The 56,308-nt window shown below is 52.7% G+C and carries 61 protein-coding genes and 2 pseudogenes (1 of these 63 cut by a window edge); 28 read left to right on the plus strand and 35 right to left on the minus strand.

What is annotated here, in order from left to right:
• The first annotated feature begins 251 nt into the window (after positions 1–251).
• The 12 genes from QQM41_RS15265 (at position 252) to QQM41_RS15320 (ending at position 12,619) form a co-directional block, all read left to right on the plus strand.
• On the plus strand, positions 252–710 hold the full coding sequence (locus QQM41_RS15265) for a DotD/TraH family lipoprotein (protein ID WP_339078170.1): 459 nt from the start codon (positions 252–254) through the stop codon (positions 708–710).
• Complete coding sequence (locus tag QQM41_RS15270; RefSeq protein ID WP_124306692.1) at positions 703–1,737, plus strand: type IV secretory system conjugative DNA transfer family protein; 1,035 nt, start codon at positions 703–705, stop codon at positions 1,735–1,737. Before QQM41_RS15265 ends, QQM41_RS15270 begins: the two co-directional genes overlap by 8 nt.
• A complete protein-coding gene (locus QQM41_RS15275) occupies positions 1,734–2,900 on the plus strand; it encodes a type IV pilus twitching motility protein PilT (RefSeq protein ID WP_012813304.1) in 1,167 nt (388 codons plus the stop codon). The genes QQM41_RS15270 and QQM41_RS15275 overlap by 4 nt, the downstream gene beginning before the upstream one ends.
• A complete protein-coding gene (icmT, locus tag QQM41_RS15280) occupies positions 2,900–3,148 on the plus strand; it encodes an IcmT/TraK family protein (protein ID WP_081273971.1) in 249 nt (82 codons plus the stop codon). The genes QQM41_RS15275 and icmT overlap by 1 nt, the downstream gene beginning before the upstream one ends.
• Positions 3,145–3,579, plus strand: coding sequence for a hypothetical protein (locus QQM41_RS15285; protein WP_064776532.1), 435 nt, complete (start codon positions 3,145–3,147; stop codon positions 3,577–3,579). Before icmT ends, QQM41_RS15285 begins: the two co-directional genes overlap by 4 nt.
• Positions 3,579–4,094 (plus strand): lytic transglycosylase domain-containing protein, encoded by a 516-nt coding sequence (locus QQM41_RS15290; RefSeq protein WP_012813302.1) that lies wholly within the window; start codon positions 3,579–3,581, stop codon positions 4,092–4,094. The genes QQM41_RS15285 and QQM41_RS15290 overlap by 1 nt, the downstream gene beginning before the upstream one ends.
• Positions 4,091–5,239, plus strand: a complete 1,149-nt coding sequence (locus tag QQM41_RS15295) for a hypothetical protein (RefSeq protein WP_339078171.1) — start codon at positions 4,091–4,093, stop codon at positions 5,237–5,239. The genes QQM41_RS15290 and QQM41_RS15295 overlap by 4 nt, the downstream gene beginning before the upstream one ends.
• A 12-nt stretch (positions 5,240–5,251) precedes the next feature.
• Positions 5,252–5,884 (plus strand): hypothetical protein, encoded by a 633-nt coding sequence (locus QQM41_RS15300; protein WP_042788865.1) that lies wholly within the window; start codon positions 5,252–5,254, stop codon positions 5,882–5,884.
• 3 nt (positions 5,885–5,887) lie between these two features.
• Positions 5,888–8,239, plus strand: coding sequence for a type IV secretory system conjugative DNA transfer family protein (locus tag QQM41_RS15305; protein ID WP_231111233.1), 2,352 nt, complete (start codon positions 5,888–5,890; stop codon positions 8,237–8,239).
• On the plus strand, positions 8,236–9,528 hold the full coding sequence (locus QQM41_RS15310) for a DUF1173 family protein (RefSeq protein WP_339078172.1): 1,293 nt from the start codon (positions 8,236–8,238) through the stop codon (positions 9,526–9,528). The genes QQM41_RS15305 and QQM41_RS15310 overlap by 4 nt, the downstream gene beginning before the upstream one ends.
• Before the next feature lie 466 nt (positions 9,529–9,994).
• Positions 9,995–11,110: a WD40 repeat domain-containing protein gene (locus QQM41_RS15315; RefSeq protein ID WP_124306962.1), complete on the plus strand. Its 1,116-nt coding sequence runs from the start codon at positions 9,995–9,997 to the stop codon at positions 11,108–11,110.
• Between the two features lie 45 nt (positions 11,111–11,155).
• Positions 11,156–12,619 carry a cobyric acid synthase gene (locus QQM41_RS15320; protein WP_339078173.1) on the plus strand — a complete coding sequence of 488 codons (1,464 nt, stop codon included), beginning with the start codon at positions 11,156–11,158 and terminating at the stop codon, positions 12,617–12,619.
• 229 nt (positions 12,620–12,848) lie between these two features.
• On the opposite strand, the gene mobF is transcribed toward QQM41_RS15320, so the two are convergent.
• The 5 genes from mobF to QQM41_RS15345 form a co-directional block, all read right to left on the minus strand.
• Positions 12,849–16,055 (minus strand): MobF family relaxase, encoded by a 3,207-nt coding sequence (gene mobF / locus QQM41_RS15325; RefSeq protein ID WP_339078312.1) that lies wholly within the window; start codon positions 16,053–16,055, stop codon positions 12,849–12,851.
• Positions 16,052–16,360: a hypothetical protein gene (locus QQM41_RS15330; RefSeq protein WP_012813124.1), complete on the minus strand. Its 309-nt coding sequence runs from the start codon at positions 16,358–16,360 to the stop codon at positions 16,052–16,054. The genes mobF and QQM41_RS15330 overlap by 4 nt, the downstream gene beginning before the upstream one ends.
• An 85-nt stretch (positions 16,361–16,445) precedes the next feature.
• Complete coding sequence (locus tag QQM41_RS15335) at positions 16,446–16,637, minus strand: WGR domain-containing protein (protein WP_231111234.1); 192 nt, start codon at positions 16,635–16,637, stop codon at positions 16,446–16,448.
• 119 nt (positions 16,638–16,756) lie between these two features.
• Positions 16,757–17,035: an HU family DNA-binding protein gene (locus QQM41_RS15340; RefSeq protein WP_339078313.1), complete on the minus strand. Its 279-nt coding sequence runs from the start codon at positions 17,033–17,035 to the stop codon at positions 16,757–16,759.
• A gap of 94 nt (positions 17,036–17,129) precedes the next feature.
• Entirely contained in the window at positions 17,130–17,876 is a 747-nt protein-coding gene (locus QQM41_RS15345; protein ID WP_003630480.1) for a BRO family protein, read from the minus strand.
• 500 nt (positions 17,877–18,376) lie between these two features.
• Between QQM41_RS15345 and QQM41_RS15350 the strand changes: the two genes are divergently transcribed.
• The 5 genes from QQM41_RS15350 to QQM41_RS15370 all read left to right on the plus strand — a co-directional run bounded on the left by QQM41_RS15350 (position 18,377) and on the right by QQM41_RS15370 (position 21,845).
• A complete protein-coding gene (locus tag QQM41_RS15350) occupies positions 18,377–19,093 on the plus strand; it encodes a hypothetical protein (protein ID WP_185327961.1) in 717 nt (238 codons plus the stop codon).
• Between the two features lie 117 nt (positions 19,094–19,210).
• Complete coding sequence (locus QQM41_RS15355) at positions 19,211–20,059, plus strand: hypothetical protein (protein WP_061500709.1); 849 nt, start codon at positions 19,211–19,213, stop codon at positions 20,057–20,059.
• Between the two features lie 2 nt (positions 20,060–20,061).
• Positions 20,062–20,526, plus strand: coding sequence for a hypothetical protein (locus QQM41_RS15360; RefSeq protein WP_339078314.1), 465 nt, complete (start codon positions 20,062–20,064; stop codon positions 20,524–20,526).
• 95 nt (positions 20,527–20,621) lie between these two features.
• Positions 20,622–21,434: a hypothetical protein gene (locus tag QQM41_RS15365; protein ID WP_339078315.1), complete on the plus strand. Its 813-nt coding sequence runs from the start codon at positions 20,622–20,624 to the stop codon at positions 21,432–21,434.
• 18 nt (positions 21,435–21,452) lie between these two features.
• Positions 21,453–21,845: a hypothetical protein gene (locus QQM41_RS15370; protein ID WP_339078316.1), complete on the plus strand. Its 393-nt coding sequence runs from the start codon at positions 21,453–21,455 to the stop codon at positions 21,843–21,845.
• Positions 21,846–21,919: 74 nt separating this feature from the next.
• On the opposite strand, the gene QQM41_RS15375 is transcribed toward QQM41_RS15370, so the two are convergent.
• The 6 genes from QQM41_RS15375 to ssb all read right to left on the minus strand — a co-directional run bounded on the left by QQM41_RS15375 (position 21,920) and on the right by ssb (position 24,629).
• Complete coding sequence (locus tag QQM41_RS15375; protein WP_003630486.1) at positions 21,920–22,207, minus strand: hypothetical protein; 288 nt, start codon at positions 22,205–22,207, stop codon at positions 21,920–21,922.
• Positions 22,208–22,476: 269 nt separating this feature from the next.
• Complete coding sequence (locus tag QQM41_RS15380) at positions 22,477–22,887, minus strand: type II toxin-antitoxin system VapC family toxin (protein WP_339078317.1); 411 nt, start codon at positions 22,885–22,887, stop codon at positions 22,477–22,479.
• Complete coding sequence (locus QQM41_RS15385; protein WP_035367588.1) at positions 22,884–23,156, minus strand: antitoxin; 273 nt, start codon at positions 23,154–23,156, stop codon at positions 22,884–22,886. Before QQM41_RS15385 ends, QQM41_RS15380 begins: the two co-directional genes overlap by 4 nt.
• A gap of 70 nt (positions 23,157–23,226) precedes the next feature.
• A complete protein-coding gene (locus tag QQM41_RS15390; protein ID WP_124306704.1) occupies positions 23,227–23,643 on the minus strand; it encodes a hypothetical protein in 417 nt (138 codons plus the stop codon).
• Positions 23,640–24,077: a plasmid protein gene (locus tag QQM41_RS15395; protein ID WP_339078318.1), complete on the minus strand. Its 438-nt coding sequence runs from the start codon at positions 24,075–24,077 to the stop codon at positions 23,640–23,642. Before QQM41_RS15395 ends, QQM41_RS15390 begins: the two co-directional genes overlap by 4 nt.
• A gap of 63 nt (positions 24,078–24,140) precedes the next feature.
• On the minus strand, positions 24,141–24,629 hold the full coding sequence (gene ssb / locus QQM41_RS15400) for a single-stranded DNA-binding protein (protein WP_339078319.1): 489 nt from the start codon (positions 24,627–24,629) through the stop codon (positions 24,141–24,143).
• Between the two features lie 745 nt (positions 24,630–25,374).
• Between ssb and QQM41_RS15405 the strand changes: the two genes are divergently transcribed.
• Entirely contained in the window at positions 25,375–25,563 is a 189-nt protein-coding gene (locus tag QQM41_RS15405; RefSeq protein WP_003630495.1) for a hypothetical protein, read from the plus strand.
• Between the two features lie 303 nt (positions 25,564–25,866).
• On the opposite strand, the gene QQM41_RS15410 is transcribed toward QQM41_RS15405, so the two are convergent.
• The gene (locus tag QQM41_RS15410; protein ID WP_339078320.1) at positions 25,867–26,547 is read right to left on the minus strand and encodes a hypothetical protein; all 681 of its coding nucleotides are present in this window, start codon (positions 26,545–26,547) and stop codon (positions 25,867–25,869) included.
• Between the two features lie 402 nt (positions 26,548–26,949).
• Between QQM41_RS15410 and QQM41_RS15415 the strand changes: the two are divergent.
• A pseudogene (locus QQM41_RS15415) lies at positions 26,950–27,552 on the plus strand (IS1380-like element IS1380A family transposase); the annotation flags it as partial.
• 74 nt (positions 27,553–27,626) lie between these two features.
• Positions 27,627–28,667, plus strand: coding sequence for an IS110 family transposase (locus QQM41_RS15420; protein ID WP_012813095.1), 1,041 nt, complete (start codon positions 27,627–27,629; stop codon positions 28,665–28,667).
• Between the two features lie 543 nt (positions 28,668–29,210).
• Here the strand turns inward: QQM41_RS15420 and QQM41_RS15425 are convergent.
• A complete protein-coding gene (locus tag QQM41_RS15425; RefSeq protein WP_253643421.1) occupies positions 29,211–30,233 on the minus strand; it encodes an IS110 family transposase in 1,023 nt (340 codons plus the stop codon).
• Between the two features lie 87 nt (positions 30,234–30,320).
• Between QQM41_RS15425 and QQM41_RS15430 the strand changes: the two are divergent.
• The 5 genes and pseudogenes from QQM41_RS15430 to QQM41_RS15450 form a co-directional block, all read left to right on the plus strand.
• Positions 30,321–31,112 (plus strand): annotated as a pseudogene (locus tag QQM41_RS15430) (IS1380-like element IS1380A family transposase); the annotation flags it as partial.
• Between the two features lie 457 nt (positions 31,113–31,569).
• Entirely contained in the window at positions 31,570–31,926 is a 357-nt protein-coding gene (locus QQM41_RS15435) for a hypothetical protein (RefSeq protein WP_339078321.1), read from the plus strand.
• Positions 31,927–32,338: 412 nt separating this feature from the next.
• Positions 32,339–32,671 (plus strand): hypothetical protein, encoded by a 333-nt coding sequence (locus QQM41_RS15440; RefSeq protein ID WP_246860456.1) that lies wholly within the window; start codon positions 32,339–32,341, stop codon positions 32,669–32,671.
• 123 nt (positions 32,672–32,794) lie between these two features.
• A complete protein-coding gene (locus QQM41_RS15445) occupies positions 32,795–33,370 on the plus strand; it encodes a MucR family transcriptional regulator (protein WP_124297881.1) in 576 nt (191 codons plus the stop codon).
• Between the two features lie 300 nt (positions 33,371–33,670).
• Entirely contained in the window at positions 33,671–33,868 is a 198-nt protein-coding gene (locus QQM41_RS15450; RefSeq protein WP_042788825.1) for a hypothetical protein, read from the plus strand.
• Between the two features lie 53 nt (positions 33,869–33,921).
• On the opposite strand, the gene QQM41_RS15455 is transcribed toward QQM41_RS15450, so the two are convergent.
• Both QQM41_RS15455 and QQM41_RS15460 read right to left on the minus strand, forming a co-directional pair.
• The gene (locus QQM41_RS15455; RefSeq protein WP_124297882.1) at positions 33,922–34,575 is read right to left on the minus strand and encodes a hypothetical protein; all 654 of its coding nucleotides are present in this window, start codon (positions 34,573–34,575) and stop codon (positions 33,922–33,924) included.
• 167 nt (positions 34,576–34,742) lie between these two features.
• The gene (locus QQM41_RS15460) at positions 34,743–35,447 is read right to left on the minus strand and encodes a hypothetical protein (RefSeq protein ID WP_339078322.1); all 705 of its coding nucleotides are present in this window, start codon (positions 35,445–35,447) and stop codon (positions 34,743–34,745) included.
• A gap of 642 nt (positions 35,448–36,089) precedes the next feature.
• Between QQM41_RS15460 and QQM41_RS15465 the strand changes: the two genes are divergently transcribed.
• Complete coding sequence (locus QQM41_RS15465; RefSeq protein WP_339078323.1) at positions 36,090–36,641, plus strand: nuclease-related domain-containing protein; 552 nt, start codon at positions 36,090–36,092, stop codon at positions 36,639–36,641.
• Here the strand turns inward: QQM41_RS15465 and QQM41_RS15470 are convergent.
• From QQM41_RS15470 to QQM41_RS15480, 3 genes are read right to left on the minus strand one after another with little or no spacing between them, the layout of a single operon-like run.
• Positions 36,596–37,231 carry a hypothetical protein gene (locus QQM41_RS15470; protein WP_339078324.1) on the minus strand — a complete coding sequence of 212 codons (636 nt, stop codon included), beginning with the start codon at positions 37,229–37,231 and terminating at the stop codon, positions 36,596–36,598. The genes QQM41_RS15465 and QQM41_RS15470 overlap by 46 nt on opposite strands.
• Before the next feature lie 60 nt (positions 37,232–37,291).
• On the minus strand, positions 37,292–37,654 hold the full coding sequence (locus tag QQM41_RS15475; RefSeq protein ID WP_088365132.1) for an ABC transporter substrate-binding protein: 363 nt from the start codon (positions 37,652–37,654) through the stop codon (positions 37,292–37,294).
• Positions 37,655–37,665: 11 nt separating this feature from the next.
• Positions 37,666–38,280 carry a hypothetical protein gene (locus QQM41_RS15480; RefSeq protein WP_339078325.1) on the minus strand — a complete coding sequence of 205 codons (615 nt, stop codon included), beginning with the start codon at positions 38,278–38,280 and terminating at the stop codon, positions 37,666–37,668.
• 339 nt (positions 38,281–38,619) lie between these two features.
• Here QQM41_RS15480 and QQM41_RS15485 point away from each other — a divergent pair, with 339 nt between their 5' ends.
• Positions 38,620–38,937: a hypothetical protein gene (locus tag QQM41_RS15485; protein ID WP_064775790.1), complete on the plus strand. Its 318-nt coding sequence runs from the start codon at positions 38,620–38,622 to the stop codon at positions 38,935–38,937.
• Positions 38,938–38,948: 11 nt separating this feature from the next.
• Positions 38,949–39,608: a PIN domain-containing protein gene (locus tag QQM41_RS15490; protein ID WP_155738469.1), complete on the plus strand. Its 660-nt coding sequence runs from the start codon at positions 38,949–38,951 to the stop codon at positions 39,606–39,608.
• A gap of 35 nt (positions 39,609–39,643) precedes the next feature.
• Here QQM41_RS15490 and QQM41_RS15495 read toward each other — a convergent pair whose 3' ends face one another.
• The 17 genes from QQM41_RS15495 to QQM41_RS15575 form a co-directional block, all read right to left on the minus strand.
• On the minus strand, positions 39,644–40,906 hold the full coding sequence (locus QQM41_RS15495) for a Y-family DNA polymerase (RefSeq protein ID WP_176703019.1): 1,263 nt from the start codon (positions 40,904–40,906) through the stop codon (positions 39,644–39,646).
• Complete coding sequence (locus QQM41_RS15500; RefSeq protein WP_061498948.1) at positions 40,903–41,283, minus strand: S24 family peptidase; 381 nt, start codon at positions 41,281–41,283, stop codon at positions 40,903–40,905. Before QQM41_RS15500 ends, QQM41_RS15495 begins: the two co-directional genes overlap by 4 nt.
• Before the next feature lie 155 nt (positions 41,284–41,438).
• A complete protein-coding gene (locus tag QQM41_RS15505) occupies positions 41,439–41,648 on the minus strand; it encodes a hypothetical protein (RefSeq protein WP_061498945.1) in 210 nt (69 codons plus the stop codon).
• A 97-nt stretch (positions 41,649–41,745) separates the two neighbouring features.
• Positions 41,746–42,630, minus strand: coding sequence for a DNA/RNA non-specific endonuclease (locus tag QQM41_RS15510; RefSeq protein WP_003630467.1), 885 nt, complete (start codon positions 42,628–42,630; stop codon positions 41,746–41,748).
• Positions 42,631–42,838: 208 nt separating this feature from the next.
• On the minus strand, positions 42,839–44,056 hold the full coding sequence (locus QQM41_RS15515; RefSeq protein ID WP_339078326.1) for a 3'-5' exonuclease: 1,218 nt from the start codon (positions 44,054–44,056) through the stop codon (positions 42,839–42,841).
• A gap of 23 nt (positions 44,057–44,079) precedes the next feature.
• The gene (locus QQM41_RS15520; RefSeq protein WP_339078297.1) at positions 44,080–46,299 is read right to left on the minus strand and encodes an ATP-dependent RecD-like DNA helicase; all 2,220 of its coding nucleotides are present in this window, start codon (positions 46,297–46,299) and stop codon (positions 44,080–44,082) included.
• Positions 46,296–48,521, minus strand: a complete 2,226-nt coding sequence (locus tag QQM41_RS15525; protein ID WP_339078298.1) for a site-specific integrase — start codon at positions 48,519–48,521, stop codon at positions 46,296–46,298. The genes QQM41_RS15520 and QQM41_RS15525 overlap by 4 nt, the downstream gene beginning before the upstream one ends.
• 4 nt (positions 48,522–48,525) lie before the next feature.
• The gene (locus tag QQM41_RS15530; RefSeq protein WP_339078299.1) at positions 48,526–49,557 is read right to left on the minus strand and encodes a tyrosine-type recombinase/integrase; all 1,032 of its coding nucleotides are present in this window, start codon (positions 49,555–49,557) and stop codon (positions 48,526–48,528) included.
• 56 nt (positions 49,558–49,613) lie between these two features.
• Positions 49,614–50,474: a UvrD-helicase domain-containing protein gene (locus QQM41_RS15535; RefSeq protein WP_339078300.1), complete on the minus strand. Its 861-nt coding sequence runs from the start codon at positions 50,472–50,474 to the stop codon at positions 49,614–49,616.
• Positions 50,471–51,160 (minus strand): hypothetical protein, encoded by a 690-nt coding sequence (locus QQM41_RS15540; RefSeq protein ID WP_339078301.1) that lies wholly within the window; start codon positions 51,158–51,160, stop codon positions 50,471–50,473. Before QQM41_RS15540 ends, QQM41_RS15535 begins: the two co-directional genes overlap by 4 nt.
• Positions 51,161–51,164: 4 nt before the next feature.
• Positions 51,165–52,343: a DUF3991 and TOPRIM domain-containing protein gene (locus QQM41_RS15545; protein ID WP_339078302.1), complete on the minus strand. Its 1,179-nt coding sequence runs from the start codon at positions 52,341–52,343 to the stop codon at positions 51,165–51,167.
• A 754-nt stretch (positions 52,344–53,097) separates the two neighbouring features.
• Positions 53,098–53,280, minus strand: coding sequence for a hypothetical protein (locus tag QQM41_RS15550; protein ID WP_087636616.1), 183 nt, complete (start codon positions 53,278–53,280; stop codon positions 53,098–53,100).
• A 201-nt stretch (positions 53,281–53,481) separates the two neighbouring features.
• Complete coding sequence (locus QQM41_RS15555; RefSeq protein ID WP_339078303.1) at positions 53,482–54,387, minus strand: zincin-like metallopeptidase domain-containing protein; 906 nt, start codon at positions 54,385–54,387, stop codon at positions 53,482–53,484.
• A gap of 23 nt (positions 54,388–54,410) precedes the next feature.
• Positions 54,411–54,572, minus strand: a complete 162-nt coding sequence (locus tag QQM41_RS15560) for a hypothetical protein (protein WP_339078304.1) — start codon at positions 54,570–54,572, stop codon at positions 54,411–54,413.
• Positions 54,573–55,067: 495 nt separating this feature from the next.
• A complete protein-coding gene (locus QQM41_RS15565; RefSeq protein WP_157894003.1) occupies positions 55,068–55,241 on the minus strand; it encodes a hypothetical protein in 174 nt (57 codons plus the stop codon).
• A 305-nt stretch (positions 55,242–55,546) separates the two neighbouring features.
• Complete coding sequence (locus QQM41_RS15570; RefSeq protein ID WP_339078305.1) at positions 55,547–55,948, minus strand: DUF6876 family protein; 402 nt, start codon at positions 55,946–55,948, stop codon at positions 55,547–55,549.
• A gap of 237 nt (positions 55,949–56,185) precedes the next feature.
• A protein-coding gene (locus tag QQM41_RS15575; protein WP_339078306.1) for a DUF3085 domain-containing protein crosses the window boundary here: on the minus strand, positions 56,186–56,308 show its 3' end. The gene runs 369 nt beyond the window's last position; the window shows 123 of its 492 coding nt (coding positions 370–492); its start codon lies beyond the right edge, outside the window — the gene reads right to left on this strand; it ends in the stop codon at positions 56,186–56,188.

Raw genomic sequence — 56,308 nt, forward strand, 5'->3', positions numbered from 1 at the left:
GCGCCGCAGATCCCGTGGCAGTGTCTTACCCCTCGGCCGAACAGCCTCAATTAGAGGTTCACAGAACGACCATGTCTTGTCTGTAAAAGTGACTGTTCCGTCTCCTCCTTCCATCTATAAAAGATAGAAAGAATTTTAAGTGCTAACAGGCTCTAACGCCTTTTTTTGCGGGATTAAATCCTCTGGAACCCATTTTTTTTAAACTGGTCGCATCATGAAGGCTCACTCTGTTTTCATAAACGGAGTTGACCATGAAAAAGACCTCCTTTCTATTCGCAACACTCACTATCGGGCTTACAGCCTGTTCAGGGCACATAAAATCCGGCCTTATTGAAACGACCGGCATGCCCAATCCGGAATTGGCGCTGCAACGCTCCATTTCGAGTACCACTGCGGATCTGCGTGAACTGGGTACGATTCATGCCGCACCATCTGTCCCCGTCGCAGACCAGTCCAGCACTCCTGATGATATCAATCGTCGGATATGGTTTGTCTGGAAAGGTCCACTGAATGCTGGTGTCCGTAAGCTCGGCAAGGAAATCGGTTACACTGTAACCGTATTTGGCAAAAGCCATGATATTCCTGTCCAAACAAACAGTGTAGCTGCCGTTCTCGATATTCTCCGATCATTCGGTGATCAGGCCGGTGATGCGGCCACAGTTCAGGTCGATCCTTTCCATCATCAGATTGCGGTGGTCTATCATGCGTAAGACTATCCACTACACGCTTATGGCCTGCACGATGCTGGCAACCTTCGTTCGGCCCGGTCTTGCTGAGGAGGCACCGCATATCGACGGACGCCTTATTCCTTTCAAGACAAGCGCACCACCTCCAGCTCCCAATGGCACTCTTGTTCCAATGCCTCAGCCCCCAGAACCAGCGGCCGACGACATTGAACAGGCTGAGCCGGCATTGGCTAATCCGACCAACAAGCCGATTACTGGTGCTCAGGAACTCGACAAGATTGTTGGAGGTGATCGGCCACTGTCTCTTGAAGCCCTGCAAAACACGCGCCCCAATGATGAAGGATCTGACGGCTTAAAACCCGGACGCAAGGAGGCGTTGCAGGAAGCGGCTCACATCTATGGCGCTCAGGGTGGGCTTGCAGCACGAAGTTTCGCCATCAATGAAATGCTGCGCCGCTATGAAGATACACTGGATGCGACATTTGATTTTCGCTCCCTTGTCCTGCCCATCGGGAGCGGTCAGACGCTTATGCAGCCCCCAATCGTCACCGAGGCCCAGATGGCATTCGCCCTCAACGGCACTGGTCAGGTCGCGCATGAAACTCAATGTGTTTTTGAAATTACCCGAGAAGCACAGCTGACATCAGCTCCGCCCAACTGGCGAACCTATCTGGTCAGATCATGGCGCAAGCCACAACATCCTGCCGCAGCCGCTCTTCCCATGAACAGAAAGGAAGTGGGATACTGGAACGACTGGGTTGCGGAAGGCTGGGCTGCCGGAGAAAAGCAGGCCACGGAGATTTTTCTCTCCGACCTGTCCCGCCTTCAGCGCGATATCGTAGGCATGGCCCGCTATCGGGTTCTTCTGGCCAACGGCAGAGTTGAAGAACCCCATGTGGTGTTTGAACAGAAGGCATCGGTCGGTGGCGGCGACACCCTGCATGTTGGGGATCGTGTTGTGCGCATCACCAGCCAACCTGGTCTTCGCGGGCTACGTCGTGATCGTGGATATGGCTTCTCTGCCCCTCTTTACCCGGAGCGCTGCCGATGAACGTCATCATTACTCCCCCGGAAGAACGCGAAACCTGGGAAAACGAAGGGCGTTCCGGCTACACATGGGTGGTTGAACGCCGCAAATATGCGCCAGGACTGGATGACCTTCTGAAATGGGCCTACCGGCTGGGCGCCTCCCGTATCGATTTCAAGACAGGCCATCCCGTCACCATTCTGGTGCATGGGAAAGTTCGCTGTGCGACACGTGGCGCGACAGATGACTTCGCAATTGCCGACGTTGTCAGCCATATGTATGCGCAGGACGGGATGTCCATGCTCGCCATCTACCATGATCTGGATAGCGCATATTCCGTTTCACTCAACCGGCGAGAAACCCTGCGTTTTCGAGTGAACTTCACCCCGTGCGAAGTCATGCGTGGACAGGGTGTGAACATCGTCATGCGCCCTATTCCTTCCCGACCGCCCAGTCTAGCTTCTCAGAATGTCGAACCTGAAGTTTTGGCCAGCAACGACATTCCGTCGGGCATGAAACTCATCGGTGGCGCAACCGGGCAAGGAAAGTCATCTCTCACCTTTGCTTTGGCCGAAGAAAAAGTCATGCGGCCTGATGCAAACTGCAACATTGCAACCGGAGAATCTCCAGTCGAATTCCTGATGGACTATATCCGGTCTCCCACGGGATCAAAAATCACCCAGACCGAGATCCGGCCGCCCCACATGACGTTTGCGAAATTCGTGCGCGGAACGACCCGTCGGGAGATGACAGAACTGATTGTCGGTGAGTGCCGCGATCACGAGACCATGGATGCCGCGATCAACTGCGCGATCACCGGAAGCATTTTGGGCACAACAATCCATGCAGACAATGTGGGTCTCATGATGCAACGGGCTGTCTCACTCTGTGCCCGTGAAGAACGTGACAATCTTGTCTCCGCTCTGGCCCAATCAATGCGCTTCTGTCTGAACCAGCGTCTTCTCCCACGCAAAGGAGGAGGTCGTGTGGCGATCCGCGAATTCCTGACCTTTGACCGCGACCTGCGCTTCAGGCTGATGCGCACCGATCCACAATGCTGGCCCGAGTTCATCAATGATGTCTTGAAAACGGATGGCCAAAGCTATGCGCGTGCCATCGATGCCCGCCTCGAACAGGGCCTGATCACCGAAGAAACCGCACTCATGGCAAAAAGGAGAGATGATTGATGTGGCGCGGAACAGGCTTACCCGTAAAGTTTCTTATTCTGGACGCCAGAAGCTGTCTGCCCATTTTGCTGGCAGTTGTTCACTGGAGTTGGACAACATTGATCATCGGAGTGCTGGGCACAGCCTTTTTTGGCACCATTTCGTTTTTTGGGCTCACCTTGCCTGCTGCACTGCGGACGGCGCGCCGCTGGCTCATTGGCAGGAGACGCACGGCAGTCCCGACATGGAAGCGACGGAGATACTCATGAACATATCTGCTTCCATCGTGCGGGTTGATGATGTCGCACATGGTGTCCTTACCCTTCTGTCAGAAATTGAACGTCCAGCCATTGTGGTCGATCGTGCTACCGGACAAGAGGCCTCGGTCAGTCACGAGGAAATCGCCCGTGCCGATGGTTATCTTCCTGTCATCGTCGTGGCAGCCGAAGCGCTCTGGTTTGACCTGACAGGCACCGGTTTTGCGCTGGATGTGCGCGAAAATGCTGAGGCCACACTGGGCTACTCTCTCCACGGCATACGGGCCGGATCATGGTCTGTACTGATGCTGTGCATCATAGACCTTTTCGAAACACTTGCCCTGAACGAAGAGACGCTGCGTCTGAACGATCTAGTCGAGCTCTGGGGCAACGCCCGATCCCGTCTACAGACTGTTCCCGTACCACTTCAGGAGGCAAGCTGATGAAAAGCCTCTCGCTTCTTACCGCCACATTTCTGGCACTCGGACTTACGCGCATCTCGCACGCCCAGACAGCACAGGACGATGCCTTTGTGCAGGGACAACGTGTACAGGCCTGTCTCACGGCTGCAGCATCCAATGCGCGCGTGCCTGCTGGCGTTCTCCTCGTTCTGCTTTATGTCGAAAACGGGCGTCCAGGGATGGTGAGCACCAATTCCAATGGCACGGTGGATCTGGGGCCCATGCAGGTCAATTCGACCTGGGTTCGCAAGGTCGCAGCGCATTGGCACAGCACGCCGCTCCGTACCTACACGGCATTACGAGACAATGTTTGCGCCAATATCGAGGCTGGAAGCTGGATCCTGGGACAGGCTCTGTCCGAGACGCATGGAGATCTCTGGCAGGCTGTCGCCTATTACCACTCACATACCCCACGTTACGGAGAAGCGTATCTCAGACGTTTCTACCACATCGCAACGGATATGATGGTACGTGCCCGCAAAGGACGTGCGTCATGAGCAGCAGTAGCACTCCCTGGTCATCCAGCGATGACTATGCCCTGTTCTCCATCATTGCCATTATTGTTGGCGGAGCCGGACTTTCCTACATGGTGTGGTCCAACTGGCACGCCGAGATCTCCCTGCTGTATATCCGAGCACTCGTCTGGCAGATTGACTTCCTGCACCTGCATTCACAGCCGATCGTTCAGTTACGCCAGCAGCTCGTAACAGCCTCGTGGTCGCCAGAGCATGTGCGGGCCATTCAACTCTGGTACGGTTTGATGATACTGGGCAGCGCATTGCGCTGGCCTGTTGCCATCATCATTGCTGCGCTGGGGATCACATGCATCTTCAGAGCAACGCCTGGTCGCTTCGCTAAAGCCCTTGACCTTGAGGGACTGATTGAAGTCCAGGCCCGTATGTTTCCGACACTGCGTGGTTTCGCCGAGCGGCGCCTGACCAAATTGGTGGCTCCAGCCCAAGGAATGCCCCGCCCTGCGGATCCTGCGCTTCACGCCCATGAATGGCGGGCTCGGTTCGCTACAGATCGGAACGGTCATTTCAGCGAGGCAGGCGCCATTTCGGCGTTTACGGCGCAACTTGGCAGGCACTGGACCGGACTTGACGCGGCCACGCCCGTTGAACGCGTTCTGTTCGCTGCCTTCATCGCTCATCATAGCCAGGAACGGGCTGAGGCGATGGATCTGCTTGGTCGGCTATCCGAAAGTCTGCGCAAGGCCGGACTGGATGGACCAGAGGGTCCCAAATCAGCCCTTTCTGTTCCCAGCGAAATTATCTCCATTGCCGACGAAAAGCTGAGTGTTCCCGGTGTAAGTGCGAAAATCGATACGATTTGCGCTCGCAATGGATGGACCACGACTGCGCTTATGACCCTTCTGACCGAAGCACGGCGCAAGGCAGGCGTTCTGGCGCCACCAGCCTTTGCAATCGTCAAGCTGATAGATCGATCTCTCTGGTACGCTCTGCATTCACTGGGTTTCCCTCACGAGCGGCCTGAGGAAGACGTCCACCCCAATCCCCGTGTTGAAGCAGCCGGTGCACGTGCCCACTGGGAAGCCGAACGCAAGGCACGTCGCCCGATCTACACGCCAACCGTTTCGGTTGCTGTCGCAACACTCCAGAAAAATTCAGATCAGAGCTGAAGGACAACCAAGATGACCACGATCACCATTGAAACCGAAGGTCAGCCCCCTATCGTCATCACCGTTGGACACTCCAACACCATGACTGTCAGCAAAAAGGATTATCTGACACACCCTCAGCCCCATCCTCTTTCTCCGCCAGCCCATGCCTTACCGTCCATGTCCCCAACTGCTGCGTCACCATCTGGATGGAAAAACTGCCTCAGAAACTATGCGCCAGGTGTCGCGCTCGGGGTCATTGCTGCCATTGTGATCATCGGTTCCCGACCAGCACAGATACCTACGCCCATGATGCAGGATCCCGGAAATACGATACCCCAGCAACCCATGCTACCGCCGCTCTCCGGTGGGCCGATCGGGGCCTCATCTCCCTCAGGCGGGTACGGTCCAGACGGTCAAGAAGGACCGCGAAGCGTTAACGAAACCGTCAGAGATACGCAACGGGCAATAGCATCAGACCGTATAGGGCTTCCCCAACAAAGACCTGATGGAACAGGCCCAACTGGAGCCGGGCTGAATCAAGGGGGTGCCCCAACAGCTGGCGTTGCACCGACCATAAAAGGCGCGCCAGTCGTGGGTCTGCCCCAACCCGGCTCATCTGACACCAGTTCCAAAAGCAACTCTCCGTTCGGTCTGGAGCCCTGATCGATGGTGAAACGTCAGATTGGTGGTCCACTTGGCCATCAACAAATCAAGCGGGGTGCGACCTACCGTGATACCCGCCCGCTGTTCGAGCGTTTTACAGCGGAAATGCGGACATCCTCGTCAGGCTTTGTGCTCCTGATTGTGGCCGGGCTGAGTTGGTTTATCCCCGCCCTGGTCGGTCTCACCCTTCCTCTAGCTCTTCTCCTGACGTGTTGGGTTGTTACCCGCAAGCCGTTGCTTCCTTTTCATCTGCCGCGATATTCAGAACTTCCTGATGCACATGATCTCGATCCCAGCACACGCAAACCCAAGAAAGCGGGCGGGATCATCTATCTGGGCACTGATGCGCATACAGGCCAGCAACTCTGGTTCTCCTCTGATGCCGGCCGCCAGCATGCCGCCATGCCAGGAACAACAGGGGCCGGCAAAACAACCTCGGCGCTCTCCCTGATGGCCAATCCCCTCTCTCATGGGTCTGGGTTTCTGCTGATAGATGGGAAAGGCGACAATACGGTCTATGGTGATGTCGCAGCACTCCTCAGACGCTTCGGGCTGGATGATCAACTCCTGACCCTCAATCTTCTGACCGCCAGCTCCATCCGGGAATCAAATACGTTTAATCCGTTTGCGACAGGCAATGCTGACGCCATCCGCGAAATGCTGGTCAGTCAGTTGGGTGAACCTGTTTCCAACGATGCCAACGGCGTCTTCCGCGACCGTGCCGTCAATCTGATCGGAACACTGACGCCTGCATTGGTCTGGATGCGCGATCGGCATGGTATCTCCATCAACATTGAAACCATCCGTTTCGCAACGGAATTGCGTTGGCTGGCAACCTTGGCCCGACACAAGATCTTCCTTGTCCGCAGCCCCGGTCAGCCACAGCCCATCAAGATCCCGGTTCCAGACATTCCTGATGATGTACTCTATCCTTTTCAGGCCTATCTGGGTGAGCTTCCCGGCTACGATATCGGGCTGGAATGGAATCAGCAGAAAGAAAGCCGTCCTTCTGAGCAACATGGCTTTGCGACCATGTATTTCTCCAAAATCTTCACCCAGTTCGCTGTTTCGCTTGGGCATATTTTCAAATGTGAAAACGGCGATATCGACATGCGTGATGTGGTGCTCAACCGTCGTGTTCTGGTCGTGATCCTGCCGTCACTGGAGAACTCTTCTGACACGCTGGCAGGACTGGGGAAGATCATCGTAGCATCAGTGCGGGCTGTTATGGCTCAACTCCTTGGTGCCCGCCTCAATGGTCCTGCTTCCGAGATCTTCAAACTCAAGGCCGGATCAGGGGATGCGCCTTACCAGTTTTTCTTCGACGAACTGAGTGCCTACGCCACAGATGGCATGGACCGGATGCTCGCTATGGGACGCGGCCTGAACTGCATGTTCTGGTTGGGATTTCAGGATCTGCCGGGCCTGACCAGCCGGATTGGAGATAAGGCATTTACGCTTTTGGGAAATGCCAATCTGACCCATGCCATGCGTCTGCAGGACGCCATGAGGACGCGCGAGTGGATCGAAAAGCAGGCAGACCGTGTGGAAGTCACACAAGCCACTCACTATGAGGGCAATTCGGCAGGCAGTTATCGCGAAGGTCGCGGTGCAGAAATCCGCGAAGTCGCACGAATTCCATGGGCAGATCTACAATCCCTTATTGAAGGCGAGGCGATCACCATGTTTGGTGGCAAGGTCGTCCATTCCAAGACATTCTTCGCGGCCGTCAACGGACGAACAGGCGTCATCCGTACAGCGCAACCTGTTATGTTGTCCGCTCCGCTGGTGCTGGATGGCAGTGCACCGGACGATGAAACCCGAGCGGTGCTGGAAACCATCGAAAACGGCAGTTATCGTTCGGAGCTCCATGCGCCAGTAACGGAACCTGCCTTTGAGCGTCTGGTTGCAGAGGTCAAATCGGCAGGCAACACACCCGCAGCTATTGGAAGGAGATTTCCGATCATTGCGCAGGCGACTGTCGGTCTCTCCGTCGAAGCTATTCCAGGGAATGACAATACGTTGGTCAACTTCCCTTCTCGACGACCGGAAGAGGAAAGAACCCCCTTCTCGCTGATGCTGCGTGACGCGGCCATGAATCCAAAACCCGGCTATGAAAAAATTCCTTCTCCCCGCCCGCCCCTGGATGGTGTGCTTCTTGGGACACTGGACGCGATAGAACGCGCGATTGATCCACGCCCTGGCATCGCGCGTAAGCAGGCGCTGCTTCTGCTGGGTGTTTACGATCTCGTGAAGGATGCCCAAAAGCGATTTGAGGACGATATTCCGCAAACTATTGACCATACAGAACTAGCCCGTCAGATACACACACTTTCAAAAAGGCTCGTTGCATGAATGATATTGTTGTTCTCCCTGGTAGAGAGAAACTGTCTCTGGAATGGAAACAGACAGACCCAGAGCGATATCAGCGCCGACTCAAGGCAAAGCATGCTGACAATAGCAAAGCAGGTCCCGGAGAAAAGGCACATTGCCTGTGCGTCCATCAGGGACGTTATCTGGAGCTACAGATAAAACAACGTGGTGAAACGTATCATTTTGCATGCATGCAAAATACGGGGCCGTATCACCAGCCAACCTGTCCATTTTATAAACCAAACCCCGAAAAAAGCGGGCAGGCTGCTTATGTGGAAGGCGTAGTCAAAGAGGACACAGAGCATGAAGTCAGTGTTAAACTGATCAGTTCTTTGAAACGCAACAGTCCTGTGAATTCGCAAGCTCCGTCTTCCACGCCTGTAGGAACAAGATCTGGCGGCAAAACGCAGAGACGCATGACCACTCTTGGTTTGCTGCACCTCCTGTGGGAGCGTGCCGGCCTGCACTATTGGCGACCGCAGTTTAATGGACACCGAACTGATTCCAAAGCCCTCAGACGAGCCTACGCAACATCTCGAAACATCAAGATCCAACATGGCATCAGGCTGGATCAGGTACTGTGTCCAGTCGTATCAGATGATCGGAATATTTTGTACTCTACGCACAGGACAATTAGAAATCATTCAGAAAAATTAAGACTGTATGTGATTGGGCGTTTGAGCAGCGCTCAGGCTAATCCTTATGGCAAAGGACAGAATATCGAATTAGCTGGAATTCGTGACGGTTACCGTATGTTCATGACGATTTCACAATCGAGGTGGGAGCGAGTGGAAAGATCGTATCCACGAGAACTGGCAGAATTTTTTCGTAATGAGGAAGGGCTGTCCGTCTTTGGCTTGTTCCTCGTCACCATAGACCCGATAAAAAAGGGGAAATACACTAATTTCAGTACCGTTCAGGTTGATGATGCGGCTCTGATGACAACAACTGACCAACTCATTCCTGTCGAAAGCCGTTTCGAGGCAAAGATCGCAGATCTACTCGTCAATCAGAAACGGAGCTTCATTAAGCCTCTCCGCTTCGATGCGACAAGAGACCTTGTCCGGCCAGACTTCATTTTGACAGATGTCAGAGAAAGGGAGGGCTGTCCAATGGAAGTATTCGGGCGAACGGATGAAAAATATCTCGCACGTAAAGCTGAGAAAGAAAGCTACTACGTGCGAGTATTTGGTTCTGACAACTGGTGGTTATGGAATGCCGCAGACGGAGACCCCATACCATCATTACCAGATCTCGCTTTGAATCAATGAAGAAAACGATCAGCTGATGGCGTAGCATTGAGTCGTAGCGGGTTTTACCTTCGTGTTTTCGACATCACATCGAAAACGACCTTGATTTGTTTCAATGATATAAATCCCCCCAGTTATGTCCATCATCGCGGCCTCTACCCAGCCGTCTTTCAACAAGTCAAACATCGGCGTACTGACCAGTTTATTTTTCGTAGGAACTTTGGGTACTTCGGCAACAGTCTGATCGGCTAGTGCCTATGGTATCGTTGCAAACAGGAAAGAAGCCATAGCCAGTGTCACGGAAAGACTTTTTCTCAGTATGGATATACCTATCATAAGTTAAAATCCTCTAAAATTTTCCGTATTACTCCAGTCCTAAAGAAGAATGACGCAGTAATTTGACCAATTTGTGATCAGGATGAGAATACGCTTTGGTTCAACACTCTGTTAATATTTGAAATTACAAAGATGAAAAAGGATGCTTTGTATGAAAAATAATGCATTTATTCCTCCAGTAATTAAATCACGAGAATATCTTCTGTCAAAATTGAGGATACAAAAAAATAGTATTCCAATAACTAAAACGGGAACAACTTATAATCTAGCACAACAAACGAGGTGGCTCAGTAACGATAACTTTGCTGTTGGTCGTTGGGATGGCACTATGAGTATTTTTAATTATTCATCTGAGCCATTTACTGGCCCTAAACTGACAGCTGCAGTCAACTCTCCTTCTTCAGGAGGAGTACAAATGATAACCTACATTCCTCCCCGTATGATTGTCACATCAAACAATGACTCAAGTCTTTCAATATGGATCACGTCATCTGATGATTGGTCGGACTTAAAACTCGAAGACATCAAAACCTATGACAACTCGCTTGATGTCGCCACAAATGGTTCTTGGTTTCCGTGTGAATACGATAACGATACATCTACTTTAGTGGTAGGACATAATTCTGGCTTTCTATCCATATGGTCAGTGAATCATCACCATAAGGACATTCACTTCATTAAAAAAATAGATCTAAGAAACCCCAAACCTGTCAATCCTTTTGACTCTCATGCCATGTATGGAATGTGCATTCTCAAAGAAATAGGGCCAGATGCGAGGATTCTCTGTGGCTCAGATGATGGTTATATTTCTGTTGTTAACATTCACAGTGGAGATATATTATCCCAAACTATCTTCAACTCAGAAGCTCAAAGGGGAATAAATAGTGTCTCTGTCTCAGGAAATAAACTTCTCGTCGCCAACTGTTCGGTAGGTATTTACGATAAAAATCTTTGGTATTTTGATATTAATTTAGAAACAAATGAAATTTTTTATCAAGATAGCATGAACCTTCTCGTTGATAATAATAGGATTCAATCGTTTAATTTCGATGTAGAATGGGGAGAATATTCTGGAGGTCCGTGTTGGTTCGCTGGAACTGAGGAAGGCATCTTATGGATGGGAAGAGCCAACGCAAAACTTGATTTAGTTGGTTACGAAGCACTTTCAGAAAGTTCAATTGGAGCTGCATTAGCATTTATAAACAAACCAGGACGCCTTGCAGCTGCAATTCACAACATAGATCAATTTTCAACTGGTTCTCCCTAAATTAGCTATGAAGATTGAAATGATCAATCACAAGTTAGGATTTATATGGGCGCAATAATGTTTCAAGGCACAGGCTCAGATGTCGGAAAATCCGTAATTGTTGCGGGCATCTGCCGTGCCATTGCTAACCGCGGACTGAGTGTGCGCCCGTTCAAAGCCCAAAATATGTCTAACAATGCAGCCGTTACTTATGATGGCGGTGAAATAGGCCGTGCTCAGGCTACGCAGGCATTAGCATGTCGCACAGAACCAAGTATCGATATGAATCCCGTGTTGCTAAAACCCCAAACAGATCAGACAGCTCAACTTGTAGTGCATGGACAAATACGTGGTATACTTGGCGCTCATAACTTTCGTAATGGTCGCGGTGCATTACTCAATGACGTTATAGCAAGTTATCAACGTCTTCAGAAACAATGTGACATTGTTGTGGTGGAAGGGGCTGGCTCACCTGCTGAAATAAACTTGAGGGATGGCGACATTGCCAATATGGGTTTTGCACGCGCAGCTAATGTACCCGTTATCCTTTTGGGCGACGTTAATCGTGGAGGAGTTATTGCGTCTATTGTTGGCACACGAGCCATTATCGATCCTCATGATGCAGCACTAATTCAGGGCTTTGTAATTAACAAGTTTCGTGGCGACCTAAAATTATTCGAGGATGGATATCGTGATATCGAACGTCTGTCGAAATGGCCTGGCCTCGGTGTTATTCCCTGGCTAAGAGACTGTTCATTCTTGCCTAGCGAAGATGCTGTTGTTCTCGAAAAACACTCTACTGAATCCGCGCAGAAACTGCTTGTCGCATGTCCAATTACACCACGTATCTCCAATTTTGATGATCTAGATCCGCTTAGGCTCGAACCTGGGTTAGAATTAATCATGGTACCGCCGGGTCTTCCGATACCAAAAGAAGCCTCTCTAATCGTTCTCGCTGGCTCAAAAGCGACCATAAGTGACCTTGAAGCAATCCGACAGGAAGGTTGGGACATTGATATCTATGCGCATCATCGCCATGGGGGAATGATTCTGGGATTATGCGGGGGATATCAAATGCTTGGAAAACGTATAATTGATCCCTACGGTATTGAAGGGACTCCATCAGAAATCAATGGTTTAGGGTTATTAAATATTGAGACCGTTCTTAGAGAAAACAAAACACTGAGAAAAGTTAGTGGCCAATCTTTAGGGGCGCGGTGCGAAGGTTATGAAATGCATGTTGGAACTACCATAGGGCCGGATACGGTGAGGCCATTGGTACAATTTGATAATGGTCAGATTGATGGCGCGACTAGTACCGATGGATTAGTATCTGGCACATATTTGCATGGATTGTTCACAGATAGCGACCAACGTGCGGCGTGGCTTGCTCGCTTGGGTTTACCGAGTTCTTTCAAAAATTATTCTTCCTCGATAGATGAAGCACTTAATAATATCGCCGTAGAACTTGAACGGCACGTCAATATGAATGCTATCATTGATATCGCAAGATCATTTAATAGATCCTAGATTTTACTATTAACAACATATTATTATATTTTATAAAATATGTAATTTCTAACTATTACTGATATGTATTGGGATATAGATTGTATTTTAGAATAACAGAAGAAATTGGGCCTTTCTGGTTGATTCAATGAAAATCAACCAGTTCCAGTAAGAGCATTTTTGCTTCTATTATGCCATGTCGTTAGATGCTAATTATGACATCCACGCTCCACGTAGCTCGCTGCAAGATTCAAGACACGAAGGACGTTGACAACCCATTCGGCTTTATGTTCACGATCTGCACGTATTTGAGACGCAGATCCAGCTCCTTGCGGCTCATGACCTTAGGAGCCTTATCCAGTATCTTCTTCAGTTCCGCGTCCAGACGGCCAATGACATCACCATGTGCGACATCAATCTGACGCCCTCTGATAGCCATGAGGTTCTCTCGCCCAACATCACGTCCTTGAATGCGCGCCTGTTCCATTTTCCGGCCGATCTCAATGAGTTCACGTACCCGCTTGTCACGCGCTTTTCTCTTTCTATGAGGCAGATCCATTCCCAATGCCTTGTAGGGTTTATGCGCCATCTTCTTGGCAACATAATCCCACAACTGTTCACTGGTGATTGGCTCCTGATCACCCAGGGCGCGACCGTTCCTGACCGCTTCAAAAGTTGCACCATCAGATATCATCGTCCACGTTGTCCCTCGCGCACGACTTTCCGCAACATACGACGTAAATCCTGTTGCCAGATCGACACCACGCGGCATGGCATTGATATGCTCATCAGAGGTCAGCCCCTGAGCGGCATCAATTGTCATGGCATGACCAAATCCCAACAAAACGCGATGAGAGCGTGGATCTGATAGACGGCGCCATTCCACTTGTGCTTCCTGCCCATCCGCCAACCTCAGTTTCAGACCGGCGTCTGAAGCGTTAATAACCTCACAAATGTCACCGTTATTACCCACCCAGCTCAGTTTATCGCCCACTCGACCCCAGACACGACGGTAAAGGCGCACTTTATCTCCAGCAGCCAAAGCCATGTCATACTCTTCGCCACGTTGATCTATGGCTTTGATGATCTTTTCGTCCGCACCGATCTCACCGCGCTTTTGCAGTACCTGACGTACCGCAAGACTGAGATCAGCAGCATCCTTGTTCGTCAGCGCTGACATGGTGATCGTCTTGAATGATCCATCAGCCTTAGGGCCTTCGGCCTTCAGGGCATCTCTACAAGAAACATAATGTTGAGCGATGGTCTCCAGAACATTCTGATGGTCTCCGGTGACTAAACTGATGCTGCCGTCCTGGCGCTTCATCTCGATGGCCTGCCTGACCTCCTCGGTATGAAAACGGTTTCTGATGTCATCGTCACGATCCGCATCAGTCTCAGCGGCGACGGCTTTGCCCTTGGTCTCAAGCGCTTTTAGCTGCTCATCACTAGGCTCTTCACCACGAAAGAGCGCTGCAATTTCACGATTGCGCTTTGTTTTCTGACGTACGGTTGAAAGCAACTCGGCCTGATCTTCTGGCTCCAGCACCCGCTTGATGATCTCCAGAGCATCACCGGCCTCGATAGCCTGTGCCTGTTCTCTGTCACCCATCATACGTAAGGTCAGTCCCGTATCACGTTGCAGCTCCAGAAGCCTCAACATCTGACGCGGTGCCACCTGCCCTACTTCATCAAGGGCTATGACGGTATGCTCATCCAACTTGAGGTCGCCCCGATCAATACGGGCCAGAAAAGGAGAAAGGGCATATGTTTCCTCAATACCTGCGTCTTTCATAGCATCAGCCTGACGCCACGCATTGGACACGCCAATTATACGCCTTCCTGATGGGTTTCCCTGAGTATCATTGCGCCACGCATCCACCAGTGGCTTCAGCAGGGTGGTCTTCCCTGCTCCGGCCACACCCGTAAGCATGGCAATCCTGCCGCTTTGACCCAAAGTGAGCACAGCCTGACGCTGTGCATGGCCATGTTCCGAGGTAAAGTCCAGCCCTGAGCGCGCAATGGCAGCCTCAATGGCTTCCTTTCCGAGAGCCCCACTCCTGTCAGCCGCGGCACGAGCAATATGGATGGCCAGATCTTCCTCCAGTCTGATCTGCTCGGTATGTGTGACCCGTTCGCGGTCGCCCTTCATCTTGATAACAAGCTGCACTTTCTGGCCACGCACTTCGATCCCGCGCTTTTCCGTCAAGTCAACGACGTCATCTATATCAGAAATTCCACCTTCAATACCTGTCGCTATGAGCCCTCGCGCGGCATAGGTTCGGAGTTTCTGATGATCTATGACCGCAGCCGTCTCAAATTCCTTTTCCAGATGTCTGGCAACAAAACGCCATGCCTGATCAAGTCGTTGCTGTCGATCTAAGCCCGGATCAATCTCTGGACCCATCAGGCTTTGCTCAACCCAACCAAGCTCCTTCGCCTGCCGCTTCCAAATATCGTGGTCGTCAGCGTCCAGATCCTTACCCAATCGGGCGGCTAATCCTGCCATGGAAAGCATTTTCTGCTTCCGCTCGATGGACAGTTTATCCCATTCCAGCCCCTGTTCAGAGGCATAGGACTGAGCGGCTTTCAGGACGTTGCGGCGACCTTTGCTGAAAAAATCGGAAATTTCCTGTGGCACCGCTGAGACGACGGTTGCCTGTTCATTGGCGTCATACGTCTGGGCAATACCAATTTTACGCAATTCCTGGGCAAGAATAGCCTGGAAGTAAGCACCAAACTCGTGGACACGAGATCGGAGCTGTTTTGTATCCAAGGATCCAACATGACCGTCATCTGTGACAACCATATTGAACATCGTGTTATGAAAATGAGCATGAGGATCACCACCGGTCGGCATATCAATCAGGTAGGTCTGATTGCTCTCGGGGTCTAACGCCTCGACTGTTGGTCTTGCTGTGGTATGGCGGTAAGTTACCCACGCAACATGTCCTTCTTCGGCACCGTCCTTCCCTCCCCGGCCCCGTCTGGCTAGCCCCAGTTCACGGGCGACATAACGCATAGTCTCGTCGTTCGCGACCTGCATGGCATGCCAGATAGCGGCACGCTCTGCGTCTGTTTCCGCAAACTCTGCAGCCAGAGTTACAGACTTATGAGGGGCCAATGTCAGATCATATGCGCTGATTTTACGCTGGTGTGCTGACCATTCCTCCCCATTATCGGCCCGTCTAGCTTCATAGAGATGGGAAAGCTGCTCTCGGGTTGGTGGCTTGAAACGGTCAATGCCTAGGGCCTCAGCCGCACGCCACGACATATCCGGACGCCATGATGCACGCCCGTCGCGGCCTGTATAATAATTTGTCAGACGTGCGCCATCGCTATCTGGTGCTTTGGTCGGATCCAAACGAAAATCAATATCAGGATCAGGAATGTCCTGCAGGTAATAGTTCGAGATAACCTGACCTCTACAGCCCGCAGAGATTTTCCGGAATGTCATCATTCTTCGGGGACCTCATCCGCATTTGTATCCGGGGGTGTGCGAGATGAACGTCCTTCAAGAAGATCCAGAGCCGTGCCTGTAGTGTGGTCAATGCGACGCAGAACGGGCCTTTGATCGGCAATCAAGGTGACAATGCGTGCGAGCAGGTCATCCAGAGTTGGGCCTTCCCGCTCTTCTGGGGTCAGTAATTCGAGAATAAGTGTCTGGCGTTGATGAAGTGCGCGAAGTGATTCATGGATTGCATCAAACTGCTCATCCACATGAGCACGCCACGCGGCATGGGTGGGTTCGTCAGAGCCTGTCATTCCAGTATGTCCTGTTCCTCAAAACGGATGAACAGGATCATCAATGATCATGCGACGAAAAAGGATGGATAGAAAAAGACGACGTTCAAGGTCTAACGATATAACCGCGCTTGAGTTTTTTCCGGAATATAACCGCAAGCTGATTGGCTGCGGCTCCGGCATCTGGGAAAAGGTCATGTCTTACCTTTCCAGGTGCCCCTATCCTGCCCCATCGGCGGATAAGCAACGCGCCACCGAACAAATCCTGTTGGATGGATAGATCATAATAGCGCCACATGTTGCAAGGTGGGGATATGCGCACCAGAGAAACGGCGTCCGGAAAAAGAGGAAGTTGCAGGAACTCTCCATCTGACAACACCAGATCATTCCGCCGCTTCTGTGGTGCCACGGATGGTCTTATTTTCCCGTCAGAGCATCCTTGACGACCTTTGCTGGCGTAAAGGCGAGTTTACGGGATGCAGGAATCACCAGATCAGCGCCCGTTTGCGGATTACGCCCTTTGCGCTCGGCAGTGTGGCGCACAACAAATTTTCCAAAGCCAGGAATGGTTGTTTCTTCGCCTTTGCTGGCAGCCTCAGTGATCGCAGCAAAAACGGTTTCCAAAACCGCTTTTGCATCCTTCTTCTGAATATCCGTTGTAGCAACAATACGTTCAATCAAGTCCTGGCTGTTCATCTGATGTCCCAACATGAGTAATGGTGGACTGGAAGATAGTAGATTTAACAACCTGACTACAAGAGCTTACCTTCCAGTCTCACGATGCTAGAATTTATGACCTTACTGATGATGCAGACGTTACCGGCTCAAAGTAGGGACCCGTACCCAGCTTATCATCAAGTAGCCGCATCACAGCTGACAAACGGCACATATACTGGCGCATTTGGTCAGACCTCTCACTATTCTGTCCAAGAGCAAACCAACTGATTTGCACAAGCTTCACCAGATGAATGAGTTCCAGAATATCCAGATCATAGGACCACGGGCGTTTGGCCTCGCTTAGTGCTCTTTCAACGGAGAACTTTCCGTTCATGCGGGTCACCAGGTGTCGGGTTGCTTGATAGATATCACCCTCTTTCAACTCCGCCAGAAGACGCAGATCTGCCGCGCTGATCTCAAGCTTGGGTGAGCCATTGTCGGCCTGCGCACCTGCATCAGGCCGGTATTCTCCCGTGCGACGGATCTGTGGCAAGACCTCTTCCGTCACCCAACGCCGAAACTTCTTGGCCACGGGTTTTCTGGAAGCAAACGTGAGATGATACGCGCCACTCTCGCTCACGATATGGGTTTTTTGTGGCCCACCAGCCGTTGGGATCAAAACGAAGGCAGATTCATCATCGTCTAATCTAGAAACAGCGGCTCTCGAACGAGAGAGTCCTAAAGCGAGGCAAACATCCATAGCGACAAACCACCGTTGACCGTCCTTTTGTATGGATCGAATTGAAGCTGCTTCGAAGGTCAATATAGGCAAAGCCTCAATCGTTCCTGTCTTTGTTACCTCATCTTTGGTTGCAATCATTGAATTGTCCTCTTCTGGTACGGCTCCTCTCAGTATGGAGTGTGCCGTTCAGAAGGGATTTCATCGTGTCATCATGCGACGGAAAATACACAAATCCACTATCCGGCATCCTAACTGATTTTACGTAGTGAACCGCAAATTCAAGTCGAGTGAATCATTTCTGGCAACCAAGTTTCAGCACAAAGGTAGCCATTAGTAATGGCATCCTTTCTCCGTTCGCCCAATCCTGGCGGCGAAGCCGCCGCACTGAGGGTGCAATGGTGTATGAAGGCCCTAAAAAACCCTACGGCAGACCCGGCGGCAATCATGCGGCAATCCCATCGGCAACACCACGGCAGCCCTACGGCAATGTAACGGCACACCAGACGGCATCATGGCGGCAAGCGAGGGGCATACCACTGGCGATCAGACGGCAAACGTACGGCCATCCACAGGAAAATTATGGGGAGGGGGTTTCGGTCGCATGATGAAAAGACATGCTGACATGAAGCAAGGAGGACATGATGGCGTCTGTAAGAGAAAAACTCGTCAAACTCGCCCAACAATCGAGCTGCCCGCCGCTAAGTGGAGAATTGTACCAGTGGTTATATCAACATCACGACGCTATTGCCGAACTGCGGCTCGTTACAACAAGCTGGAAAATCGTCGCAACTGTGGCTGCTGATGATGGGATCAATATTGGCACGTCACGTCAGGATCTTAAAAAGATTGAACGCAAATGGCGGGTTGTCTGTCGTGCGATTTCACACAAACAGAACAAGCAGGAACGTCATCGGGGGCAAGTTTCTCCTTCTGAGCCAGGGCCCATCATGCCCAGCCGACTACCTGCTGACTGGACACCCGAGTTCGTTGAGATACCCCAACCTGACGCTCAACCCGTCCAGCAAGCTCCACAAAGTCAGGCTTTGACGGTCAAGCGCGACAAACTGCCGGCCAACGCCTCCAAGACTATGAAGGAGAAAATTGACAAAGCCCGCTTCACCCTTGGTCAGGCGAAATTCGACCTCACGATGGCAAAAGAGCAGATCCGGCTGAACGACAATCAAGGGGCTCCAATGCTTGCAAGGGAAGGGGAAGCCAAATTGCCTGGTCTTCGGGAGATCATCAAGCAAAGACGGGCCATTTATGACCGCCTCCTTGCTGGTGAGGATGTTCCCGACGAAGAGCTGGAATTCAAATCGCCTCGCGAGAGAGAAGAAGAAGAATATTCTGACTGAGCGGGTTTTTTGAATTTTTTTCCAGAAATCCTATCTGGTCGCATGATGACACGATGAAATCCTTCTGAACGGCACACTCCTTACTGAGAAGTGCCGTACCAGAATGAGGACGATTCAATGACTGCAACCAAAGTGGACCAAGCTCAGGCCAAACCCGCCAAGCCTGCCCGTACAAAACCTCCCGTGCTCCTGACTGCGGTTGGTCGGCAGCGCACGGGCAAGACTGTTTTCCTGAATGCGTTGACGGAAACCGTTATACGTCAAGGGGGCGATGTGGAGGTCTGGAACACGGATCACCTGAATGTCTCCCACTCCATCTCGCACTTCCATCCCAATGCAAAGAAACCTGCTACCGGCAATCTCAAGGAACAGAAATCCTGGCTGGAGCAACAGATCGAAGGCATGGTGAAGCGACAGAAGGACGTGATACTCGATATCGGCGGCGGATGGACGGCCTTCCACGAAATCATCAACAGCACCCCTCTTGTGCCGCAACTGTCCAAACTGGGGATCAAGGTCGTTGTGGTCTATATGCTCGGCACAGAACTGGCTGACGCGGACTATCTGCAGGATCTTCAGGAAAAACGGCGCTTCCTTCCCGGCCACAGCATCATCGTGATGAACCGTGGCTTGCTGCCGCTGGGTTACACAAACAACAGCCACTTCGACAAAATCCGTCAGACACCGGCAGTCATGAACGCCACGGTAGATGCGTCAGATGACGATGGCGGAATTTACTTCTTGCCCGAGTTGGACGGTATGGACGAAATCACGGACCGCCGCATGTCCTACGCAGACTTCATTGATGACAAGAACGTCGAGGGCCATCCACCCAGCGGTCTTTTTGACCGGATGCGCGCAGAAGTCTGGTTTCATCGCTCTTTTCCCGAGTTTCTTGCACAGATTGACCCTAGTCTCCTTCCCGACATGCCCAAAGGCCTGCCTGTCCCGAAAGACTTTGAGTAGCCATGAGTCAGAAAAACGACAGACAGCCGGACAATCCACCCACTCCCGCGCAGGCGATTGAGGAGCTGAAGCATGCGCTTCAGCACTTCACTGTCAGGCCGGATACTGCGAACGGGCGTTTCTTCCTGGCCATACTGGCCGTGCTAGAGGCACAAAACCGCACCCTTGAAGCGATACCCATGTGCCTGAATGAGGCTCTCGTCCTGGTTAAAGCAGAACGCCGCTCAATCGAGCTGACCTTGCAGGACGGTGTGGATGCTGCGAAGGCGCTGAACCAGATCAACGAACGGATGGTTGAGCAACGCATTCTGGATGTCGTCAGCAAGGTTTTCCAGTCCTTGCAACCTGAGATCAGTCGGCGGGCAAAATTGATCGCCGACCGGTATCAATGGCGATCCACTGGCCTCATCATTTTCTGGGGAATGGTGCTTGTTCTCATCGGTTTCGTTCTGGGGCGTCTTCCATGAAAGTGTGACCATAATGGACACACTTTCCCTGCCCGCTCTTTTTTAAACTCGTCGCATCATGATGAGAAAAAATCACCGCATCGCAGCCAAAGGAGATGCTCGTGAAAAAGAGACGATCCGCATGGAAGGTCTGGCCTGTGCTTGGCTCTTCCTTCTTAGTTTATCCTGCATTGGCCCAAACCGTCAATGTCCCGGCAGGTCTGCCGCCAACGGTCAATGCAACCTATCAGGAAGTTGGGATGGGCGGCTGGACACCACCGACCTCCACCACAACACAGCAGATTAGTGGAAGTGGGTCCGTAGTCTCTACAACCACAACAAACGGCAGCAGTACGGATGCTCTGCAATCGATGTATTCCCAGTCATGGGGATATGCCGCGGCCCAAAATGCCAGTGCCCTTGGGGTCAACCCAGATGCTCTGGCGGCGACGTGCGTTGTCGAGTCAGGATGTCGTAACGTTTATACGGCAAACAGCAATTCATCCATAACTGGTGCATTTCAAATGTCGAACGGCACCTACAATGAAGCTCTGCAAAAAGCGTTGGCCTCTAACCCTATCCTTGCATCCAGTATCACTAACACGGGAGTTTCTGGCCAGCAGGATCCGGCCACTCAGGCTGTTGCCGCTGCACAGTATCTCAAGGATGCAGCCACCACGCTGCAGAATTCAGGGGTTAGCAACCCGACTGCTCTCGACGCACGAGCATATTATAATTTTGGGCCTTCTGCTGGTGTAAAGGTCGCTCAAGCATCTGAGGACACGCCTATGTCAGCAGTTTTACCTAGTCTATCTTCCCAACAACTTGCGAATAATGGGATTTCTCCTGGGGAGACAGTTGGACAATGGAAGTCTAACGTAGCCTCCAAAATGGGATCCGCTGCAAGCTCTCCCATACTTTCAAGTTAAACAAGAGGATACCGTTAAATGAGTCTGTCACTTAAATCCTTGTTTGCTAGTGCCACTTTTTTGGCTTTAAGCACTCACGCTATAGCTGCGTCCAAAAGCCCTATAGAAGGCTACCATTGTATGATGTTAAATCAATCTATGGATCAAATGCAGGATCCTGCTCATACTGTCTTTGCTCGGGCAAAACCGGACGCGCAGTCAGAAAATAAAGGGCCGGTAGGCACTGTCGTTGCCATCCCTGATAATATCGCTCCGACTAATGGTTATCTTCCTTCTCTTAACTTTCTCCGGAAAACAGTATGGGTGCCAGCCGATGCTCTGGCCCCCTATCGTGTTGCCAGTGATCCAAGCATGACATGTCGTCCTGCCATAAGAAGTGATGGGAAACTGGACTTCATTTTCGGGCATTAAGAAAAGACTGAAAGCGTCTTCTGCATCAGTTCTGTCCTACAGAAAAGCCGCCCTATGGCGGCTTTTTTTGTGGTTCAGACGGTGATCAGGCTGTGTTCTTGAAAAGCCGGGTCATGCAATCGTTTACGGGGCGAAGGCCGCGCTAGAATTGCTGCTTCCAGATCAAGCAACCACGCTGAGAGATCAGGAGGCAATGACGATGTCCCGGCAATAGCGCGTCGAAACTGTGTGCGATGCATATCGCATCTCTCGGCCGCGAGACGTTCTGTCCAGCCCAACACCATGAGACACTGGAACAGTCGGCGGCCTGAAAGCCGTAGAGCTGGGCGTTCGGAAGAAGAGGGGGTGTCTGTCGTTTTCATAGTGTGATGTTGGCTGGCCATGATGCGACCGACCAACCTTCAGATGGGTTTTAGCCCTGAATTATGAATGCCCTGAGCAGCCGCTTCCAAAATGGCACCCCTTCTGCCCTCCATGTCCGCTGGAGTTGCCGATCAGCTGCAAGGGTGTCCCACAGCAAAGGTGAGACAGACAGCCTCTCTCGCAAACTGGACTGCCGCCGTAGAGCTTTTCCACGATGCCGATAACTTCTGACCCAGGCACTGTGACGGTCCAGTGGGGCAAAAGACAGTCACGTCTCATTCTCCAGCCAGTTTTCGAGCCTCAAGCCTCTGATACGCATAAACTCACGTGTGTTGTTCGTCACCAGAGTTGCTTTGAGGGTGTAGGCATGCGCCGCGATGAGCAGATCATTCATGCCGATCGTCTGCCCTGCGGCTTCGAGTTCGGCACGGATGCCACCGTATTCACCGTCAGCAGGAATATCGAGTGGCAGGACGGGGATAAAAGCCAGCACGCTCTCAACCCGGTTCAATAGCTTCGCAGAGCCTTTTTTTGCGCATCCATAACGCAACTCAGCAGCCACAATGATGCTGGTGCAAAGGTCGCCGGGGTCGATAAGCTCAATGCGTTGCGCACATAAGCCGGAAGGATTGAGAACCAGATCACTGATGATGTTGGTATCAAGAAGATAGGTGCTCACAGAATATCTTCCGGTGTGGCGGCAACGTCCTGAATATCAGGAAAATCATCTTCGGGACTGAGCTGCGGCTCTTCACGCCATGCCATGAGAAGCTCCTTCAGCGTAGAAGGCGTTTTCACTGGCTCCAGAACGAGTTTCTCACCGTCACGGCGGATCAGCACCCGGTCTCCTGGCATTTGAAATTCAACCGGAATCCGCACTGCCTGACTGCGGTTGTTCCAGAACAGTTTTACTTCGCGTGGTCGGGGAGTCACTTTAGGAACTGGCATAATGGCCTCCTGCGTGTATATCCCTTATTGTATATGCCAAACACTCAGGCTTCAAGCCTTTTGATTGCCTTCAGAGGTGGCCGACGACCACCCCATCCTGCCCCCGCAAGTAGTGCACCATATATTCCGCTCCTGCGAGTGAGAGGGGCTCGGCGAGGCCCTGCAACCCTTCCACAAGAGCCTCGGCACGCCGTGCGGCGATAAAGGCCAGCGCACTGCCTCTTGAAAAGGGCCTGAAGGACTGATCTCCACGCAACTGGAACCGGAGTGGAACAAGGTCGGCCAGCCCGCGTGCAACATCCTGTGGCGTTGGGTCCTGCTCTGGTACCAAAGACCGAAGCAGCGCAGTGGCTTCCTTGTCTTCCTGAATATCAAGCAACAGCCCTTCAAACCGCCTGAGTGTGGAAAGAGTGACAAAGGAAGGTGAGGGCATCCCATTCACGATATGGAATGCCGTCCGCCCCAGCTCCTGGACAAGCTGCATCATGCTGCCAATCTCCTGCGGATTGAGCTGATCCGGTCAAGCACCTGGGCATCACGTACAGCAATGGCGGACAGACGGGCCAGCTCTTCCTCTGCCTCGATTTCTGCCATGATCTCCTCATTCAGGGCTATTCTGGCAGCCTCTTCGTCTTCACTCTCCCCCTCATCCTCTTCTGGCGCTTCGCATCCTGCGGGGCAGCAGCCGTATTCAATGCCGTGACAGCAGAACCCCTCAAGGTGCGCCTCATCGGCGTCTGGAGCATAGTCCCCTTTCTGTCTGGCATACTCTTGCAGGGCGGCGGCCTGATCGGGGGCGAGTTGAGAGGCTGTGTGATCAATCTCTCTTGTCAGTTTCTGAACATAGAGTTCATAAGAGCAGCCACAGCCCATGCTGGCTGCGGAATTGGCCGTTTCATACAGTTCTGCGACATTAGACATGAGGAATACTCCGGCTGAACTGGCCGGGGCACCTCCCCGGCCTTAGAGGAAAAAAAAGGGCACTCAGAACGGGATCTCGTCATCGAGACCAGCGTTTGACTGGGGCGCATCCCATGCCCCCGCCTGACCGCCGTCACTGCGGCCGCCAGAGTTCCGTGGGGCGTTGCTGTAGCCGCCACTCTGTTCGCCTTCCTCAGTGTGCCGCGTATCCAGAATGGTCAGCTCGCCCCCAAAACGAGGCAGCACAATTTCGGTTGTGTAGTTGTCCTTGCCGTCCTGCCCCTGCCATTTCCGTGTCTGGAGTGAGCCTTCGAGATAGACCTTGCGGCCCTTGCGCAGGAAGCGTTCCGCCACATCTGCCAGACGTTCATTGAAAATAACGATGCGATGCCATTCGGTGCGCTCACGCCGTTCGCCAGACTGGCGGTCGTTCCACGTATCAGACGTGGCCAGGGTGAAAGAAACAATCTTCTGCCCCGACTGGGAGTGACGCACTTCCGGGTCTTTCCCGAGGTTGCCGACAAGAATAACTTTATTAACGGAACCAGCCATAACACATCTCCTACACAGCTATACTTCTGAAAAACCGGCTTTACTGGCCGTTGGCGGTGTTGTTTCTTCCGCCTACAAGTAAAAGATAGTACGAATACGGGCGCAAGGCAAGAAAAAAGAATAAAAAACAGCAAATAAAAATAGGGTTTTTCAAATTAAACCGCCAATAACAAACCTTTTCTTTCCGCATGCCCTTTATTTACTTACAAATATAAAGTAATAAACAAGCATAGAAAAGGACGGCGGTGAGCATTAGCACGAAAGTGGCGAGACCCCGATTGAGGGGGCTCGACATCTCTTAGCGGCTTTGCCGCTTAGAGATGCTGAGCGAACGCACCCCGGCAGGGGCGCCCCGGACAATGCAGAGGACCACCCGGAAAAGCTGAAACAAACAGAAAGAAAGGAAACAACCCTACAGGAAACACAAGGATATGCCTATCGTAACAAGGACGATTCAAACTGGCGGCCAAAAGCGTGAGACCACCCAGAACGCCCTACCCCGCACCCAGCCTCGCAAGAAGAGTAAGAGGGGTGCAGTGACCCCCTTCATGAGCAGAGGCAGAAGCAGACGGAGAGGCAAGCAGAACTCACAGGAGACCTGGAGCGTAAGAGCGTGAGGACAGTCCAAGAGCTGCCGGGGCGCAGCCCCGGCCGTTCATACTTGGCCAGCTCTGCTGGCCCCCTTTTCCCGCGCGGGTGCGAGTCACAAGAGAAAGGCGGCACTGAGGCCGCCTTATTGTCAGGAATGATGGGACGCCTGAGCGTCGAGCCTGTCGCGCAATTTGTTAAGGCGGCGCAGGATTGGGCCAAGAGCGATACCGAAGGCGAGAGTTCCAAAGGCAAAGATGCCGTAAACCACCACCATGTTAACCGTGAAATTATCCATGATCGGTTTTCTCCTCGTCTGGAGGATATGGGATATAGGCCAGAATAAGCAAGGAAATACCTTCCATAAACAGAGAACCGCAACCCGCCACGATCATATGACTCAGACTGACGGGAACGGTTGCTGTCAGTAACGGGGTTATAATCCCGATGCCCGCGATACTGAGGGCGCTTGTTTGCAGCGCCCCAGCAAGGGCCTTGAGCCGATCCTCCTGAGATTTCCGGGTCTGCCTTGGGGGCAGAATCGCCCTGAGCAAGCGGCGCTCTCGGTCTGTAATCTGCTGCGTGTCCATCAAATTATATCCGGTTTGAAGGAAAGAAAACCGGGCGGCGAAGCCGCCCGGCCGCTGTATCAGAAGCCCAGAGCGTCGGCCTGTGCGTCGGCAATCTGGCGATCAAGAGAGCGGGCGGAATTGCGGCTGTAGGGCTTCCATTCGGAGCCAAAGTATTCTGCGTAAGCCTTGGCGGCACCTTCTGCGAGGGCTGAAAGCCCATAGGCTTTCATGCCGAGTTGGGCGGCAAATTCACGGGCAAAGGCGGCGCGGTTTGCCTGTCCATCGATGCCCATGCGATCTTCGTCGCGGTTTTCGTTTGTAAAGCCAGAGGACATTTCACGGGCGGCCTGCCGCTTGGTTTCGTAAAACTGGGCCTGCCCGAAAGCAGAGGCCACGCGCGCGCCCACGATGCGCTGCATGTGCATTTCAAGAGCGCGGTAATTCTTTTCGCCGTTTACGGTGGTTGCAAGAATGGGTTCCATGATCTTAATTTCTTCCATCACGGAATTGTAACCGGCCCCGAACACTTCATCGGTGTCCACTTCATCAATGGCAAAGGCGCGGGCAATGGCTGCGGCCTGTGCATCTGTGGGAATGAGAGTCTTGACGGCTTCAAGGGTTGCGATCGGCGCTGCCGCCTTGCGGTCTGCGGTTTCCTGAAAGGACCGGGCACGGGATGCGTTTTTTGTGGCCTTTGCGGCTTTCTTCTCTTGCGCTTCGGTGTGGGCTTGAGCGATAGCAGTAGCAGCGTTTGACATGATCTAGTCTCCTGTCTGGCGTTAGCCCCGTTTCAGTGTTGAGACCACTGGCTCGGGGCGCTTTGTGCTTGGGAGTTATTTCCCTCTCACAAGTAAAAGATAGTACAAACCGCCCGCCGCTGCAAGCATAAAATGCAATAAAAACAATAAAATAAATGAGTTATTTTTGTTTACTTGCCCAACAACTTCCGCTTTCTTTTCCGCATGCCCTTTATTTACTTTCAAACAGGACAGTAAAGGCAAGTATAGAAAAGAATGACGGTGAGCATTAGCACGAAAGTGGCGAGACCCCGATTAAGGGGGCTCGACGCGGAAATCTCACAGAAGGGTTGTACATCGGGTTAGATTATGAAAAAGTCTGTTTTGTAGAAAAGAAATTTCCATAATCATCAAGAAAACCCGATGCAGACAGAGTGTAGCGCAGGCGCGTATGAGTTTCCAGCCTCCTGTGGACGGCGTGTTGTGGCCCGTTTTGACGGGGGTCGCATGAGTTCGGATGGGGGCGTCATTCTGGTGAAGCAGGCTGATGACATTCTGGGTCTCAGCCGCCGCTTTGCTGCCTGTTTTCGCGATAAGCGGCATCCCGGCTTTGTGGAATACCGGGTTGAAGACCTTGTCCGTCAGCGGATCATGGGCCTGGCACTGGGCTATGAAGATCTCAATGATCACGATGCCCTGCGGCATGACCTGATCTTTGGTCTGGCCTCGGGCCGTCTGTCAGGAGGCCGGGCAAACTGCGCAGCACTGGCAGGAAAATCCACGCTGAACCGGCTGGAGCGCAGTGGCCACAAGGCAGATCGTTACTGTCGCATCATTGCTGATCATGAGGCCCTGGCTACCCTGTTCGTCACGCTCTTCCTTGACCAGCATGAGCACGCACCCGCCCGGATCGTTCTGGATGTGGATGCCACCGATGACCGTATCCATGGCCATCAGGAAGGCCGCGCCTTTCATGGATATTACGGCCATAACTGCTATCTGCCGTTATACATCTTCTTCTGTGATGGGGTGGACGGCTCCCAACGGCATCGCGATGTGCCAAGGTGAAGTCGTTGCAGAATTCCCAGAGGAGGCCACCCATGGAACAAATTATCCGTATTGGCATGGACACGTCAAAAAGTGTTTTCCAATTGCACGGTGTAAACGCGAAGGAGCAGCCTGTTTTGCGCAGGAAGCTATCCCGCCGGGAGATGGTAAAGTTTTTTGAGAAACTGCCCCCGATTGAAATCGCGATTGAGGCCTGTGGCGCCTCCCATTACTGGGGGCGGGTGCTCTCGTGTCTGGGACACACAGTGAAGCTGATCGCGCCGCAGCTCGTGAAGCCTTATGTCAAGCGCGGGAAAAACGATGCCGCCGACGCGGAAGCCCTCTGTGAAGCGATGAGTCGGCCTACAATGCGGTTCGTCCCGCTCAAGAGCGAGGAAGAGCAGGCAGCGTTGATGCTGATTGGAATGCGGGCACGACTTATCCGGAACCGCACACAGCTCGCCAATACGATCCGGGGATATGCTGCCGAGTTTGGGATCACGGCGCCCAAAGGCATGTGCCGGATTGAGGCACTCCTTGATCGGATCGCTGCGGACGAAAGCCTGCCCACATTGACGCGCGAGTTGTTTGCCCTTCACGCAAAGGAATATGCTGAATTGCAAGGTGAAATCGAACAGCTTGAGGGCAAGGTGATGGCATGGCACCGCGCCAACGAATGCAGTCAGCGTCTTGCGAAAATTCCGGGCGTTGGCCCGATCGGCGCAGCGCTGCTGATGATGAAAACGCCTGATCCGCATCTGTTCAAATCGGGTCGAGCCTTTGCGGCCTGGATCGGATTGACGCCCAGGGATCACTCAACCGGTGGAAAAACAAGGCTTGGCAGAATCACACGCGCTGGCGATGAGGTCTTGCGAAGCACGCTGGTGGTTGGCGCGACCGCAGTCGTGTCGCATGCCCGGCGGACCAATGGGAAGAATGCCTCATCTTGGTTACGTGAATTGCTGGAGCGCAAAAAACCGAAACTCGCAGCGGTGGCCCTTGCCAATAAGATTGCGCGGATTGCCTGGAAACTGATGGTCAGCGGCGAACACTATAAGCGCCTTCTGCAGCAACCCGGCGCAGCTGCTGTTTGAGCTTAGCCTGGCACGATGCGCTGACATTTGACGCTCTCGTGCCGAGCTGAGGTCGTGGCTTGCAAGTAATAGAGCAGATGGTGTGATCGATCGATCCATGGCGTGAGAAAACCCGTGGCAACCAGTGGTCATCAAAGACCGCTTCTGTGTTTGGGGCTCACGCTGCGGAAGCCATCTTGGCCAGCGACCCTATGGCCGCATCAACAGGCCGGACATATGGAAGCAAAGATCCGATCATTTTCTTGCCTAGCCCCTTGCAAGGGGGAGCCGTCCACATATGGTTGCCGTCCGTTATGCAAGAGTTTTCTGACCCATATTGACGTGTGATCGTGTGCGGTCTTCTGTAAGGCCTGTTGATGTGGCCTTTCAGAAGCCACTGGCCGGTATGGTGATCAGCGGATCAGATCCAAATCTGCGGGGCGTGCTTGAAAGTACGAAAAGACATACTGGTTTTTCCGATCCGGATCAAACGATCATGCGCCCATTCAGGTCATCGCCCTCTCACACCCCTACCGGTTCCATCCGCGGGAGCCGAGCCATCGCTCAGGCTGCCACGGACAGGGCCGGATCCCGATAATCCTCCTGTTTCGTTGCCATGGCCCAGATTGCCCTTGCCATCCTGTTGGCCAGGGCAATCGCTACCAGCATACGGGGCTTGCGGGCCAGCATCCGTGCCAGCCAGCTTCCCGGTGCTGGGCCCTTGCGACTGGCCCAGTTCACCTGGGTCATGGCACCCATGATGAGAAGCCTGCGGATATCAGCCTGCCCGGCTTTTGATATCTTCCCCAGCCTTTCCTTTCCGCCAGATGAGAACTGCCGGGGCACCAGTCCCAGCCACGCAGCAAAGTCGCGCCCGCGCCGGAAGGTCTGCAGGTCAGGCGCAAAAGCCTCAACCGCAAGAGCGGTCAGAGGACCCACTCCAGGCATGCTCTGCAATCTGCAGGCGGTTTCACTTTCCTGGGCAAGCATCCTGATCTTCTTTGTTCTGGCATCAATTCGCACACTCTGCTCCGAAATCTGTTGCAGCAGATCAAGGCATTCCTGCCTTACAAGCTCTGGCAGAACTGCCTCATCCAGCATGGCCTCAATGCGTTTGATATGCGCAATCCCCTGTGGCACGACGAGACCGAATTCATACAGAACGGCACGCAGGGCATTCACCAGTTCCGTGCGTTGGTGCACCAGACGCTCGCGGGAGCGAAAGAGAACGCTTCGGGCCTGCTGCGCTTGAGTGCGCGGTTCGACAAAGCGCATTTCCGGCTGACGGGCCGCAATGACGATCGCTTCCGCGTCGGCAGCATCGTTCTTCTGCCGCTTCACGAAAGGCTTCACATACTGCGGAGCGATCAGTCTGACCTCGTGACCAGCTCCTGCCAGTTCGCGAGCCCAGTAATGCGCGCTCCCGCACGCTTCAAGAACGACCAGAGCAGGCGGCTGCGTGGCCATGAACTGCATAAACTGCTGACGACGCAGCTTTTTGCGAAACATCACCTCGCCCGCACGCGAAGCTCCATGAACCTGGAAAATGGTCTTTGCCAGATCAACGCCAATCACTGTATCCTTCATCTGCCGTCCTTTCACGCGGTTGTTTTTACTCAACGACCATTCTGGCACATTGCGATGCCGTGCGGGGAGGACGGCAACCACCCCATCTGCGGGGACCATCTCCTCAGCGCTACCCTGCGCACGGCAGACAGGGACCCGGGGAAGGAAGCACTGGCAGACATCCGCCGGATCGTGGAGCAGATCAGGAGCCGTTGGCCCCGGGTGCGTATCCTGGTGCGTGGGGACAGCGGTTTCGCCCGGGACAGTCTGATGACATGGTGCGAAGACAACCACGTTGACTTCCTGTTCGGGCTTGCAGGCAACACCCGCCTGTATGACCGGATTGCCTCTTTGTCCGCTGAGGTTCGTGACGAAGCCGCCACGACAGGCAGAGCTGCGCGCGGTTTCGCCTCCTTTGACTGGATCACAAAGGACAGCTGGACGCGCCGCAGGCGGGTCGTGGCCAAGGCCGAATGGCGCCACGGCAACCGCTATCATCGCTTCATTGTCACCACGCTACCGCAGGGAATGTCCGACCCTCGCCATCTCTACGAACAGATTTACTGCGCACGCGGGGATATGGAAAACCGCATCAAGGAATGCCAGATGGATCTGTTCTCAGACAGGACCTCGTCCCACACCATCCGGGCCAACCAGCTCCGGCTGTGGTTCTCGGCCGCAGCCTATGTCCTGCTGACCGCTCTGCAAAGACTGGCCCTTGGCCAGACCAGCCTGGAGACGGCGACCTGTGGCACCATACGCGCACGACTGCTCAAAATCGCGACACGTGTAACGCTCAGCGTCCGTCGGATTGTCCTGTCCATGCCGGACATGTTCCCCTGTCAGCATGAATTCGCCCTCGCTCATGCACGATTGCGAAGGCTCCGGCAGGCCATCTGAAGAAACAGACAGCTCACAGACCACATAGCTTCCACCAACACTGCCTTCTCAGGCCGTGACACCCTCACTGCGTTCAGAACCCGCCGCCAGAAGCAGAATATCGTCAATATTCCAGATCGGGCTCCTGTGGGATGACTGAATTCTACAAAATGACCCGAAATTGCCTCAAGTGTGAGAAATCCGCGTCGACATCTCTTGGCGGCTATGCCGCCTAGAGATGCTGAGCGAACGCACCCCGAGAGGGGCGTCCCGGATCTTTATTGAGGATACACACGCAAGAACAGGGCAAACGGAAACAAGAAAACTGCAACAGGCAAAGCCCAACCTGATCTGAACTCTCACCATAATTTTGAAGAAAGACTGTTTTTATCAATTCGGTCGCATCTTTGCGCGTCACTCTGCCCTTCATCAGCAGAAGAAACGTCCTCATTCGAGGCGTCTGCTTTGAAAAAAGGACATGATACAGATGCTTACCATACCGACTTTTTGGCCTTATTTTCTCCTTCTGTTTGGTGTCCAGTGGCTTATCGCGGCCATTCGTGAGCGAAACAACGCCAAGTCGCTCGGCACTCCCTTTGCATTTTTCGATATCGCTACGGCAGGCATGGCGACGATGATGCTCTGGCTCCGCCGCTCAACCCGCTACGCTCTTTGCCTGACTGTTCCGGTGACGGCTCTTTGTACTGTTCTCTCGCTCGGCCTCTATCTTCTGGGCCATGAGAAAGAGGCGATCAGCGCTCTCGACGTGGCTGTGATGGCCGGATTTGGGGGCTGGCTTCTGGATCTTATCTCTTCAATGATCGAAGAAATCTAAGCGCTGGGTTTCTTCGATTGCATAAAACATAACTTGATCTAATCGGATTCATACTGTGTGCCGGTATGGAGGCCGGCCCGTATGAGCCAAGCGCTGTCGGGAACAAGAAACTTGCAACTGGAAAAACCCAACCTGATCTGAACTCTCTTCATAATTTTGAAGAAGGGCTGTTTTTTCTATTCGGTCGCATCATGGCCTGACAGAAACGCAGAACGGAATTTTATTATGTGGAAGGACAACAAGATGACGTCTGAGGCACTCCCAAAAAGCCCGTGGACAAGACCCTCTATTATCGAGCTCACATCTGGCGAAAATCCCTTCTCTCCCTTTCCGCGAGAGCAATCCGACCATTTTGATCTCATAAGATCGAAAGCGGGCATGACCTCCTTCAGCGTCCTGGCAGACCCAAGTCGTGACCCGTCTCTCACGAAAAACACCCCGTCCGACGATAGCCAGTGAGCTGCTCATGGTTTCTCCACACTCCACCACGAAATACAAACCCCGCCAGCCGGATCTGTTTGGATACCGCAAGCCGCGCACACCACGGCGCTACCTGGCACACATGAGTGATGTTGGAGATCACGGCTGTATTTACGAACCGGGCAATACATGCGTTGCCCTGTTTTCATGCGCCCGCTGTGGTTGGGAAAGTGGCTGGCTTGAACGTCGGAACAAAACACATGTTCTGCAGGGCGTGCCCTGTATGAAATGCAACGACCAAGCCAAAGGATCGTTGGCGGATTAAGCACCCTGTACGCGATAGCAGCAATACCTTGCCTATGATTTACGACATGTTAAATGGGTTTTCCCGTTACAGGTCAGAGATTTAGTATTGAGACGACATTCAGATAACAGAAAGACAGGCACAATGGCAGAGTCCGCATCCGTTCACGAACCTGACACACAAAAGGTGGAGCAGACCGTTACAATCATATCAGCCTACGTTGGCCACAACACGGTCAGCGCCGAAGCCCTTCCAGATCTGATCAGATCAGTCTATGCGACGCTCGATACACTCTCACTCTCCCAACCCGCTCCTGAAAAGCCAGGGAAAGCCGCAACGCCTTGCGTTGCGCCGGTCCCTGACGTCACACCTGCACCACCAGCTCCCGAAAAAATCGTATCTCAGGACCGCACACCGGCGGTCCCCATCAAGCGCTCGGTCTTTCCCGATTATATCGTCTGTCTTGAGGACGGTAAGAAAACCAAGATGCTGAAATCCTACCTTCAGAGACATTTCAACCTGACGCCTGAAGAGTACCGCGCACGCTGGGGATTGCCCCCGGAATATCCCATGGTGGCCCCAAACTATTCCGCACAGCGGGCCGCCATTGCCAAGCGCAACTCTCTGGGGCGACGTGGCGATGACACCAATGCGACACTCTCATCAGGTGAAGCAGACATCCCCTCAGACCGGAAGGCACGCGGTCGGAAAACGAAATAAATCCGAGCGTTTTACAGAAAAACCATTTCTCGTTTTCGGTCGCATGACGATGGGTGACACCAGAGACATCGCACGCGAAAAGGAAAACGAGAAATGGACAGTAATAGCCTGAGCATAAACGTACTTTTATTTCTGTTGCTTTATTCTGTTGTGATTTTCATCGTCACCTGGCTTTGGTTTAGCGAACGCAGACAGTGTATACTCGCATTCTGTTTACTTACAGTACCCGCCTTTCTGGCGGCATTGTGTGGTGGTTCGGACTCATTGTTCAGCAATGTGCCCTAACAAGGAAAACACTTGATGATGGATCTCAACGATAATACACGCACCATAACCCAAGGCGTGACTTACGGGTTTGCAGAAATAGCCATTGGCTGCGCCGCCATTGGCCTTGCCTGTTCTGGGCACACGACCGTCGCCCAATGGATGATGATTCCTACCACTGTGACGGGTATGTTAGCCTGGGGTTACATGATGAAAGCCGCGAAGATACGGTGAAGCATTCTCCTCCCACCTGCAAGACAGGCTATGCAGGTGGGATAACTCTGGCGCTAGAATGCGAAAGGTTTCCGCATTGCCAAGTCTTTCATCAGAGGCAGTTTGGACTGGTGGATGACTGAGACGCTCGCCATGTTATAAATTGGCCGGCCATCCATGTAGCCAAAGGCAAATAAAGCCGCCGCATCCTTCACTTCATGCAAGGGCCGGACAAACCATTGGTGAGTGTCTGTTCCTTTAGGCTGGCCAAGGAGCGCTGTCAGCGTCTCAATTTTCCTCTTTCTCCACTCAGGACACTCGTCACCGAGTGTCGCAATCTGCAAAGACACTCCACAGCCCATTTTTTGCAAGAGGGTATCAGGCGTTACTGCCTCAGAGACTATTGCCCTACATTTGCGGATGTATGTCTCGGCAGCGATGTCAGATGCCCCACTGAAGCGCATACCGCCGCCTTCACAAGAAGCGGAAAACGTGACGAGTTGACGCATGACTTCCCACTCTGCTCCCATTGCAATCAGTGACCAGTTTCTGACACGCCGTTGGAGGATGCGCTGACGGGACGCATAGGATTCATAGAGGTTGTTGTCGCCGCCTAATTCGAAGAAGAGATACTGGTCACTCGAAAACCCATGATCTGGGAAAACTGCGTTTAGAGTGTCCGTAGAAAACCTCGTGGCTGCGAGGTCATAAACAATACGATAGGACATGAGATGTCGCTTTCTTAAGAGTTATGAACCTCTTCAGGTCGGACCGGAGCGGGCTGTCGGGTCATGCGCGGCGCACAGCGCCGGCACCGCAGGCCGTCTGGCGCAGCCAGACGGACGAGGAGCCACCGCTTGATGCGAGAGACCGTTTCGGTCAGAGGGCTCCTGTCTTAGAAAGGAATCTCCTGTTCCTCATTGTGCCTAAGCGATAATCTCGACTTCATGGGCTTTCCAGCCTTTCTCTGTTGAAGTTGACACCATCTTCTATTGCGCCTGCGCTGCTTTTTTCCTGAGCGCCAATACGAGCGCAGAAACGGTCGCAACTCGGGCCAACGGGCTGTTACATCCGCATAGGCAACAGACTGTTCAGAAGCGCAACATCCATAGCGATCTATGCCCTGTACGATAGCAACGCGCCCTATTTCAGATGAAAGCTGGACAAGGCATCCATCGTTCAGGTCGGGTTGCGAAGGGAGCCGCAAGAGAACTTTGCTGTCTGCATTGTGCAGGGCAAGCCAGCCGCCAGACAACGTAATAAGCCCTGAGAGAGCCATCAGATCGTAATCAGGCAGGATATGCTGTATCGCCACCTTTAAATCGGGCACGGCTTGCCAGAACCTGATCCTTTTATCGGCTAACGGTCCACTGTAGCCTTCAGGCTTCTCACACGATACGATCTCGCACATATCACACTGATAGATTTTACGTCCGCACTTCCAATAAGCAACACTGACGTCCTCGAAACAATCAACCCATTCTACGGCACGGATATTCAGTGCTGGATATTCCACAGAAAGAGCGTCTGCATGATGGAGAAGGGTCGATCCAGAGCCGTTATACAGTGTGACTTGAACCGTTTTTTCATCCAGAAACATGATTTCTTCGGAGTGACAGTATCCCTCAACAAGCTCTTTCACGAGCCTGTTGAGGAGCGAGGCTGGGCCAGTGAGTGTCTGGACTGATATTGTGGATATACTCATCATTGGGATCCTTTGATTTAGGTCCCAATTTCGTGGGGCACAGACAACCGGTCGGGGCAATGGCGCGCCATTAAGGGCGCGGGCCGCCAGGCCGCACCATTGCGGCGAGCGTGTTGTTCTGTGTGCTCAAGGCATCATAAAAGTCTCTTTCCTGAAAAATGAGTATTTTTCGTCGCATCAGCACACTCCAAACTGGTTCCCGATCAGTGAGGAGTTTGTAATGCCGCGAAAATCCAGTCCCCAGTCTGTTGAGAGCAAACTGTCGAACCATTCGGTCATGACGTCCCCTGTCGAAACTGAAAACATTGTCATTGCACCCAACGGTTCACCACACAAAACAACTCATTATCCGCGCACCTCTGGCGATAACATGTCAAAGCATCAACGATACTATGCTCGAAATCGCGAGTTAGTTTGTGCACGCCAGCGTGAAGCCAGGCGCCGCAAGAAAGTGTTGCGGGTATCCCAGAAAATGGAGGACATCTAATGCGTCGGCGATACGGGGCTCCCATGAGATCTGCACGAGAAAACTCGTTCTTGAAAGCTTTCAAATCTGACATTCAGGGGCGCAAAGGTGAGACGGACGTCAGGAACATTCTTGCTGAATATGGTCTACCCAGTCACCATGATATTGTGTTGCCAACCCGATCAGGAAACCCAACTCAGATTGATCATGTGGCTCTGACGCCTCTTGGCATCCTCGTCGTTGAAACAAAGCACTTACGAGGCCGATTGAGTGGGGATGTTCGCAACGATTACTGGCGGCAAACCTTGCCTTCTGGCTGGTCAGAGAAAATCTACAGCCCTCTGCGACAGAATGCCAGTCATTGTGCCGCAGTGTACGAGATTGTCCGTCACATAGATCCTGGCATTCAGACACTCAGCAGAATTGTCATGACGGGGCCTGCAGAAGTTGCTCCGGGGCTTTCCTCAGTGGTGCATACAAGTGAAACGTTTGCGAAGGAACTGGAAAGCCTACGGAACAACTCTGTTTCAGAACTGCTCCAGCACGCCTGGGATCGGCTAACTGAAGCAGCAAAACATCATGAGGGCTTGCGCAAAGGAACGACCTTATCCCCATTTGCCTGATTTGCTTCGCGATCATCTTCTCGAACAAGAATGACCTTTTCAGCCGGTCGGTTAAAATTGCGTTGCATGTAATCAATGAATTCCTCTCGGTCTTCATCTGTCAACGGAAACGCTGCCTCGTAGGTATCAAAGCCCTCTTGCTGGTAGAGACCACAATCAATTTCCAGAGCTTCCTCGTAGTCCAGCCCGTCACATGTCGCATTAACAAATCCCAGTCTTGAAGGCTCGTAGCCGTCATATCCAAGCTGCACAATCCAGCTCTCACCGAGATAGATCACGTCTATCATGCCATCTTCCGCATTGATCGGGGGCCATGGACCGATTTCCACGCCTTTGAACTGGCCAGGAAACATGTCGGCCAGAGCCTTCGCCAGCCGTGCTGTCTGGGGCCTCATGACGGCAAAATCATGCACAACAGGAATGGGTGCATCTTCTCGCTCGGCTCGGAAATACGCCTCCACTTTTTCCTCTGGCCACGCTTTATCGATAAGCGCATCCATTTCTTCTTCTGTATAACGATGCCGTGCAGGATCTTCTGGAGCTTTGGATACGACTGGTTTTTTGGTGCGAGATGTTTTCTTGGTTGTCATAACGGACCTGTGTGGTTGACTAAAAACGAATGTTTGAATACCGCAAGACGCCTGGTCTTCTCAGTTCAAATTTCGACAGTCTGATGTAACATTATGACTCGAACGCAACACGACGTTGCCGTTCCTGTCGCCAATCAATTCACACCTTACCCATGATGCCTTCTGGTCTGGCTGGGCCGGGCGGAAAAGAATCATGGATGAACCTGTTTCGCTACTTGCGCTGGAACGGATTTCATATCCAGAGTTCAGCAACTGCTCCAAGGAGGCTGGATGTTCTGAAAAGAGAGTGGGAACAGCATGTGGCGTGGTTTTTGGCGCAAACTGGCTCGTCCCGCTGCTGATCATGTTTTGCGCTGAAGCCGGCTGTGACAGTGTCATCAAACCAGAAAGAGCTGCCAGTGGCAGGCTATACGTTAATTTCACAATAAGTTCCTTCACAGACAGAATTTCACCATAGGGGGTGGGGGAGCGATTTCTCCAACCCGTCGCTTTACTTCCTGCATGAGCACGGCGGCAATTTCGTGAATGAGTTCCATCATATGCGGAGCTTCAGATGGACGCGGCCCATGCGGCGTGTTTGAAATCAGGGTAATAAGTTGGGGAAGTATGCCGCTCTTTTTGATTTCTTTGGGTTTCTCTGTCGGGTTGATCTTTCCCTGAGCATATCCAAGGGAACCCAGTAAACTGGCAGTTATCAACGCTCCAAGACGCATGTCTTCATCCCATGTCATCAGCCCTAACAAATATGGTCTGACGATCTGTTCAGGTCCCCGGAACAGTCTGAAAAAGACGCTCCCATCGACTATGCTGCCATCTTCACTCAGGATATCGACACGCAACCGCCATCCGTCACCAAAACGGGGGTGCGGTACGTCTCCTTCTCCATCCTGGGCAATTTGCCTATAACGCGCTCTCACCTCTGGTGAACTTGGAGTGCGGAATGTCACCACGCTGGTGGATGTTTCCTCCAGTTTCAGGTGCTCACCCTGTATTCCAGTATCTTTCCAGGTGCTTACCGCGTCACAACTCGGATTGACGCCATGTTGCATAACAGTTTCGTCTCCTTATTCCCGTGAGCCCCTATCTTTGCGTCACAGGATGCGACGAAAAACTTAGTCTCGCCAGATTCGTCTAAAAAAGTGAATCTGGTCGCATGATGAGAGGGAATACTCATCCCTAAAGGAGAACCACTTATGCCTCATCCCTACTGCTCTATCAGCCATAGCAGACCCGTCTGCACAGCAAAACATATCCTGCCTCTATTTGTCTTGCTTGGGGGCATGCCTGCGTTCGCGGCAGCAGAAACCGCGTCACCAGACCCTAAAACGACACAGCCTGTGAGCACAATTCCGGAGCCTTCTCCGCTCTTGCGGGACCAAACCCGAGCTATGACCGAAAGCTGTAGAGCCTGGTTGCCCACAACCCTTCCAGCTATGCGCGAAGGCGAAAAAGGTCTCCCCCCATCCGTCCAGTTGAGCAGCGAAACACGACATCAGCGTGATTTATGCGCAATGGCCATTGAACCCGATCAGGTAGAAAGGTCACTTCTTTTACTCACCATGGGCGCTGCCTGGGGCCTATTACTTACGCTTGCGGTATTGGGTTATGTTCTCTATCGAGCCAATAACTGGCTTACAGGGATTGTAAAAAACAAATATGCCTTTTTGAAAGAACAAATTTCATTTTATAGAAATCGCAACAGTTAGTGGCAATGGTTATGGATATCATTACAAAAGGACAACACTGCCTTTCTGCAGCTGAAAGCGGCAGTGACAAACCTCTGTTCGTGTTAATTGATTATGAGAATATTCAGACTGAGGATTTGAGTTGCCTAAGTCAGCCCGACATGCATTTATTACTGTTTATCGGTGCCTTACAAACGAAAATCTCTACGAAACTGGCGCTCCAGATGCAGGCATTGGGTTCCCGCGCACAATACATTCAAATTGAAGGAACAGGACAAAACGCTCTCGACATGTGCATTGCGCATCATACTGGTTTTATTCTTGCCCGTATGCCATCAGCTCGTTTCCTCATCATATCCAAAGACAAGGGATATGACCCCCTTATCCAGTTTCTGACCAAACGCGGCGTCCCTATCAACCGCAGGCATCACCTGGGATTGCCCTTACCGTCCCGAGGACTGCGCTCTGCTCAACAACCACCGCCTCTTAAATTAGATACACAGCGCATTTTGGAAATGCTTAAGAAGCATGACAAAAGTCGTCCAGCGTCCCGTCAATCACTTATTTCGTGGACTATGAACAAGGTATCATCAAATAAAATCACCATGTCCGCTGAAAAAATCATTACTGACCTGGAAAAAAACGGGGTAATTTTGTTCGATGGAAAGCGCGTAGTCTATTCATTGCCTTAGGGGGGACTTAAAACATAACTGAAGTCCCTTTGTTCTCAAAAACTTATAACTTCCGTTATTTCAGCAAGCACTGTCGTATATCGGGGTGACAGCATATCCTGCCGTGGACGCCATGACCTTGCAACGCCTGTAGCAGCCGGTCTGACTGTTTCTCGGCCGTATCGCCTGTTAAGGGTGTCCATTGCATCCATCAGCGCAGATGTCTGCTTCTGGGGCTTCTGAAATAATGAGGATTGTCGCCCACAAGGAGCGAGATCATTGAGTTGCACGCCTGCTTTGCTATATCTGTAGCCATCTTTCCAGATCGTACGTAACAGCCGAGTGACGGTTCCGATCATTGTCAGAGCATCCTGTGTCGGAGCACAGGTTATGCTGGCTTGGTTGGCGTACCACCCCTCAGAACGCCGATGTATATTCGTCTGGAGAAACACACTCACGTGCCCTGCATCAAGCTTTTCGGCACGAAGCTTTTCCGTCACTCTTACAGCAAATCCCGCCAGCGCTTCCTTCATCTCTGAGTAACACGTGATTGGCCTACCAAATGAACGCGTGCATGCCAGACCTTTACGAACATCAGCCATTTCTGACAGTTCAAGGCAGGACACACCGCGTAACTCAGCTTGCAGTCGCACGCCAGTCATTGTCATGATCTGCCGGATCTGAGCGGGGTCAGCTTTTACAAACTGATCAATGGTCCGTATGCCCACGCCATTCAGTCGTGGTACAAGTCTCCGGCCAACTCCCCAAATCTCACTTATTGGTAAATTGCGATAATAACGCTCTCTAACTCGATCGTCAGTTAAGTCGCACAAGCCTTCCAATTCGGGCCTGTCTTTTGCAATATAGTTTGCAAGTTTAGCGATTGTTTTACTGGGTCCCCACCCAATGCATGTTGGGATTTTTGTGATTTGCTCGACACGGCTTCTAATTGTTTCACACCGCTGGCTCAGGGAGCCCGGTAACCCGTTTAAATCGAGAAACATTTCATCTATCGAGTAAGGTTCTACTTTTGGCGTATATTCGGTCAGAACTTGGTACACTCTACGAGACATATCAGCATATAATGGATAATTACTACTGAACCATTTTACTCCGCCCAATTTTTTCTGATCTTTGATCAGATGCCACGGATCACCCATCTTGATTCCGAGGTGTTTAGCTTCAGATGATCGCGCAATCGCACATCCGTCGTTATTTGACAAAACGACGACAGGCAGTCGTTTCAGGCGCGCGTCGAAAGCTTTTTGACACGAACAGTAGAACGCGTTGCAATCAATCAACCCATATAGTGTCGTCATGGCTTTTCGCGCACAACACCAGACACATTGGCCCAGACTTCTACGTCCAACGCAGGGTCTACACGTACTGGCTCACGCATATCATCTCCAGAGATCAGCCACCAGCTGCCCTTACGGGACTGCAGTTCAGCCAGGACAAACACGCCAGAAACACTGGCAATCACAAGCTGGCCTGAAATCTGCTGGCCCGACGTATCGGCAATCAAAATATCACCGTCCATGATCCCACGTGTTTTGAATGTTGCTCCCCGCAGCCGTACCGGATAGCGACTCGGCCGCCGCAAATCGAGCACCTCTGCCAGATCAATTGGGCCTTCGACTGCATCTGCTGCAGGCGAAGCAAAACCAGTTGTACGATCCCCTTTGTAATCACTCATAGCGGCTCTCCCACTCGGAACATAACAAGAACGAGCAACATCTAGCAAGAGCCCTCTTGATGTGCTTTTTTTCCGTATACCCAATTGTTACGAACAATGGGCAACTATAAGTCACCAGGAGAAAACGGACGTTTACGTGTGACATGCTGGAACGCTCAACGGTTATTCAGAACAGCCTGCCGCATTTCTTTTTTTAAATCATCAAGCGAAATCAAACCAAGCATAAAGCGCTCATTAGCTTCTTCCAGAACGGCATCGTGACGATAGCCCTGCCGGAAATTAGCTGCCCGCGCTTCTTCGACAGCTCGCCTGCGGCGCTGTGATTCTTCATGAGTGATTGCCGGTGCGATAAGTGTTTTTTCCATTGTTACACCCTCTATAGTTCCATCAATAATACGTTAAATATCACTGGTAATTTAAAATGTTTTGGATTTTTATCTGGAAATAACAAAGATTTACAACCTATCGACCAAGTGCTTTCTGCAGTAAACGCAACACTTCTTTGACGCGCCGATCATTCCAGCTAAATCCATTTGCTCTGGACTGTTCGGTTCGGACACTTGCCGCATATGGGCTCTCTTCTATGGCGGGCATCGGCATGATGTGCTGTTTGATAGAGACTGCCAGAGAGGGAAATACATCGATACCGGCCCAACGGGACAAAACTTCTAAAGAGACTATCTTACAATCAGGCTGATTGGTGTTTGCACAGACATACACAGCGGCACCTTCTGCAATAGGATCATAGACAGCCTTCCACATTCCTGATGGGATCATGACCCTGTCAGTCCCGACACTGGGTCTTTCATGAGAAAACAGCACTCCTGTGACAACATAGAGCTCTCCCTCTGCATTCGCGAGCCCCCGAACCGCGGCCTCAATTCCTTCCCATGCTCCGCGGTTCAAACCCGGTGCCTGTGGGACAACATTAGATAACGCATAGGATTCCTGCTGAGCTGCCAGACCGGCGAAGTCACCGGATGGGGACAAATGTCCTCGATCCCAGCCACTATGCTTCCAGTCGGCCAACTCCCCACGGTATCCTGCAGGAAGCCGGGCGTCCGGATAGAAATATCCTTCTCGCTTGGTACGAGCCGCAACTTCTAGGTTTTCTTCGACGATATACTCTGCCGACCAGATCGGACCTTTTGTTACTGGAGAGTCCATTACTGCATAAGCGGTGTTGCACAGGACAGTCCCATGACCAAACTCACCTTCTAGAGTGGGGCTCTCTCCTGCGAAAAACAAATTGGAACAGGTTTCTTTTCCGTAGGCCCAATCAACTTGCACATCGTATATCAGGAACAGGAACATGAGCTTCAGCCCCTTGTGGAACCCTTTGCTCATGAGTTGCGGCCTGCAGCACGAGGCATTGGCCCCGGTGGCACGGGGCGCATCAGATGCCTATGCTCGCGACAATACCACTCGGTTGCTCCAGTCCGTGTGTTTGCGCCGAATGCGGCACCGGCGTTACATATACAGCAATAATGCGCCCAACTCCTTGCCTTTGCCAGATATGGAGCCTTCCTCTGTCGTTCAGGCCTATCGTCCATTCTCACAAACCTAGTGCGTCAAGTTCACGTCGTGTTTGCTCCCAGGCAGATCTGGTGCAGGGAATCGCTCCTTGTCCAACCTGCCAGTTCCAGTGTGAAATCCGATTGCCCGGTGGAATATCATTGAGAAACCGCGAGGGAGTGGAGGATGTTCCTTGCCGATAATCGCATGAGGTCACTGTCGCCTGCTCCATAGCGCGCGTCAGCGCAACGTATGCCAGGCGACGTTCCTCATCCAGATTACGAGCATTCGTGCCTGGGAAGAGATTATCTTCCCAAGCTGGAAGAAAAACGTGACGAAACTCCAGACCCTTAGCGCGGTGCATTGTCAGTAACTGCACCCGCTCCTTACCTTTTTCCCCTGGGGCGCCGGAAGCCAGTGAGGCATGCTCCATCAAGTGATCAATCTTACGATAACGGTCAGCAACGTCGGCCAACTCCGCGAGGTTTTCCATCTGCGTCGCAGCTTCATCACTGTCATCAGCTCGGAGCATGTCGTAATAACCGGTATCTTCAAGCAAGAGACGCATCCGATCCCCGACAGTCAGATCCTCTTGTGCGCCAATCTCCCTCACCACACGCTCAAACTCTCTCAGGGCGGCCGCAGCTTTTTGGGAGAGGCGTGTTTCACTGACAGCAGCCAATAAGGATATGTCCTGATCACGGGCTCTCAGCTCAATAGCTCCTAACCCCTTGGCTCCAAGCCCGCGCGTGGGTTTATTTGCTACCCGACGGAAGGCTTCATCGGATTGTCGGTCATCCGGGCGGGCGGCAAGAGAGAGCAGTGCAAGAGCATCTTTAACTGCCACACGTTGGTAGAACCCAACATCTCCTACAATTTCATAAGGAACACGGGCCTGGATCAGAGCTTCTTCAATGGCACGGCTGAGCCTGTTCTGTCGGTAAATAACGGCTATATCATGCCAGGCGCACCCAGATGCTGCACGTCTACCAATTTCAGCGGCAATCGCATCAGCCTCTTCGCTCATATAGGAAAACTGCAGCACCTCAACGGGTTGACCTGCCCCTTTGCGCGTATAGAGTGTTTTGGGAATGCGCGATTGATCCTGAGCGATGATTGCATTCGATGCATCAAGTATATGACCTGTCGATCGGAAGTTTTCTTCCAGTTTAAATGTCTGCGCGTCTGGAAATTCTTTTGAAAACCCCCGGATAAATCCTATTTTCGCTCCACGCCAGGAATTTATGTGGAATGCAATTTCACAACCTCAAAAAAGCAATTTTAAAGTTTCTTTAGGCGGGAGAGATGACCTGTACCTGACGTACCCACCAGCCAGTCTCTCAGTTTTGACCAACGTAGCCTTCCGCCCTGATTTCGCACAGCTATGGCCAGAGCCTTCTTCTGCCCGACCAGCACGACGAGCTTCCGCCCCCGTGTAACACCGGTATAAAGCAGGTTCCGCGCCAGCATCGTATAATGCTGGGTCACCAGTGGGATGACTACCGCCGGATATTCCGATCCCTGACTCTTGTGGATCGTGGTGGCGTAGGCCAGCACCAGCTCGTCCAGTTCACCGAAGCCGTAAACGACCTCCCGTCCATCGAATAAGACCGTCAGTTCGCCCTCTTCCACATCGATCCTGTCGATAACGCCAAGATCCCCGTTGAAGACATCCCGGTCATAATCATTGGCGATCTGCATCACCTTGTCGCCCGGACCATAGGTCCAGCCGAACCGCTCGACCTTCACCTCGCCTGGCGGGTTCAGCGCTTGCTGCAATTCGATATTCAGCGACCGTGCCCCAAGGCCGCCCCGGTTCATCGGGCACAACACCTGCACATCGCGAACCGGGTCAAGCCCGAACCGCGCCGGGATGCGGTCCTTCACCACGGCCAGCAACTTGCGCAGTCCGACCTCGGGCTCAGCCGCCTCCACGAAATAGAAATCCGATCCCTCTTCCGCGCTCAGCTCCGGCATCTTCCCTTCGTTGATCCGGTGCGCGTTGGTGATGATCCGGCTCTGTGCCGCCTGGCGGAACACCTCGGTCAGGCGCACCACAGGGACAGCATCGGAGCCAATGATATCGGCCAGCACCTGCCCCGGTCCGACAGAAGGCAACTGGTCCACGTCGCCGACGATCAGCAGAGCCGCGCTGTCAGGTAACGCGCGCAGCAGGGAGCGCATCAGCAGCACGTCGACCATGCTGGCCTCGTCCACAACCAGCAGGTCGCAGGTCAGCGGGTTGGTATCGTCCCGTTTGAAACTGCCATTGCCCGGATCCGTCTCCAGCAGTCTATGGATGGTCTTGCCTTCCAGCCCCGTGCTTTCCGACAGGCGCTTCGCCGCCCGGCCGGTCGGCGCGCAAAGTTGCACGTCTGTGCCCTTGGCAGTCACGATCTTCAGAATGGCGTTGACCAGCGTGGTCTTGCCCACGCCAGGACCACCCGTGATCACCAGCACCTTGCTACGCAGTGCAAGGCGTACCGCTTCCTGCTGGCTGGGCGCCATGGCAAGTCCGGTCTTGCCTTCCACCCAAGTCATGGCCTTTTCAGCATCGATCTCCGGCCAGGGCGGCCGACCCACGGCGCAGGCGCGCAATCGCTCGACGATGCTCTGCTCCGCGCGATAGAGACCAGCCAAGAAGATGCAACTCGTCTCTCCCACGCTATCAGCGACCACGTCTCCCGCTTCCAGCTCCAGCGCGAGGGCTGTTTCGATCAGAGGGGCGGCGACCTCCAGCAGTTCGGCGGTGCTGGTCAGGAGTTCACCGACCGGGAGGCCGCAATGCCCTTTATCCATCGCCTCACCAAGGGCATAGGAGATCCCGGCCCTCACCCGGATCATGGCATCAGGCGCGATCCCCATCTTCCGGGCGATATGGTCGGCGGTTTTGAAGCCAATGCCCCGGATGTCCTTCGCCAACCGATAGGGGTTCTCGCTGATCAGTCTGACCGCATCCTGCCCGTAGGTCTTGAAGATCCGTACCGCCCGCGACGTGCCGACGCCGTTGCTGTGCAGGAACAGCATGATCTCGCGGATCACCTTCTGGTCTGCCCAGCCACCGACAATCCGTTCGGCCCGCTTGGGACCAATGCCTGTCACTTCCCGCAGGCGATGCGGTTCCTGCTCGATCAGGTCGAACACGGCCTCGCCGAACGCTTTCACCAGTTTTTTGGCATAGACGGGACCAATGCCCCGGATCATGCCCGAGCCGAGATAGCGCTCTATGCCTTCGACCGTGGTCGGCGGACTGGCCTTGAGGAACTCCGCCTTGAACTGCAAGCCGTGGGTGTGGTCGTTGAACCAACGCCCCGACATCTGCACGAACTCACCCGCCGAGATCATGGCGGCATGGCCGACGACAGTGACCAGATCGCGCTGCCCCCGCACCTTCACCCGCAGGACGCAGAAACCGTTCTCGGCATTGTGGAACGTCACCCGCTCCACGAGGCCGGCCAGCGCTTCCGTTTGGCATTGTTCTCCAACCACGGCACTAGTCATTCTGATTCTGTGAACGGAGAAGACACTTGGGAACCGCATGTGGCCGAAATTTCGCCAGGCGTTCGGCCATCCAGCGCTGGCTTATCTCGAAGCTTGTTTAACATTCCCTCCAATGCTTCAACGTCTCCGGACACGGCATCCCGTTCCTCTGGACTTAACCAGACCTCTTCCAGTAAACGATTAGCTGCTTGTTGAGCGGCCAGGACAACGCCCTTGGCGCTTGGCTTCGGAATATTGAAATAACAGCGTGCGCATGCCATGCGATGCGGACAAGTGCTCCAAAACGCATTGCTACAGTAAGAATCACCTAAATCGTAATACTTCCAGGGTGCTCCATCCTTCGTTGCGCCTGCCGCAATAACCTCATTATCAATAACAATTTCGATCATCCGCGCCGCCTGATCCGCCTTGGCAAACGCACTCGCCAATTGCGTAGGTTTCGACCGAACATAGCTCATCGTCGATTGAACGGACGTATGGCCGCACCATTTTGCCAAATCGAATATTGTCATTCCTTGCGGAACACTGGCCAGCATAGAAACGGCTGAAGCCCGTCCACGGTGACTTGTAATACGGCCTTTACTGTCCTCAATCGGAATACCAGCCTTTTTGCACAAAAGCGGGATAACAGTCTGATTTAAAACTTCCTTCGCGATTGGCCTGTTTCGAAGTTGAAAGAGAAAATGCACATGTTCACCGGTTCTCCGATCAAGATGTTTGCGGGGTGACGCACGTTTTTTCATCCAGGCCGTAATGTACTTATGAACAGCATGGCCGACCGGTTTGGTGTACGCAACCGAAATTTTGCCTTCCGGAACATCAAGCCAGCAGACCTGCCCTGCCGGAACGACGTTGCCAGACTGATCAACCACATCCTCTGATTGCTCACGCGTGCAACCGACCCTAAGCCGGGCGATCTCATTGCTCCGAAGGCCTGCATGTGTCCACACCACGGCGATTGCCTGCAACAAGGCGAATGGATAGAAACAGTCAGGAGAAAGGTCGTCTGGTTCGATGTTGAGGCTGGCCCAGGTCAGTTTCAGCCAAGAAGCATCATCTATGGTCCTGGGATTCACGCCAAGATATTTCGCAATATTCTTCGGTGTCGAGAGATGATATCGCGGATTACACCTGAGCCGCGCCCATTCCCAACTCTGAATATCAGATAAAAACCGGCGCATAACCTGATAATAAGCAACTTTCGTTGGAGCCTGCAGAGGCTGGCCAACTGTTGGGATCAGACGATAATCAAAGGTGGAACCGCCCCAATCGCCAACACGTAACCTGTCGACGGCGGCGAGATAGTCGGCACATACCGATACCGTCCATTGCTCTGGTCCTGTGACCTCAGGGTGCTCGCGACCCAACCAGATTCCGATACGGGTTAGAGTGTTGTAAACTGCTCGCCTCGACCCTTCTCGCAACGTTGTTGTTTCCAACCAACGTCGGCACCATGTCATCCACTCAGGATTGATATTATCAGTTTCAGTTCCGTGACGAGGTGGATATGCCCGAAAATGGATAACCTTTGATGTTAATCCCATTGCCGCCAAACCGTTTGACAAGATTCCAATCCGCTTTGCGATATGATTTCCTGTGTAACACTCTCGTGTATGTTCCAGTATCTTCCTGTCAAAACTTTCGAGTTTTGGATTCTCGCCTTGTAATGCAACTGCAGCAAATACTGATGGTACGAGGGGCCGAACGGTCTGACAGACGAAGCCGACACGGGTTAGGGCCGAGAACAGACGCTCACATTCTGTATCAACAATCTCCGCTCCAAAAACCAAGCGGGCAACGACAGCCGTCGCCACATTGCGTTGAATTTTGTACACGCTTCGAAAACCACACAGAAGATAAGCGACTGCAATCAACTGCGGTACCATTCCGGTTTTTTTCAGAACAGGACTATTATTGATAATCTCAACCCAGAGGTCTTCACTCCACCCCCAGTAGGGTTTTTCCTGGTGTGCGACCGTCAGAAGCAAATACTTCAAAGCACGATGGCTGTTAGCGCGGTCGAGATTGCTGCGATACAGGATGTCCGTCAGAGGCTTATGAAGACGCGGAACCTGCCGTTTCGTAATAACAAGATTTTCTTCTTTCCAACGTCTGACAACTTTTAATTCGTCTGCAGACAATGTCGCCCGTCTGTCGTATTCATCGAGATTAATGTGGAATTTGTATTTGGATGGGACGTGAGGAGCCTGAAATTCTGCCACTTTTCTATCCTCCGAAGACCCTGTTACCAAGCTTCATATCCATTTGTTCGACTGAGTTTGCGATCTTGCGAAGCAGATCTTCACCGGAAAGATGGATATAGAGTGTCGTGCTTTGAACATTGCGATGCCCAGCATAGGTCGCAATATCGTGTAGACACCAGCCAGCACGGGCCAGATGCGTCAATCTCAGGTGACGCAAAGTGTGCGTACTGAACAATGGCATATCAGCCTGAAGAGCAAGACGTCTGACAGTTTTGCTCCATGACCACTTCGTAATAGGCTGCCGAAAGTTCCGATCTGACTCAGATAGAAACAGGGCTGCTGAATGGGTCGCTGCGTTGCGCCTCCGATGCAGATATACCGCCAACACAGGACAGAGCACCGCTGAATAACAAACCACACGCGGGCGGGCGCTTTTACTTGTTTCGGCCCGAATGGTGAGCAGACGTCTCGCAGGGTCGATATCCGAGACGCGCAAATTTACTAATTCTTCTCGGCGCAATGCGCCGTAATACGCCAGTGCAAACATGAGACGGTTTCTCACCGTGTCCTGTGCGACCACTTCTTGCAAGCGTCCCCATTCTGGATCGGACGGCAAATGCGGCAACAGTTTGGAACGACGTACCAAACCATATCGAAACCCGACATGTTCAGAGAGTGGCCCCCGTCCTGCAACAGCCTGCCCGCGCGGCACTGGGTTTCGATGAATGATCCCTTCAAAAACCAGATGGTCATACCACAGGCGAATGGCGGACAAACGCTGATGCAGCGTGGCATTGCTGACTGGCGGGCGAACGGAAAGAAGGGGAACCGCCTCCCCACGCAGATACCTTACGAATAAAGAGACCTGAGCCAAGGTCGCGGCCTCAGCCGGTATGCCCACTGTTGTGCAAAAAAACAGATACTGATCCAGACCTCTGGCGTAGGCATCAATGGTCGCGGGTGAGCGCCCGAGATTGTCGAGTAGCGAGAGCCACAAGCATCCTTGCTTGTTCTCGGAAACCTGCGGATAACGTGTCCAGTCTGGAACGGGCATGACACACCCTTTCTTTCTGCTACGGCATCACTCTAAATCAATGCATTCCAATTAACTTATAAGATGCTCTGTGAATCATCGCCCACAGCAAAAAGCTCTCCTGACACCTCAGAGATCATTTTGAGCCAGAGAAACTGGGCGCGGTTCACGTCCTGAAATTCGTCGGCCATGACAGCTGTAAAACGGCGGGACCACCGATAGCGATAGGTCTCGTTTTGCAGCATGGCCAAGGTCGGCCACATCAGCAGATCGCCAAAATCCGCGGCATTCTGCTCACGCAGCAAACTCTGATAGCGTCCATACAATCCGGCAACAAAACGCCATCCGGCATCATCAACGAAACACTTCTGGGCATGCGCCCGCGCAATCATGGCCTCCACATGATGCCCCGCCATTTCAGGCGTCACCAGCTCTTCCTTCAGACGTGAGATACGTTCTGCCATTTTGGCAATCTGACGCGCATCTCCCGGCTCGCCCTCCATCGGACGCGGTAGCTGTTTAACAGGAACAGACTTGATCAGACGGCTGACAATTGCCAGCGCGTCATCCGCGTCCCTGATATCAAATCCTGGCCGCAAATGGGCAATGTCTGGTTCAGCACGCAACTGGCGCGCGCACAGCGCATGAAACGTTCCGAGCCATGAAGGCGCCATCCCCTCTCCGCAAGCCCGCGTAATACGCTCACGCATTTCACGGGCTGCCTTGTTGGTAAAGGTGACGCAGAGAATACGCGAAGGCTCCATGCCGTACAGTTCAATCCGCGTCGCGACACCTGCCGTCAGGGTCTTGGTCTTACCTGTGCCAGCCCCAGCAAGTACGAGCAATCGACCGAGAGCAAGAGAAGCAGCCCGCTGAGCTGCGGTCAGATCCTCCAGAACAGGCGCCAAACGTGGTGGAATGCTTAGCGCGGCACTCATAATACGCTCACCTGTTCTGCAAGGCAGCCTTCACTGCGCATGATTTCACCATCTATCGAGATGGCCAGAAAAGGCTGGGTCAGATCCCAATCCCCCATAGGAGCAATCCACGCGCCACTGATCACCAGTCCCAGACGTGGGTTTTCCCGTTCATCAAACCGCACCAGACACTGCGGCAGCGGACCCTCAGGCCATTCAGCTGCTCCAAGACGCTCAAGATGGATGTCCCAAAAACTCTTGGCGGCCGGAGACTGATCAAGCTGTTGCGCGAGACCGGCCTTGATAACCAGAACATCAAGGATGTCATCGCGATAGGTCTGATCTTGTGATTTCATTTTTTCAACTCCCTCTGTTCCTGATTCGACGAACTGTTCCAATGATGTGGCATACCAACCTTTGACGATGAGGATTTCGGCATCTTCGGTCAGCAGGGTAAACGTGCTTTCTGTGTCCCAAAGACGCGGATCCTCTGCGTCTGGTATCGTGCCCCCAATCACCACCCCAATCAGATCACAGGTGCCATCTGTGCAGTTGACAAACTGGCAAGGTGTCAGCGCTGGATCGACAACGTGACGCGCCCACACTTTTCGGGCTGATTCTGCGCCATGAAAAACACTCTGAATGGCACGCCTCCAGTTCGGGTCATGAATTTCGCTTTTCTGTGCATGATGATCCTGGGCGAACATGATGTTAGCGACCTCCCATTGAAGGAGATCCCGAACGCCTCAGCGATGTCGTGGCCTGAGCAGTCATCGGAACTTGTTCGGACTGATGACGTTTGCGTAGTTTGAGATCATCCACCCAACCTGCTGCAACCTGAGGTGTCGGCGTTGTGGATGTCGCCGATCCTGCCAGTTCGCGAAAAGGGCGAGGAGTCACGCTCTCCTTATTGCCGCGTGCCCGCAAAACCTGATTCCAGTCGGATCCGGGTGATTTTGGTGAAGCGCGACCATTCCACAATCCGACTTCCTGAGCCATTTCTGAAAACATTGCAGCATAATGATCACCCTGCTGGTCGTTATCGACTGCGATGACCAGCCGCCCCTCAGGTTGCTTTGCCCCTGCTGCCAAAAGCTGCTTCAACTCCCTCACACTTTCCGGGCTCATCCCCCCAGCCGTGGACAAGTAGAGTGTGTTGCTGGAGAAACGATCCATTGCAGCAAAGGACAGAGCATCAATAGCCGCTTCAGCTACCACAATACGCGATGGTTGCGTGCCTGGATCTGCCTCAAATCGGAAAAGGCGCTTGCCAATTCCTCCAGTGGAAAATCCCCTGTATTCCGGACCACGCATTTCCATGCCACTCAAAGCACCTTGATTGTCACGATGTGCGAACCACGCAGTCCCATTGGGACCTTCACGCAACAGGTTCTGTTTGACCGCTGCTTCAAGCACCCGATCAGGAAGTCCCCGTTCTTCGGACAGGTAACGCCATGCCGCTGATCCCGTCTGTGGCGGGTTGCGATGTTCCCACATCCAAGCCGGATCACGCTTTTTGCCTTGTTCTTCCGCAACCGGTTTGATCCGTTCTCGGACTTCGTAACTCGGCTCCAGACCGATCAGGTTGCGTAATTCACGCCGCACATGCCCCAGATTGAGACCGGGTTTGAGATATTGAACCAGTTTAAAGACATCACCCCGCGCACTCCGGTCAGGATTGGTCGGATCCCACCAACCCTTTCCACCATGGTTCACAATGATGATTTCACCTTCACCCCGGCGGAATTTGAGGTTTTTCGCCGAGCGTTGGGCCGTAGCCGCACGATCAAGACGATATCCTTCACGCTCCAGCACCACTTCGCACCGCACACGATCACGCAATACTGCCAGTTCATCGCGCTGGGCGTCTATGTCACGGTTATCTGCCATGATCTGCGCTCCAATGTTGGCCATGCTGAGGGGGTATTGAGAAAAGTTTTCTTTCCGCAGGCCCAATCTCTGATGTACGCATTTGCCCGGTGCCAGACGGCGCGAAAGCTGATCCGTGCATGTCGGTCCTCCTATTCTGAAGACCAAGCCTGCGCGTCCATGATGCGACGGGTTTAAAAAAATGCCGGGATGCTAATTTCTGACGTGTTCATGACTGACGCCCCGGACGGCTGCTATCAAGCATATGGTCCCAGGCTTTACGCCGCGCCTGTGCGGCTGTGCGCTGTATTTTCTTTTTTTCTTATTTGTTTTTTTCTTATTTTTTCGTTCATCCCTGCCTTTTATTTCGTGTGACCTTCGGTAAAACCGTCCAAGGTCTGGGAGATCTGGATAGGCATTGTTATCTCCAAAGAGACACGCGTTACTGACTAGCCAATGCGTCGCCATGGTCATTCGTTTGCCATTGGCAAGATTGCGCATGAGAACACGTTCTGATCTGCCACTAATGAACACACTCAGCCATTTATTAGTTCGGGGATCACGTCGAGAAGCATGATATTCGCCGTTCAAAAAGGCTTCGATGATCCATGGCTGACGTGGACCAGTATAGTCCCCCAAAGGCATGCGGTAGATTGCGCCAAGAGCTATGGTTCCAACACGCAAAGGATTGTCGCCCCCTTGAAAGGGGGACGTATAATACTGTCTGTTCATGGTAGGGTTTCTCCCATTTCCAGTTATGCTGTAAGATGGGCCATCATTTGCGTAACTGTTTTCGATCAATACTGTCTGGATCGAAGTAATCGGGTCTGCGCCGCAATTCCTGTTCTTCGAATTGATCGGCAAATAGCGGTACCGTCTTCTCAAGGCGTTTGCGCAGATTTCGGCGACGGGCATCCGCCTTGCGTTTGCCGCTCCAGCGTTGTGGCGGGTCGAGCAAGGGAGACCAGCCGTGAGACCAGCCTGAGCCCGGACGAACACGCGGTGCATATTGGAAGATGATCTCACGCTCTACCCACCGATCTAGTACAGTGCAGAGCCATAAGCTCCGACCGTCTGGCAACGTGTCACTCTCTGACGGGGGCATCGTATTCGGATTAGCCCAGAATACGGACACGAGAGCCTGCGTCCCGTGTCCCATTCAGGCCGCCATCTGTGAATGGTCTGAGGTTACGCGGCTGGCGTCACTCTGAAACGCCAATATGTATTCCGCTGCCTGTGATGCGAGACGGGCCGCTGCAAAAACCGCACGCTTGTCTTCCTTCAACATGGCAATCCAACTTCCAATGTAATCGGCATGTCGAACTGTTGGCGTGATGTTCAATTCGGCAAGAACAAATGCCGCCGTCAGTTCAGCCACGATCTCCTCTGCCATGTATTTGTGTGAACCGAACCGCCCTGACAGGTCACGGTCCAGACGGTTCTTATGGCCGCTCCAATGCGCAGTTTCGTGAAAGGCCGTGCGGTACCAGTTAATTTGCTCATAATAGGAATTCTGTGGGGGAAGCTGGATATAGTCTGGATCCGGGGCATAAAATGCCTTGTCTCCACCAATCCGGATGTCCGCACCTGTGGCCTGCAGCAGCGCTTCTGCATGAGGGACGATCTCGCGCTCCGGTAGCGGCGCGACTGATCCTGCCATTTCTTCGGGCAGGTTCTCACACTGGTCAATGTTGAAAACCGTAAAGCGCTTCAAAAAGGGAATGGCACGCGCGTCCTCATCTGCATCCTGACCACCGGGCACAAATCTGTCCGCATAGAAAACAGTCGTGCCTTTTTCACCCTTCCTGACATTGCCACCAACTTTGCGCGCCTGGTTAAACGTCAGCCATCTCTGAGAGGTAAAACCGCACATCTGTACGGTTCCCCACAAAAGCAGTACGTTGATGCCACTATATCGACGACCTGTGGTGACATTGAGCGGGAGCGACGGACCTGAAGCGGTATTAGACCAGGGCTGCACCCATGGCGCCACTCCATTTTCCAACTGCTCCACGATGCGGTTGGTCACATCCTGATAGAGATCGACACGTTCATGTTTGGTCATGATGAGTTCCTCTCTTTTAAGACTTAGCCCAGACCCGCAAAGGTCAGTTTATGGGGCAGCACGAAATCGGGACCGCAAATCAGAACTGCGACTGTCAGAACAAGGAGGATTGTCCCGGCAAGCAGACCTGCGAGTTCGATGTAGTCACGTGCTGTGGTGGGGATGGGGAGTTTCGTGTCGCGCATTGTCGGCATCCTTCTGCTCTTTTTGGATACCTTCGCGCGACCGGGGCGCTGTGGCGGGGGCAAGAGCGGTGCGCTAGCACCGGGACCGGACCCACGCACAGGCCGCGCAGCGGGCGAGCATGGGGAGGACCCACCTCTTGCCCACGACGCGGCGCTCTGGTGCGACTTCTCGTCTTTCTATTCCTGATTTGTTTTTCTTGATCTTTCCGTTCGGTTTTTGCTTGTCTGTCAGTCATTCGATCATACGAACTTCGAAAATGATCGTGACGCACAGGAACCTCTATGTTAGAAAATAGAGGTTCCCTTCAAATAAAGTTGGCGCTTGTGCCCATAATGGACACACTTCATGGCGACAACAAAAGTACGTCGTTCAGACGCTAAAACGGCTTTCTGGCGCACCACTCAGGATCGGAATGGCCTGCGGTAAGGGATTGAGAGAAAGTTTCAGAGGCTTATCGTGTCTCCCGTCCCAGGAAAGTCCATCACAAGGAAGCATCAGACGTTCCGCCAACGCATCACGATCACGCTGGAAACACACCCGTTCATTTCCACCCTGTGGACGCTGGCACGGACTTCCAGCTTTTGCACCACATCCGCGACATGCAAGAGACAGAGCCGGGTCTCCATCTGACCATTCCATATGGCATCGACGACAGGTGACAGGTTCATCAGTACATATCCAGCGTGTCGGACGCACCGAACGCTGCCACCGGTCTTCAGAAACGATCATGTGTTTGAGCATGGGATCATTCTCCTGAGTTAAGGCTCTTTGTGTCCTGGGTTTTCAGATGCGTCGATCAGGATTGAGTGTTTTCTTCCACCAATGAGAAGTCACTGAGTGTTGTGGATCCAGTCCAGCGTTCTGCCCATTTTCAACACTGCCCTTCAGATCTCTGAATTGTCAGAAATGACAGGGCGCCAATACAAAGTAAGCCGCCCAGTGGGCGGCTTTCCTGAAAAACGACTTTGGGCTCTCAATATTCGCTGGGAAGCAATACGATGCGTCCCATACCGGGCTCACGGAAAGCAAACAGTTTGACCTCATTGAGCGGGAAATCCGTATAAGGTATCTCCTGACGATAGAGTTCAATCTCGCCTTCGCCAGTTTTATCCCCATCTGTGCAAACAACGACCGCCGCATGTTTTTCAAGGTCAACCTGCAATGTCCAGAACTGACGCTCTTCAGTACGCAGGGCTGGCAGATACTGAACACTTGCCAACACATCAATCAGCCACGCTGCACCATTGGCTGCAAGATAATGGGCGCCATCTGTCAGCAGAAGACCGCTATGCCAGCGATAGTAGCGAACAGTTCCGGTAAATCCAGCAAGAGCAGAAGACGTAATGGCGTGTGTCGGTTCCAGCGTTGCAGACATGGAAACTCTCCTTGAAAACGGTGATGCTCGGGAAATGCACTTTTCTGGATATCACTGTGCATTCCCTGACATCTTCCCGCGGGGCATAGTCTGGAGGCTGGAGCAAACGCGGCGCGCAGCGTCGGGATCGGACCCACGCGCAGACCGCACTGCGGTCGAGCATGGGGAGAACCCACCGTTTGCTCCAGACAGCAGACTATGGCTCTCCCCTGCTCAGATATTGCGTTTTACCTTTTTCTATTTTTTGGATGCCAACGCACGTTTGCGACGTGGTGGCGCAAGATAGGGACTGGAAATCCGTGTCGGTGACACATCAAGCCAGAAACGCCCTCTTCTCGTCGCTTCAAGCGCATTCCTTAT

The sequence above is a fragment of the Acetobacter sp. AC2005 genome (assembly GCF_037901235.1).
Taxonomy (GTDB): domain Bacteria; phylum Pseudomonadota; class Alphaproteobacteria; order Acetobacterales; family Acetobacteraceae; genus Acetobacter; species Acetobacter oryzoeni.

Bases quoted from the DNA above. Each gene is read 5' to 3' on its own strand.
- QQM41_RS15375 (WP_003630486.1), bottom strand. From the start codon at position 22,207: ATGAAAACGACAGACACCCCCTCTTCTTCCGAACGCCCAGCTCTACGG.
- QQM41_RS15480 (WP_339078325.1), bottom strand. From the start codon at position 38,280: ATGCAACATGGCGTCAATCCGAGTTGTGACGCGGTAAGCACCTGGAAA.
- QQM41_RS15275 (WP_012813304.1), top strand. From the start codon at position 1,734: ATGAACGTCATCATTACTCCCCCGGAAGAACGCGAAACCTGGGAAAAC.
- QQM41_RS15460 (WP_339078322.1), bottom strand. From the start codon at position 35,447: ATGTTTCTGGATGAAAAAACGGTTCAAGTCACACTGTATAACGGCTCT.
- QQM41_RS15370 (WP_339078316.1), top strand. From the start codon at position 21,453: ATGAGTCTGTCACTTAAATCCTTGTTTGCTAGTGCCACTTTTTTGGCT.
- ssb (WP_339078319.1), bottom strand. From the start codon at position 24,629: ATGGCTGGTTCCGTTAATAAAGTTATTCTTGTCGGCAACCTCGGGAAA.
- QQM41_RS15405 (WP_003630495.1), top strand. From the start codon at position 25,375: ATGATGGGACGCCTGAGCGTCGAGCCTGTCGCGCAATTTGTTAAGGCG.
- QQM41_RS15455 (WP_124297882.1), bottom strand. From the start codon at position 34,575: ATGTCCTATCGTATTGTTTATGACCTCGCAGCCACGAGGTTTTCTACG.
- QQM41_RS15360 (WP_339078314.1), top strand. From the start codon at position 20,062: ATGAGTCAGAAAAACGACAGACAGCCGGACAATCCACCCACTCCCGCG.
- QQM41_RS15435 (WP_339078321.1), top strand. From the start codon at position 31,570: ATGATACAGATGCTTACCATACCGACTTTTTGGCCTTATTTTCTCCTT.
- QQM41_RS15410 (WP_339078320.1), bottom strand. From the start codon at position 26,547: ATGTCAAACGCTGCTACTGCTATCGCTCAAGCCCACACCGAAGCGCAA.
- QQM41_RS15285 (WP_064776532.1), top strand. From the start codon at position 3,145: ATGAACATATCTGCTTCCATCGTGCGGGTTGATGATGTCGCACATGGT.
- QQM41_RS15355 (WP_061500709.1), top strand. From the start codon at position 19,211: ATGACTGCAACCAAAGTGGACCAAGCTCAGGCCAAACCCGCCAAGCCT.
- QQM41_RS15495 (WP_176703019.1), bottom strand. From the start codon at position 40,906: ATGACGACACTATATGGGTTGATTGATTGCAACGCGTTCTACTGTTCG.
- QQM41_RS15485 (WP_064775790.1), top strand. From the start codon at position 38,620: ATGACCGAAAGCTGTAGAGCCTGGTTGCCCACAACCCTTCCAGCTATG.
- QQM41_RS15390 (WP_124306704.1), bottom strand. From the start codon at position 23,643: ATGATGCAGCTTGTCCAGGAGCTGGGGCGGACGGCATTCCATATCGTG.
- QQM41_RS15265 (WP_339078170.1), top strand. From the start codon at position 252: ATGAAAAAGACCTCCTTTCTATTCGCAACACTCACTATCGGGCTTACA.
- QQM41_RS15565 (WP_157894003.1), bottom strand. From the start codon at position 55,241: ATGAACCTGTCACCTGTCGTCGATGCCATATGGAATGGTCAGATGGAG.
- QQM41_RS15385 (WP_035367588.1), bottom strand. From the start codon at position 23,156: ATGCCAGTTCCTAAAGTGACTCCCCGACCACGCGAAGTAAAACTGTTC.
- QQM41_RS15305 (WP_231111233.1), top strand. From the start codon at position 5,888: ATGGTGAAACGTCAGATTGGTGGTCCACTTGGCCATCAACAAATCAAG.
- QQM41_RS15270 (WP_124306692.1), top strand. From the start codon at position 703: ATGCGTAAGACTATCCACTACACGCTTATGGCCTGCACGATGCTGGCA.
- QQM41_RS15505 (WP_061498945.1), bottom strand. From the start codon at position 41,648: ATGGAAAAAACACTTATCGCACCGGCAATCACTCATGAAGAATCACAG.
- QQM41_RS15490 (WP_155738469.1), top strand. From the start codon at position 38,949: ATGGATATCATTACAAAAGGACAACACTGCCTTTCTGCAGCTGAAAGC.
- QQM41_RS15450 (WP_042788825.1), top strand. From the start codon at position 33,671: ATGATGGATCTCAACGATAATACACGCACCATAACCCAAGGCGTGACT.
- QQM41_RS15320 (WP_339078173.1), top strand. From the start codon at position 11,156: ATGGGCGCAATAATGTTTCAAGGCACAGGCTCAGATGTCGGAAAATCC.
- QQM41_RS15365 (WP_339078315.1), top strand. From the start codon at position 20,622: ATGCTCGTGAAAAAGAGACGATCCGCATGGAAGGTCTGGCCTGTGCTT.
- QQM41_RS15570 (WP_339078305.1), bottom strand. From the start codon at position 55,948: ATGTCTGCAACGCTGGAACCGACACACGCCATTACGTCTTCTGCTCTT.
- QQM41_RS15545 (WP_339078302.1), bottom strand. From the start codon at position 52,343: ATGGCAGATAACCGTGACATAGACGCCCAGCGCGATGAACTGGCAGTA.
- icmT (WP_081273971.1), top strand. From the start codon at position 2,900: ATGTGGCGCGGAACAGGCTTACCCGTAAAGTTTCTTATTCTGGACGCC.
- QQM41_RS15315 (WP_124306962.1), top strand. From the start codon at position 9,995: ATGAAAAATAATGCATTTATTCCTCCAGTAATTAAATCACGAGAATAT.
- QQM41_RS15520 (WP_339078297.1), bottom strand. From the start codon at position 46,299: ATGACTAGTGCCGTGGTTGGAGAACAATGCCAAACGGAAGCGCTGGCC.
- QQM41_RS15395 (WP_339078318.1), bottom strand. From the start codon at position 24,077: ATGTCTAATGTCGCAGAACTGTATGAAACGGCCAATTCCGCAGCCAGC.
- QQM41_RS15290 (WP_012813302.1), top strand. From the start codon at position 3,579: ATGAAAAGCCTCTCGCTTCTTACCGCCACATTTCTGGCACTCGGACTT.
- QQM41_RS15300 (WP_042788865.1), top strand. From the start codon at position 5,252: ATGACCACGATCACCATTGAAACCGAAGGTCAGCCCCCTATCGTCATC.
- QQM41_RS15345 (WP_003630480.1), bottom strand. From the start codon at position 17,876: ATGATTGCAACCAAAGATGAGGTAACAAAGACAGGAACGATTGAGGCT.
- QQM41_RS15540 (WP_339078301.1), bottom strand. From the start codon at position 51,160: ATGTTCGCCCAGGATCATCATGCACAGAAAAGCGAAATTCATGACCCG.
- QQM41_RS15425 (WP_253643421.1), bottom strand. From the start codon at position 30,233: ATGAAGGATACAGTGATTGGCGTTGATCTGGCAAAGACCATTTTCCAG.
- QQM41_RS15335 (WP_231111234.1), bottom strand. From the start codon at position 16,637: ATGTGGCGCTATTATGATCTATCCATCCAACAGGATTTGTTCGGTGGC.
- QQM41_RS15340 (WP_339078313.1), bottom strand. From the start codon at position 17,035: ATGAACAGCCAGGACTTGATTGAACGTATTGTTGCTACAACGGATATT.
- QQM41_RS15555 (WP_339078303.1), bottom strand. From the start codon at position 54,387: ATGACCAAACATGAACGTGTCGATCTCTATCAGGATGTGACCAACCGC.
- QQM41_RS15500 (WP_061498948.1), bottom strand. From the start codon at position 41,283: ATGAGTGATTACAAAGGGGATCGTACAACTGGTTTTGCTTCGCCTGCA.
- QQM41_RS15420 (WP_012813095.1), top strand. From the start codon at position 27,627: ATGGAACAAATTATCCGTATTGGCATGGACACGTCAAAAAGTGTTTTC.
- mobF (WP_339078312.1), bottom strand. From the start codon at position 16,055: ATGATGACATTCCGGAAAATCTCTGCGGGCTGTAGAGGTCAGGTTATC.
- QQM41_RS15350 (WP_185327961.1), top strand. From the start codon at position 18,377: ATGATGGCGTCTGTAAGAGAAAAACTCGTCAAACTCGCCCAACAATCG.
- QQM41_RS15560 (WP_339078304.1), bottom strand. From the start codon at position 54,572: ATGCGCGACACGAAACTCCCCATCCCCACCACAGCACGTGACTACATC.
- QQM41_RS15445 (WP_124297881.1), top strand. From the start codon at position 32,795: ATGGCAGAGTCCGCATCCGTTCACGAACCTGACACACAAAAGGTGGAG.
- QQM41_RS15330 (WP_012813124.1), bottom strand. From the start codon at position 16,360: ATGACAGGCTCTGACGAACCCACCCATGCCGCGTGGCGTGCTCATGTG.
- QQM41_RS15530 (WP_339078299.1), bottom strand. From the start codon at position 49,557: ATGCCCGTTCCAGACTGGACACGTTATCCGCAGGTTTCCGAGAACAAG.
- QQM41_RS15295 (WP_339078171.1), top strand. From the start codon at position 4,091: ATGAGCAGCAGTAGCACTCCCTGGTCATCCAGCGATGACTATGCCCTG.
- QQM41_RS15470 (WP_339078324.1), bottom strand. From the start codon at position 37,231: ATGACAACCAAGAAAACATCTCGCACCAAAAAACCAGTCGTATCCAAA.
- QQM41_RS15510 (WP_003630467.1), bottom strand. From the start codon at position 42,630: ATGAGCAAAGGGTTCCACAAGGGGCTGAAGCTCATGTTCCTGTTCCTG.
- QQM41_RS15310 (WP_339078172.1), top strand. From the start codon at position 8,236: ATGAATGATATTGTTGTTCTCCCTGGTAGAGAGAAACTGTCTCTGGAA.
- QQM41_RS15535 (WP_339078300.1), bottom strand. From the start codon at position 50,474: ATGAGTGCCGCGCTAAGCATTCCACCACGTTTGGCGCCTGTTCTGGAG.